The following is a 56273-nucleotide window of genomic DNA, read 5'->3' as shown; positions in this document are numbered from 1 at the left end:
CAGCCGGTGGCTCTCCCGCACGAGTTTCGCGATGGTCGGGGTGACACCGTCGGCGATCGCGCGGCGCAGCACACCGTGGCCGAGACCGTCGATCTGCAGGCACAGCAGGCCCGGCTCCGCGGTGGCCGGCGTCGCGCGTCGTCGGCGGAAACGCTGCCGCCGCACCTGCATGATCCGATACGAGGTGTCCGAGCGGGACGCGATCACACCACCGACCGCCGAACTGAACAGCGACAGCAGCGCGGCCATCACGAACAGGTCCAGGGTGCGGTCGACGGTGGCGACCGGCACCAGGACCATCGACAGCATCAGCAACAGCCCGCCGGCCAGGAAGACCGCGACGAACAGCACCACCGGCCCGATCCACGCCATGGCGCGCACCACCAGCGGCCACAGGACGGCGTTGAGCAGACCGAACACCAGCGCCAGCGCCACCGCGGCCGGCAGGGAGGTCGAGCGGCCGTCCACCACGACCGTGTCGAGCGTGACCCCGTCGAACACGGCGTCGAGCACCACCAGGGCGAGCGCAGAGACCAGCCACAACACAAGGAGCTCGACGACGATACCGACGACCCGGGCGGTGCTGCGCATGGCATCCTTTCGATTGCTTTGCGATCGTAGTGGCATGACCCACCCCGGTGCCGACCGTGCGATCGCGGGCGACGGCCCGCCGCGCTCGACGCTGCGCTGGCTGGGCCACGCGAGCACGCTGCTCGTCGATCGGGGGACCACCGTGCTGACCGACCCCATCCTCACCGCGCGGGTCGCGCACCTGCGGCGTCGGCGCGGACCGATTCCGAACGACCCGGATGTTCGCGTCCCCGACGTGGTGCTGTTGTCACATCTGCACGCCGATCACACCCACCTACCGTCCCTGCGCATGCTCGGTGACGTGCCGATCGTGGTGCCACGCCGCGCGCCCGACGTGTTGCCCGCGCTCCGAGCCGTCGGTGGGCGGCTGATCGAGGTCGACCCCGGCGACGAGATCACCATCGGCGGTGTACAGATCCGGGCGGTACCCGCCGAGCACGACGGGCGACGCTGGCGGCGCGGGCCGTTCGACACCGCCGCGCTCGGCTACGTCATCACCGGGGAGATGACGACGTACTTCGCCGGCGACACCGACCTCTATCCCGACCTCGGTGACTGGGTGCCACGCTGTGATCTGGCGCTGTTGCCGGTCGGTGGGTGGGGACCCAATCTGGGGCCCGGACACATGAACCCGCCGCGTGCAGCCGAGGCCGCCGAGATCGTCGGCGCCGGACTGGCCGTTCCGGTCCACTTCGGCACGCTGTGGCCGATCGGACTCGAGCGCATTCGGCCGGAGCGCTTCTATCGACCGGGCGGCGACTTCGTGACCCTGCTGCGGGACAACGCGGTGACGGCCGTTGAGCTGCAGCCGGGTGAGGGCGTCGATCTGGGGTAGTCCGCGCGATTCATGACCCCAGCTACCGAAGAGACGCTAGGTGCCGAAGATGGGCGGCAGGCAGAACAAGATGATCGCGCCCCAGATGACGTGGGTGCAGATGGGCGCGAGGACACCGTCGGTGGCCCGTCGCAGCACAGCACACACCGAGCCGAGGACGATGGCGGCGAAGCCGAGCATCACGTTGCCGCTGGCCAGGGTGACCAGCGCGTAGAGCAGCGTCGACCAGACCAACGGTTGATGCCGCTGTACCGCCGAATAGACCGCACCGCGGAAGAAGATCTCCTCGGCGAGGCCGTTGCCGAGGGTGATCGCGGTGATCAGCACCACGCCGCCCTCGTCGCGGAACGCAAGTACCTCGCGGACCAGCGAGGCCAGCGGCCCGATCTCACGGGTGATGAGCGCGCCGACGACGAAGGCGGCGCCGACGGCCAGTCCCACCCCGACGCCGAGCGCCGCGGCGCCGACCGCCGACGAGGGCTGTGCCACGAAGGGGATGGCCGGCTCGGGTCGGCGCCACCCGAAGCGGCCCAGCCGGATCGGCCCGGACAGGAACCCGCCGATAAGCCAGGCCGCCGCCAGCCCGATCGTCATCGGGACGAATGACGCGGCACCCGGCTCGGCGGACAACGAGAACCCCAGGATGATCGCACCGATCACCACGAACACGGCGACCACGATGCGCCGCCGCCGCAACGCACCGGGGTCGTCGAGCGTGGTGTGGGGAGCGGGCGCCGTCAGTCGCTGGGCGAACGTCGTGAGGTCGGCTGTCATCCTGTCAGCAGGGATACCATGCTTTGGGTCAGCCGTCCCGTCGAGGACAGCGTCGAGGACACGGTGGAGCCGATGATCCGGCGCGCACGCATCACATCGCCACCAGCCCACATCGGGTCGGTCTCGGCCAGATGATGCAGGTTCGACAGCTCACACACCGGCCGCGGCGCGGGACTGCGCACCGCCGCCGCAATGGCCTTGCGCATGGGGGTGAGGCCGCCGGGCAGCGCCGGCACGATGTCGCGGATGGTGTGTTCGGAAGCCGCCATCGGCTGGCTCAGCGAGGTCACCAGGTCTTCGGTGAGAGACGTCGGCACCGGCACGATGCGGCCGGCGACCTTGCCGACCAGCCGTGTGCTCACGTCGGGGAACGGAAGGCGAAGACGCGGCTGTCCGATGGCCCGCAGGTATTCGGTGAGGACCTCGCCGTAGCGGACGCCGACGTCGGGGCCGGAGATGTCGTAGGCGCCGGCCGGGACCTCCGGCCGGGCGACTGCGGTCAGATAGTGCAGGACATCCCGGATGGAGATCGGATCCATCGGATTGCGGGTGAAGCCCGGTTCGGGGATCACCGCGAGCCGGTCGGCGACGTACCGGATGATCTCGAAGGACGTGGACCCGGCACCGACGATCACGGCGGCCCGCAGCCACACCAGATCGGCGCCGCCCGGGATGTCGAGTGCGTCGGCGGCATCGGCACGACTGCGCAGGTGCGCCGACAATTGGCCGCGGTCGACGTCGGGCACGAAACCGCCGAGGTACACGATGCGGCGCACCGACGCGTCACGGGCGGCCAGCGCCACATTGTTGGCCGCGCGCACGTCGGCATCGCCGAAGTCGTCCTGACCGATCCCGTGCACCAGGTAGTAGAGCGCGTCGACGGGACCGGCGGCCTGCAGCGCGTCGTGCGCCGACAGTTGATCGTCGGCGTCCATCTCGACCGCGGTCACGTCGTCGTACCAGCTGAACCGCCGCAGCGAGGCGCGCCGTCGGCTGCTGACCACCACCTCGTGACCGGCCGCGAGCAGGGAACACACGAGGCGCGAACCGACATAGCCGGTCGCTCCGGTGACGAACAGTCTCATCGAACTCCCCCTGGGCGCAGTGTCTGCCACAAGCTCATACCCAGACGGTACGAGTCTCAACCGTGTGCGGCTCGCGTAGAGGCCGCCTGCGGCGGGTTCGCGCGCCCGTCGATCATTCGCTCGTGAGGCTGCACGCGCGATCGTGTGGCGGACGCGCGAGGCTCACCGGCTCACATGTGGCTCGTGGAGACAGGATGGCTCGCGGTGACATGATCGACCCATGCTCATCAGCGTGGACGACCTCACCGAGGCGATGCTCTCCGACCGGCCCCCGGTGATCCTCGATGTGCGGTGGCAACTCGGCGACCCGCACGGCCGCGAGCACTACCGCGCCGGCCACATCCCGGGTGCGGTGTTCGTCGATCTCGATCGCGAACTCGCGGCATCACCGTCGCCGGAGCGGGGCCGGCATCCGCTGCCCGACATCGCCGATCTGCAGGGCGCGGCGCGGCGCTGGGGCGTCGACGACTCGTCCCCGGTGGTGGTCTACGACGACAGCGGGAATCTCGCGTCGGCGCGGGCGTGGTGGCTGTTGCGCTGGGCAGGCCACCGCGACGTCCGGATGCTCGACGGCGGGCTCGGCGCGTGGCGCGCAGCGGGACTGCGGGTCTCGGCCGGTGACACCACACCGCGCGCCGGGACCGTCACGCTCGATGCCGGCCACCTCCCGGTCGCGGAGATCGATGACGTGGCAGCGACATCCGCGACCCTGATGGACGCGCGGGCCGCCGAGCGATATCGCGGCGAGGTCGAGCCGATCGATCCGCGCGCCGGTCACATCCCGGGCGCGATCAGCGCCCCCACGGCGGCCAACCTCGGGCCGGATGGTCGGTTCCTGCCCGTCCACGAACTCCGAGAACGTTTTGCCGCCTTGGGAATCGGCGACGACGTGGTCGCCTACTGCGGGTCCGGGGTCAACGCCGCACATGCCATTGCGGCCCTGCACCTCGCGGGACGCTCCGGGACGCTGTTCCCGGGATCGTGGTCGCAGTGGTCGTCCGATCCGGCCCGTCCGGCGGAGACGGTGTGACGCCTCGCCGATCCTGAGTACGGTGGGATTCGTCGACGCATTCCCGACGAGACCGAAGGAGGCCGACATGGCACGTACGGTGCTGTTCGTGATGACCGGCTCGGATCACTGGACCCTCAAGGACGGAACCCGACACCCCACCGGATTCTGGAGCCACTGATGTCGACCGGGCCGCTGCCGCCGACAGTCAGAGAGATGCTCGCACAACCGAATCCCAGCGTGATGGCCACGTTGCGGAAGGACGGGTCGCCGGTGTCGGCCGCCACCTGGTACCTGATGGACGGCGACCGGGTGCTGCTCAACATGGACGACGGCCGCGCGCGGCTCGGTCATCTACGACGCGATCCCCGGGTCACGCTCACGGTGCTCGCCGAGAACTGGTACACCCACGTGACACTCCTCGGGCGGGTGATCGAACTCCGCGCCGACGACGAGCTCGCCGACATCGACCGGCTCTCGCGGCACTACACCGGCAATCCCTACCCGCAACGCGACCGTCCGCGCACCACCGCGGTGATGGAGGTGGAGCGGTGGTTCGGTTGGGGCGAGATGAAAGACAACGACCAGCCGCAGTCGGTCGTCTCCTGAGTGGAGCCGAGCAAGGCATCGAACCGGCGAGTCGGAAGGAGACGCGGTGACCACGATCCGTCACGGCGACCTCGTCATCGAGGTGCCCGATGAGCTGTCGCCCGACGCGGTCACCGTGCGCGACATTCCCGACGACGACCCGCTCGTACAGACACTGGCCGCCGCCGACGACCTCGCGCTGGTGCAGAAGGTGACCATCGCGATCGACCGGCCGCGGATCCGAACCGTCGCGGCGACCACGTCGGGCCGGCCCGCCGACCCAGCCCTCCGGGTGCGATCGGCCGACACCGGCGAGGTGCTGCTCTGTGAGCGCGGTGGGTGCTACTCGTGGGCCACACACCGCGGCGCGCCACTCGACGACGACCACGTCAGTGCTCTGCGGGCGACGGTATTCGATGAACCGCGCGTCGGTGCGCACGAACTGCGTATCCGCCCCGCCACCGCGGATGCTGCGGCGGAGATCGTGCGGCTGTTCGGCATTCGGTTGCGCCGGCCGGTGGCCGGCGACATCGTGACCGCGCTGGAATCGCGGATCGTGCGTTCCTCGCTCGTCGAGATCACCGATTCCGATCCCCGCACGTGGCGGCCGGTTCGGCCGGGCGACATCGGTTTCCGTCCCGGAACCAGCCGGTTGGTGCTGTTGGTGCACGGGACGTTCAGCACCACCCGCACCGGCTACGGTTGGCGCGACGACGGGTGGCGTGCGGTCCTCGACGGACTGATCGCCGCCGAGGACACGACGGTCCTCGGCTTCACTCATCGCACACTCAGTGAGGATCCCGAGCAGAACGCCCGTCAACTCGTCGCCCTGCTCGACGAATTGGCGGCCGACCGGATCGATCTCGACATCCTCACCTACAGCCGTGGCGCGCTCGTCGCACGCAGTGCCATCGAACTCGTCGGCCTACCGCCGGACATCGCGGTCCGCACGGTGACCATGCTGGGTGGACCGAATGCCGGGACCCTGTTCGCCAGCCGCAACAACTGGTCGACGTTGCTCGACCTCTACACGACCCTGCTCGACGACGTGATCCGCCGTTACGCCGGGCCCGCGGGGGGTGCTGCCGCGCAGCGCGTCCTGACGCTGATCTTCGCGGTGGTGAAAGGCATCATCGACCAAGCGCTCGACGCCGACCAGGTACCCGGCCTGGCCGCGATGGCGCCGGGCTCGGCCTTTCTCGACAAGCTCAACGCGGGATCGGCTCCCGACGCCGGCGTCACGTACGAGACGGTCGTCACCGACTTCGAACCCGACGATGTCGTCGGCATGCCGGCGGATCTACTCGCGACGCTGGCGCGGGTGGCCGACGAGGTGGTCGACCCATTGATGGGCGATGTCGCCAACGATCTGGTCGTCGACGTCGGCAGCATGTCGCTGATCGACGGCGAAGAGCTCGCGGTCGCGGACATCCACCGGGTTCCGAGCGCCTCGGGTACCCATCACCTCTCGTACCTGCTCACCGACGAGTCGCTGCGGATCGTCGCCGAGCTGCTCGGCTGAGCCGCAGTCGGTATCTGATGCCACACTAGAGCCCGCGTTCTTCGAGCGCCTCGTCGAACTCCTCGGCGGCGGCCTTCTCACCCTTGCCGTCGGCGATCGCGCGCTGGTAGATGGCGAACAGTTCGTCGCCGTATGCCGCATACCGGCGCGACCACTCCTCGCCGTCGGACCGCCAGTAGCCGATGATGTCGTACTGTTCGCGGCCCCACTGATGTTCGCGGCGTAGCCATGTGCGCACCGCCCGAGATTGCGCGGCCTCCCCGGCGAACCAGCAGTAGCCCGCGCCGGCCGGGACCGGCAGCTGCCGCATGGACGCCGCCAGCACACTCGGTCCGATCCCGTTGCCGCTGCCGATCACCGCGACGACGTCAGCATCGTGGTCGACGTCGTCCAGATAGTCGAGGTCCGCGGCGGCGGGTACCTCGACCACAGTTGTCGTCGGCGTGGTTCCGTTGTCCTCGTCGAGGATTCGTGCCAGTGCCGGGAAGCCGGCGAGATCGGCGGCGAGCAGCCGCCAGTGCGCCGGCACAGCTCGATACCAGCCGCAGGCATGGGCCATCACCACCTGGTGTCCTGGTTCGGCGCGTTGCGCCCACGCGGTGGCCGGTCCATGGGAGTGGATGACGAAGTCCACCGTCATCGACCCGGTGGCATGGTCGACCGCGCGCACCGAGTAATTGCGTGCCTCCGGCGCGGATTCCGGATCGTGGTAGCCCCAGATGCCGTCCCGGCATTCCATGTCCGGTGTCGTCGTCTCGCCGGGCGCCGGGAAGTAGATCCCCACCGCCTCGTCGGGGTCGCCGGGGAGTCCGAGCCCGGCGAGGTCGGGCACGTGAAAATGTAGCCGCCGCAAACGCGGTCCGAGATCGGTGGTCGCCGTGACATGCGCCGTCGAATGAGACATGAAGGTCGGTGCGCGGTCAGCCACGGTCATCGTGGACGAGGTCGCCGATGGCGGTGAGGAGACCGTCCACGGACTCGGTGGTGGTCGCATGCGAGGTCACCAGCCGGGCGACACCGGGTTCCGGGATGCCGTGGTGGAACACGTATCCCTGGTTCTCGAGGCCGTCGATGACCCGGTCGGGAAGGTCGCAGAAGACCAGGTTCGCCTGCGCGGCGCCCCGGACGGCAACACCGCTGGTGGCGTGCAGCCCGGACACCAGCCGTTGCGCCATCATGTTGGCGTGTCGTGCATTACGCAACCACAGGTCGTCGGCCAGGTACGCCAGGACCTGGGCGGACTCGAACCGCAGCTTCGAAGCCAACTGGCCGGCCCGCTTCACCCGGAACGCGAGTTCATCGCGTAGCGAGCCGTCGAACGACACGACGGCGTCGGTGGTCATCCCGCCGTTCTTGGTGATGCCGAACGACAGGAGGTCGACGCCGCAGCGCCAGGACATCTCGGCCGGTGACACATCGAGATGGACCAGCGCATTGGCGAATCGCGCGCCGTCCAGATGGGTTCGCAGGCCCGCGTCCCGGGCGATCCCGGTGAGGGTATGGATCTCGTCGAGGGAGTACACCGAGCCGGTTTCGGTCGCCTGCGTGAGGCTGAGCACCTGCGGCTGGACACTGTGCACGTCACCGGCGCGATGCCGCACCGCGCGACGCAACTCGCCGGGATCGATCTTGCCGTCGTCGCCGTCGAGAAGGACGAGTTTCGCACCGCCGGTGAAGAACTCGGGGCCACCACATTCGTCCACCTCGATGTGTGCGCTGCGATGGCAGAGAATCGACCCCCACGGGCGCGTGAGGGCGGACAACGCAAGGGAATTGGCCGCCGAACCGGTCGAGACGCAATGCACGTCGACATCTGTCCCGAACACCTCGGCGACCCGTTCACCGGCCGCTGCGGTCACCGGGTCATTGCCGTAGGCCAGGTGTGCCTCCATCGACACCGCCGCCACCGCGTCGACGATCTCCGCACTGGCACCGGCGGCGTTGTCGCTGGCGAACATCTTCGCCGGCGGAGTCCCACGCCCGCTCACACTCGCTGTTCCCATCGCGCCCAGTGTATCGACGTGGGCGGCCCGATCCGGGTGGCGTCCGGTCGGTGCCGCGGTCAGACTGAACCCATGCGCGTCGCCGGGGCACCCGACATCCTGGTCGACACCGACGGCGGACTCGATGACGCGATCGCGGTCCGTGCGATTGCGGCCGAGCAACGGTTGTGGGGTGTCACCACCACGTGGGGTGCTGTGTCGGCGGCCGCCGCCGCACGCAACATCGCCTTGGCGGTGCCGGACTGCGAGGTCGTCCCCGGCGCGCGCACCCCGCCACCGGCGTGGCGGGTGGTGCGCATGCACGGGCTGGACGGCGCCGGTGGAACCGCGCGGGGCCGCAGACCGGCGCAACGGCCGCGCCACCACCCACCCGCCCCCGACGTGATCGTCAGGTTCGCGCGTGACGTCCCGGACGGCACGCTGGTCTGCCTCGGTCCGCTGACCAACCTCGCCCGCGCCGTCGACGCTGACGCCGACGCGCTCGCCGGGCTGCGGTCCATCGTCATCTCGGCCGGTGTGGGCTTCGCCGATCGCGCGGTGCGTGCGGTCGCCGACACCAACACCAGAGGTGACCCGAGGGCTGCCGCAGTCGTCACCCGGGCGGTCGGGCTGCCGATCCGGTGGGTCGGACTCGACGTCTCCCGCGCGCTTGTCCTCCGCGTCGACGACCTGCCCGCACGCGGCATCGGCGACTTCGCGTCGATGCGGCGCTACGGGCTGACGCGGCACCCGGCCGGATACGGTCGCGGCTGGTCGGCGCCCTGCCACGATCTGGTCGCGGCTGCCGCCGGTCTCGATCCGGCATGTGCGCAGTGGCGTGCGGCCCGCATGCGGGTGCGGAGCGATCACACACCGGCCCGGGTGGTCGCCGTCGCCGACGACGCGGCCACCCACCTGGCGGCCTACGCGCTGGACGTCGGACGTGTCCGCGGGTTGCTCCGCCGCGGATCGAACAGCTGAGGGTCAGGGATGGGGCGCAGATTCTCGCCTCCGCGCCGTATCCAGACGGCCGCACCGAACACCGTCACCCACACCGCGACGAGGACGACGGTCAGGCCGAGCCCGAAGTTGCGGTCCAGGATGGTGCTGTTGGCGATCTGATCGTCGGCCGGGCGAGGCAGGATCACCGGCAGCGCCAAGAGGATGAGCACGTTGGTCAACCCCAACGCGATCAACAGGGTCCGGCTCCACCACACCGGCAGCCGATCGCGCAGCAGCCACGAGACACCGAGGGCGACGGGAGCGAGGACCGCATCGTGGACGAACAATCCGAGCGCAAGCCAGACGAGCACCGAGATCCGATCCGCCGGCGACAGTTCCCACAGCAGCCATGCGCCATAGCCGCACGCCGCGATCCCGCACGCCGCCAGCAGCATACGCACCACACGCTCGCCCATCACGGCACCGCACCCATTACCGCACCTCACCCATCACAGCACCTCGATCCGCGACACCCATTTGGTCTGCATGACGCCCGGTAGGTTCGGGGCGATGAGCCGGCCGGGATAGCCGTGATCGATGTCGAGCGGTTCACCGTTGAGTTCGAGTGCGAGCAGCGTCAACGGATCCTGTGACTGTGCGACGGGCAGTGTGCTGACCGCGTACAGGCCCCGTTCCAGTGAGATCACCCGGATGCCGCGTCCACCGTCGCCGCCGACCAGGGCCGCGAGGTCTGTCACGCGCACCCCGGTCCACGTTGCGCCGACACTCCAGCCCTCGACACAGGCGATCGGCAGGTCCACCGTGTGCTGGGGGAGGGTACGCAGCTCGGTCAGCGACAGCTCCCGACCGGCGCCGGCCCCGGTGACCCGCAGTCGGTAGTCGGCGTCGGTGGCCGCCGAGATGACCCCGGCGGCCTCGGCGGTGCGGTTGATCGGCAGGCCCTGCGGGCCGTCCCCGCTGCGCGGCGCCAGGAAGGCGACCGGACGCAGCAGCGGGATGGTCTGGCCGGCGAACGCCAGTGCGCCCAGCCCACCTGCCACCCAGGTGAGGTTGAGAAAACCGCGTCTGCTCAACCCCGACGGTCCGCGACGCCGCTCCGGTGGCCGGGAATCGACCGGGCCGTCGAGCGCGGTCCGGATCACCGGTAGCTTCACCGCGATATGGATGGCCAGCGCGCCGATCGCCACGTAGGCCATCGCGTAGTGTGCCGACGGGAAGAAGAACGACCACGGATACCACTGGGCGATGTTCAGCAGTCCGGTGAGCAACTGAAAGATCCCCGCCGCCACCAGCACCGCGATCGACAATCGCTCCAACGCCCGGGCCGGTGACCCGATCAGGGGGCGGTCGAACAACTTCGGGTACACCACCGCGAGCTTGGCCAGCAGCAGCGGGATCGCGACGCACCCGGAGATCACATGTACCCCTTGGGTCACGCGGTAGAGCCAGACGGGCCGGGCGATCCACTCGAACCACGACGGCGGGTGCTGGATGCCGTGACTCAGCAATCCGGTGGCGAAGCAGATCCCGAAGCTGATGCCCAGCGCGACACCGATCCGCGCGGTGACCCGCGGGCTGCGCAGACCCGCCACATCATCATCGGTCGCGGTCATGTGCGAATCATCTCCACCACTTGGCGTCCCGCGTGCGCCCAGGTCTGGCGAATCGTCAAACCGCATCCATGACACAGGCTCTCGGCGCCGAGCAGGCCGATCCGGGCCCAGGGGAACCAGGTGCTGGCGTAACGTTCGCCTTCCACCCGCACCTCGTCGTACTCGATGTGCTCGACTTCCGGATCGATCTCGACGAGGACCGTTCCGCCCGGCCGGACCAGTTGTGCGGCGCGGGCCAGCACCCGATCCGGCGCACCGCCGATCCCGATGTTGCCATCGATCAGCAACGCGGTCGTCCACCGTCCCTCGCCGGGTAGCGGACCGTGGATGTCGCGGTGCAGCACCGACACCCCGCGAGCGCGCGCCATGGACACGGCAACACCGGAGCTGTCGACACCCAGCGCGATGATCCGTCGGGTGACCAACACGTCGACCAGACGTCCCGGGCCGCAACCCAGATCGATCGTCGATCCGCGACACCGGTCGGCGACCAATGTGTCGAACTGGCGGTCGAGGTCGTCGGCGTCGGTGTCGCACCAGCGGTGCACCGGCCACTGGTGTGTCGAACCATCGGTGCGCCGCAACACGGTGTGACCGGCGGCGAACATTGCGTCGAACGGATTGGGCACCGCCGACGTGGTCATCCGATCGCCCCGAGGCGTTGTGCGGTGCGGGCGAATTCGCTGTCCGGCGGGCAGTCCCGAACCACGTCGGCGATGTCGGTGGGTAGATCGACATCCATCATCGGTTCGAGCAGCGCGACCGTCAGGCCGGCGTGCCGCAACGCGGCCTGCGTCGCGGCACCGGTGTCCGGGCGCGACATCGCCACCGTCGACAGGGCCCGCGCGCCACGACCGAGAGCGGTACCGAACGCCCACCATCCGCCGTCCTCGGCGATCCCCAGGACGCAGCGTCGGGCGCGCGGCTCGAGTCGGCGCAACGCGGTCCGCAGTTGGTCGGTCCGTACCTGGGGGGTGTCCATGCCGATCTGGATCACCCGCTGCGCACCGGTGCCGGCGGCGTCGAGGTGGGCGTTGGTCAACCGCTCGGCGAATCCGTCGCCGCGCTGGGGGATGAGGGTGCAGCCGGCGAGTGCCTCGTCGAGGTCGGGTTTGCGCACCGCGTCGGTGAGGCGACCGGTGACCGCCACGATCACCGACGCCCCCGTGACCGCACGCGCGGTGCGGAGAGTGTCGAGCAGCGCGGCGGCGGCGAGGGTGGCCGCGCCGACGTCACCGAACCGCGTGGCCAGCCGGGTCTTGGCGAGCCCGGGAACCGGGGACTTGGCGGTGATCAACACCGCGGAGCTGCTCATCGCAGCACCACCAGGAAGTCCCGTGCGGCCCGCGCCGACCCGCGGATCGATCCGGACACCTTGGACTCTCCGGCGGTGCGCACGGTGTAGCGCACATCGCGTTCGACGACGCGCAGCCCGGCCTGTCCGGCCCGCAGCAGCAGTTCGACGGGATACCCGCTGCGTCGATCGCGCACGTCCAGGTCGGTGAGGGTGTCCCGGCGGATGGCGCGCATGGGTCCGATGTCATGGATCGGCAAGTGGTAGCGGCCGCGCAGGTAGGCGGCGACGGCCGCGGAGCCGGCGCGTGCGTGCAGCGGCCACGTCCGGGGATGGTCGGGGCGGCGGCGCCCGACCGCGAGTTCGGCGCCGCGATCGAGTTCGGCGGCCAGATCGAGCAGTTCGGCCGGGTCCATCGACCCGTCGCCGTCGATGGTGCAGACCACCGGCCGGCGGGCGGCGTCGACCCCGGCGCTGACCGCCGCTCCGTACCCGGGTTCGGGCTCGGCGACGACGGTCGCGCCGGCGGCGTGCGCGAGGTCGGCGGTGGCATCATCGGAACCGTTGTCGACCACGATGCTCTGCATCCCCTCGGGCACCCGGGCCAGGACGTCTACGATGGAGCCGGCTTCGTTCCGGCACGGGATGATCACCGCGATCTCGCTGGCATTCACCCTGTCCACGGTAGGGATGTGCCGGGCGAAGCAACAGCGTTTCGGTGATGACAGAAGTGTGACGGGATGACCGACGGTGCCCGCCGGCGCTGCGAAACCCATAGCGTTGCACCATGGCCGATATGGTGACCGAGGACGAACGGGAGGGTGGCAGTGGCGGCGACGTCGCCACGACGCGTCCCGTTCGGCTGCGGCGAGACATCGTAAGTGTCTCGCTCGCAGTGGTTCTGGTGGCCATCGCGGCATGGGTCCCGCTGGTGCACGACCGGACGATGCTCGCCCGGATCTTCGCCGAGGCGCCGCCGCTGTTCGCGCACTGGCTGCCTCACACCGGGCCGGGCACCATTCCGGCGATCGTGATCGCCGTGCTGGCGGTGATCGGCATGCCGGCGCTCGCGCAACGACTGTCCTGGGTGGCTCTGTGCGTGGTGACGTGGGCGTGGGCGCTGGCGTGGACGGTCGGTCTCGCGCTTATCGACGGCCCCCAGCGCGGCTACGCGGGCCGGCTGCAACGGCCCGACGAGTATCTGGCAGAGGTTCCGGGCGTGGCGAGCATCCCGGCGATGCTGCGCGAGTTCGCCGATCGCATCGTCGACGGACAGCCCGACTCGTGGACCACCCATGTCTCCGGACACCCGCCCGGTGCGCTGCTGAGCTTCGTGGTGCTCGACCGGATCGGCCTCGATGGCGGCGGATGGGCCGGCACCTGGTGCATCGTGACCGGTACCAGCGCCGCGGCGGCCGTGCTGATCGCCATCCGGTGTCTCGGCGACGAACGCTGGGCCCGACGGTGCGCCCCGTTCCTCGTGCTGTTCCCCGGCTGGGTGTGGGTCGGGGTCTCGGCCGACGGGTACTTCATGGGGGTGGCGGCGTGGGGCGTGGCGCTGCTCGCGGTGGCCGCCACCGCACGTGGCCCGCGACGCGCGGTGTGGGCCACGGCAGCCGGGCTCCTGCTCGGATTCGGGATCTTCCTCAGCTACGGGTTGATCCTCGTGGGGGTCGTCGGGCTGGCCGTGCTGTTCGCCGCCCGCACCGCACGTCCGCTGCCGTGGGCATGTGCCGGGGCGCTGATCGTGGTGGCCGCGTTCTGGCTGGCGGGATTCTGGTGGCTGGACGGCTATCACCTGGTCGTCGAACGCTACTACCAGGGCATCGCGAGCAAGCGTCCCTTCGCCTACTGGGGGTGGGCGAATCTGGCGGCCACGCTGTGCGTGCTCGGGCCGGCGGCCGCGGCCGGTATCGGGCGAGGCTTTCGGTGGCCGCCGCGGCGGATGTGGGACAGCGCGCCCACGCTGCTGATGCTCGGCGGGCTCGCGGCCATCGCGATCGCCGATCTCAGTGCCCTGAGCAAGGCGGAGACGGAACGGATCTGGCTGCCGTTCTCGCTGTGGGTGATGGTCGGTACCGGGTTGCTCCCGGTGCGGCACCAGCGAATCTGGTTGACGCTGCAGGCGACGCTCGCCTTGCTCGTCAACCACCTGTTGTTGACCTATTGGTGAATCGAGGGTGAGGTGATGGTGCGCATACTCGTGGCCGACGACGACCGGGTGGTCGCCGACGTCGTACGGCGGTATCTGCAGCGCGACGGGATGGAGGTGACCGTGGTCGATACCGGGGCCGCCGCACTCGCCCACATCGACGCCGAACCCATCGATCTCGCCATTCTCGACGTGATGATGCCCGAGGGGGACGGCATCGCCGTCTGCGAGACGATCCGTGCCGGTGCCCATGCCGACCTGCCCGTCATCATGCTGACCGCACTCGGTGAGGCCGACGATCGCGTTGCCGGACTCGAATCTGGCGCCGACGACTATGTGGCCAAGCCGTTCAGTCCACGCGAGCTGAGTCTGCGGGTGCAGTCGGTGTTGCGTCGCTCCCGGGCCGATCACACCGGTCCCGCGGCGCGAACCACCGACGGGGAGATCTCGGTGGACCCGGCGTCGTGCGCGGTGTTCGTCGGAACGCGTGAGGTGTCGACCACCAAACGCGAGTTCGATCTGCTCGAGTTCTTCGTCGCCCATCCGGGTGCGGTGTTCACGCGTGAGGAACTGCTCGACCGCGTGTGGGGGTGGAGCTTCGGCGACATCTCGACGGTCACCGTCCACGTCAAGCGGCTGCGGGCCAAACTCGGGTCGGCGGCGCGGATCGAGACGGTGTGGGGTCGCGGGTATCGATGGAATGCGGCCTCGGCGCCGCGAGAGCGGAGCAGCAGATGACCACCGAGACCTTCCGCATCTTCGCGGTGGCGCTGGCGATGACCGCACCGATCGCCGCGGCCGGTGCTGCCGTCATCTATCTCATCCGCGGGATGTCGTTGCGGGCCAACATGGTCGCCATCATCCTGGTGCCGTTGGCGGCGACATTCACCGCGATCTTCGGGGTCAGTGGCTTCATGTTCACCGACGACAGTTCGCGGGTGGTCGCGGTGCTGGCGGCGGTGGCGTTGGTGACCGCGCCGCTCGCGCTGCTGCTGGGGCAACTCCAGGCCAAACGTACGGTCTGGGAACGTCAGATGCGTGAGCAGGAACGCGCCGCCGAGCATTCCCGGCGTGAACTGATCGCCTGGGTCAGCCATGACCTGCGGACCCCGTTGGCCGACATCAAGGCGTTGGCGGAGGCCCTGTCGGATCAGGTGGTCACCTCGCCGGAGGAGATCGCGGAGTTCGCCCGGGAGATCGACACCAACACGATCCGGTTGTCGCAGATGGTCGATGACCTGTTCGAGATGTCGCGGATCAACTCCGGTGCGATGACACTGGAGTTGGAGCCGGTCGACGTGCGCGAGGTGGTCGACGAGGTGACCACCGCACTCGGCGGCGCCGCTCGCCGCGCCGGCATCTCGCTGGGGGTCACCGCACCGGCCGATCCGGTGGTGGCCACGGCGAGTTCGTCGGCGCTGTCGCGGGTGCTGACCAATCTGGTGGTCAACGCCATCGCCCACACCGGGCGGGGCGGGGCGGTCGATCTGGTGGTCGCCGACCTCGGTACGACCGTGTCGATCGCCGTGGACGATGACGGCTCCGGCATCCCCGACGAGGATCTGCCGCGGATCTTCGAGGTCGCCTATCGCGGTACGACCTCGCGCACTCCGGCCAACGCCGAGGGGTTGCCGGTGGGATCGGGTATGGGACTGGCGATCGCACGCGGTCTGATCGACGCGCACGCCGGGGAGATCGTCGCCACCAACACCGAACGTGGGAGCCGATTCGAGGTGTTGCTGCCGCACACACCGGATGCGCGGCGTCCGGGCGGCCGGCCCGCGACCGAGCCGTCAGCACGCCGAGGAACGTAGCGGTGCCGTCGCGAACTCGGCGAGTCCTTGTTCGGGGCCGATACGTGCAGTGAATCCCAGCAATTCGCGGGCCCGCGCCGGATCGGCCACGATGTGGCGGATGTCGCCGGGGCGGACCTCACCGGTGACGACGGGAGACGGACCGCCGACACGCCGTGCCAGCACATCGGCCACCTCTCCGATCGAGATCGGCTGTCCCGAACAGACGTTGACCGCGGCGAAACCTCGTGTGTCGGCGTCGATCGCGACGCAGTTCGCGCGCGCCACATCGTCGACATGGACGAAATCGCGCATCTGGCCGCCATCTTCGAACACCAGCGGCGACTGTCCGGCGGCGAGACGTGAGCGGAAGATCGACGCCACCCCGGCGTAGGGGGTGTCACGCGGCATACCCGGTCCGTAGACGTTGTGATAGCGCAGGGCCACCACCGAACCGCCGGTCGCGACGGACCACGCTCGTGCGTAATGTTCCTGGGCCACCTTGCTCGCCGCGTACAGGCTGGCCGGGCGCAGCGGTGCATCCTCGCCGGTCAGTTCCCACGAGATCAGCCGGCCGTCGCGGGTGCGGTACTCGAAATCCCCGGCGTCGGTGTGGGCCGAATCGCGCGCTGGTGGCTGATCGACGGGTTCACCGTCGACGGTCCGGAGCGACCCGGAGCCGTACACCACCATCGACGAGGCCAGCACCAGGCGGTCGCAGCCGCGCCGGTGCATGGCGGCCAGCACTGCTGCCGTACCGAGGTCGTTGTGCCGTGCGTAGAGCGGGGCATCCGCGGCGGTGACACCCATCCCGACCATCGCGGCCTGATGGCACACCACGTCGACCCCGTCGAGGAGGTCGGCCATGGTGTCGACGGCGGTCACGTCTGCGCGGGTCACGCCGTCCGGGATGGCCGGAGACCGGCCGTGGGCCTCGGGGATCATCGCGTCGACGGCGAGCGTGTCGATGCCCTGGCCGCGCAGCAGCGCGACGATGCGCGAACCGATGAATCCGGCCGCGCCGGTCACCAGAACGCGCGTCACGAGATGTCCGCGAGCACGGCGTCGACGTCGTGATCGGCAGCCGCGCAGGGGCATTCGGCGGCGGCGTCGATGGTGCGGATGGCGTCGAGCAGGAGGCCGGCGAAGGTCGGCAGGTTGCGGGAGAACTCGGCGAACACCTCGGCGGCGGTCACTCCCTCACCTTCGGCGACCCCGGCGTCGAGATCGGTGATCAGACAGGCGTTGGCATAGCAGAGCTGCAGTTCGCGGGCCAGCGCCGCCTCGGGATGGCCGGTCATGCTGATCACCGACCAGCCCTGCGCCGCATACCAGCGGCTTTCCGCGCGGGTGGAGAATCGCGGGCCGTCGATCACCACGAGGGTGCCGCCGTCGACCGCGTCGGATCGCGTCATCGCCCGACGCAATTGTGGGCAATATGGGTCGGCCATCGACACGTGGATGGGCCCATGTGCGTGGCCGATCGGCAGACGATCGAAGAACGTCTGAGCGCGTCCGCCGGTGCGGTCCACGAGCTGATCCGGGATGACCACCGTGCCCGGGCCGTTGCCCGGTTGGAGCCCGCCGACGGCCGATGCGCTGAGGATGCGGCGAACACCCAGCGACCGCATCGCCCACAGGTTCGCCCGGTAAGGGACGGTGTGCGGCAGATACTCGTGGTTCGCGCCGTGGCGGGGGAGGAAGACGATGCGTCGCCCGTCGAGGGTGGCCTCGGTCAGTGGTGCGGACGGGTCGCCGAACGGTGTCGGTATCCGATATTCGACGACGTCGCCGAACGCCGCCTCCTCGGCCAGCCACGAATAGAAGCCCGAACCGCCGATGACCCCGATCGCTGCGTCTCGTTCGACCATGCAGCCATCATCACCGAGGACGCGCGAGGATGGGCGCCGAACGGTCTGACGGTCACACTTTCGTCATCCGGCGATTCGGGGCGCGGTAAGTGTTCGACATTCCGGCGGGACTGTTGCCGTTCGTGGCCGAGGGTGCATCTGGCGGTACGGGAGATCACGGTCGTTCCCGGCGGCACCACCGGCTGGCATTTTACGACGGAGACCTGGTCGGGTTGGTGCGATCCGGGACCTTGACGCATCCCGGCCCGGACTGCGTGCCGACGGTCTACGGGCCCGGCGCGGTCATCGAAGAGCCACGCGGGCAGCAGAATACGCATGTGGGGGAGAACCTGGGCGACGTGCCCGTGGTGCTCGACGTGCTCTATCTGAACCCGCTCGGCAAGCCGTTGTCGGAGGACGCGCCGGCGCCGCCCTGCGCGCAGCAGTAGCCACGGCACGAGAACACTTCTCGGACCGACCGGGAACATCCGCGATATCCGGTGACGTCCTACTCCCGTTCGGCCGATGGGGCCGGACCCCCGTCAGGGTCAACGAGAGGAACACCGATGATCATCGCCATCTACAACCTGGGCGTCGCCATCTGGAATCTGGTCGTCAGCATCATCTGACGTCCCGCGACCGACGTCACCCGGCCCCGGCCCGCACATGCGCCCCACCGAAGCGCCCGTACCAGCACCTTCGCGACCATGGTGTTCGCGTTTCCGTTGGGCAGGGTGTGTCTGTGGGGCGCATGTCTGCGGGATTTGCGGGACCGTCCGCAGCGGCCCACCAGTGAATCTCAAGTGGGTTCCAAGCGCGGTCGGCGACTCTTCTCGGTGAGAACATCGAGAACGAGGAGTGCGCCATGGCCGCTCGTGCATGTACGAGCCCGACACAGCGCTGGGCTCAGCGCCGCTGGACGTCGATGCTCGACACGACCGCCCTGGCGATCCCGCAGATCCTGATGATGGGACTGATCATGTTCGCCGTCGCCCAGAGCCCTGCCCCGGTGACCGAGACAACCCCGCAACCGCCCGCCGTCGTCGTCGCGCGGTGAGTTCGACCGTTCGAACGGCGTGACCGGCCGCAACCGTGGTCACTTCTTGGTGCGTCGGCTCCCGCCGTGCCAGTCCTCCTGCACACCGGCTTCCCCGGTGGTCACCCCGAACGCGGTCAGCTGCGGTCGTTCGCGCAGGCTGCGTTTGAGTTCGGCGAACCCCGGGAAGCGGGCCAGGCCGACGACGTGGTCCCACAACACGAGTGCGTCCTCGTCGCTGGGCAGCCGACTGATCACCGGGCCGAAGAACGCCACCCCCTCCGGCGGTTCGAAGTGGATGATCGGGGTGCCGACGTCGCGGCCGGTCAACCCGAGCGCCTCGTCGGTCTCGGCCTGGATCTCGGCGTCGAAGGATGTGTCGTCGAGCGCGTCGACGTGATGAGTCGGCAGCCCGAGTTCGTCGAGGACCGGTCCCAAGAAGTTCTCGGTGCCGCGGTCGTCGCGTCCGTCGACGAGGTAGGTGCCGGTGTGGGAGTCGAAGATCCGGGTCCCGAACGCCTCGTACAGTCCGCCGAGCGGTGCTGGCCCGTGTTCGCGCCGGATGCTGGCCGCGGCGCGGAGCAGTCGCAGTCCGGCGGTGTGACCGGCCTCGTACTCGGGTGGGAAATGCGCGTCATAGTCGATGTGCGCGTTGATCAGGCGTAGTGAGATGAACCGCCAATCGACGGCGTAGTCGCGTTGCGCCTGCACCGTGCGGACCCATTTGCTGGTCACCCAGGCGAACGGACAGACCGGATCGAAGTAGAAGTTGATGTCGGCGTCGGCCATCGATATCGCTTTCGGTGGTTGTCAGGTCCCCGGCCTCGACCATAGCGCGCACCCGGGGCCGGGCTCGTTGTGCAGTGTCCGAGTGGTTGTGCACAGACCGGCTCATGGTCCGACGAATCCGACTCGACATGACAGATTCGGCCGCATGAGAATTCACCCCACCGCACTCGCAGGCCGGCATCCGACCCACCCGCGCCGATGAGCAGTTGCGTCCTATCCGAGGTCACCGGCCCCGACTACACTGCTGAGCATGTCCGGCCCGGCACACGCCCACTTGCTGTCGCTGGATGAATGGTGGGCACTCGGCGAGGACCAGGAGGTCCGAGTCGAACTGCAAGAGGGTGTTCGAATAGTGTCGCCCCGGCCGCGACCCGCGCATGCCCGCGTGGTGTTGAGTCTTGCCACCCAGCTCAGCGGTCAACTCCCGGCGGGCCTCGAGGTGCTGATCGAGGTCGACGTCGTGATCGATCCGCACACGCCGGCCACCGTGCGCGTGCCCGACCTCATCGTTCGTCGCCGGTCAGCGGTGGAGTTCCCGATCACCGCCGACCAGGTCGTGTTGGCCATCGAGGTGATGTCGCCGGGTTCGCGCCGCACCGACCGGGTGACCAAGAGCAGCGAATACGCCGAGGCGGGCATCCCGCACTACTGGATCGTCGACGAGGACGGTGTGGTCACCGCACTGGATTTGACGTCGGGCGGCTACCTGGCGACAAGCTTCACCGGGGAGGTCGTGACGTCGAATCCCTGGCCGATGCGGATCTCGTTGAAGCGGTGACGACGAGTCGCGGCGAAATCGTCGCGTGGGCGCGCATGGGGGCGGATACTTGCCAGCTGTGGAGACCATCGCAGTCCAGGACCGGCTGTTCCCGACGATGAACTGTTTCGGCTGCGGGCCGGCCAACGAGCGAGGCCTCCGACTGAAGAGCTATGTCGACGATGATGGCGTCGTCGCGACATTCACACCGTGGCCCGAACACGACAACGGCATCGGCTTTCTCAACGGCGGCATCATCGCCACGCTGCTCGATTGTCATTCCGCCGCAGCGGTGATGAACGAGGCGTCGGTGCAGGGATGGCACTCACTCGACGGCGCGCTGCTCCCGTTCGTGACCGCCGGCATCGACGTCCGCTATGTCCGGCCGAGCCCGCTCGACCGGCCGGTCGAGCTCCGCGCGACCATCGTCGAATCCGCCGAGCCCGAGATCATCTGCGACGTCGAACTGTATTTCGGCGAGAAGGTTCGCGCCACCGGTCGGGCGGTGTGGAAGCGGTGGCGTCCCCGATAGGGAGTAGCTCACGTGGTCTCCCGATGAATCACCGGTGCACAGGCCCGACGATTGCCTGACCGGGCGGTGTTTCTCGACCCCGTCGCAGACGGCGGACCCGTCAGTCGTCACGGGTTCCAAACTGCGAGTTATTTCGTAATATGAAACGAATCTGCGGATTGACGGCGCTGGTCGAAAAGCCTGAGTAAATTCCCTGTTTCGTCGGCCGCACCGATGCGTCGTCGACCCCGGGGTCTGTCGGCGGTCTGTTCTCTGAGCTGCAATCAGAGCTCTATGCGAGTCGTCGGCAAGGCACTGTTCCCGCTCCGTGGTGGGGTTGACAGACGTGCATCCCGGGGAGACCATTATCTCGTCAAGTGATTGAGTTTCACAATGTGGCACACATGCTCTCGTCGGGTATGTCCCGAGTCTGCAGGCCGACCTTCCCCGGAGCTGTCATGAAGAATGTGGATATCCCCTCGCCTGCGCGAGATGTCGCGGTGTTGATCAACCGTCGTGCGGTCGGCCACAGCCTGGAGGCGGACTTCTACACGAGTCAGAAGTTCTTCGACCTCGATCTGACCGCGATCTTCGCCGAGCACTGGTTGTTCAGTGCGACCGAGGCAGAGATTCCCGACCCGGGCGACTACGTCACCGTCGGCGTCGGACCGTACTCGGTGATCATCGTGCGGGACGACGACGACGGCGTGCGCGCCTTCCACAATGTGTGTCGACATCGGGGTTCCCGAATCCTGCAGGACGGCTGCGGTTCCGTAGGGAATCTGGTGTGCCCCTACCACCAATGGACCTACCGGGTGGATGGCACGCTCGTCTACGTGGAGTCGCAGCCGCCGCAGTTCGACAGATCGGCCTCGGGTCTACGGTCCGTGCATGTGCGCAGCATCGCCGGGTTGATCTTCATCTGTCTTGCCGAACAGCCGCCGCCCGATTTCGACGAGGTCGCCGCCATCCTCGAACCCTATGTCGCGCCCTTCGACCTGAAACACTCGAAGGTCGCTCATCAGTCCGACCTCATCGAGGACGGCAACTGGAAGCTCGTGATGGAGAACAACCGGGAGTGTCAGCATTGCGACGTCGCGCATCCCGAGCTCCTCACCGCATATTTCCCACTGTTCGGCTACTCCGCCAACGACATCCACCCGCGGATTCGGCCGGTGTTCGACCGGTACCGGGCCGCACAGGAGCAGCTGACCCAGGCGTGCTCGTTGACGGACTTCCCACGCGACGGACGGCGGGAACTGGACACGCGAATCACCGGATTCCAGGTCTCACACATGCCGCTGGACGGCTCGGGCTCGTCATTCGGTCCGAATGGAGACCCGGTGTGCCGCAGACTGATGGGCGTCATCCCCGACGCCCGATTCGGCGACCTGTCGATCCATCTGCAGCCGAACTCGTGGTTTCATCTGCTGAGTGATCACGCGGTGGTGTTCCGGGTCCTCCCGCTGGGGCCCGAGCGCAGCATCGTCCGCACCACCTGGCTGGTCCACAGAGATGCCGAAGAAGGGGTCGACTACGACCTCGACGGCCTCACGTCGGTGTGGAATGCCACGAACTCCCAAGACCGTGAGCTCGTGGCGGGAGCGCAGCAGGGCGTCGCCGATCCCGGCTACCTTCCCGGGCCGTATTCCATGGTCGAGGGCGATGTCGAGGCCTTCGTCAGCTGGTACCTCCAGCGTCTCCGTGCTCACGTCCGATCCTGATGCCGCCACACTGTTTCACCACCGAAAGGTTCCGCGATGACGACGGTGACTCCACGAGCGACACGGACGTTCTCCCATGCCGCCACCGCCACGCTTCCGACGACGGGTCTCGGTGTCGCCGAGCACTGTTGGGGTGACGACGACGAGGTGCTCCTGATCTGTCGGGCGGTGCAGGAGATCACCCACGACGTGAAGTCGTTCTTCTTCGAGGCGCCGGCGGGCCGGACTTTTCACTTCGTTCCGGGTCAGTTCATCGTCCTGCGACTCGTCGTCGACAGCGTCCCCGTCAGCAGGTGCTACACGATCTCCTCACCGCCCACACGCCCGCATCTGCTGGCGATCACGGTCAAGCGGATGGTCGGGGGACCGGTGTCGAATTGGTTGCACGACAGCGTTGTTCCCGGCTCCGGCGTAACCGCGCTGGCGCCGCGGGGAACCTTCACCCTGCCGCGCGTGCCCGCCCCGAAGTATCTGTTCCTGTCGGCCGGCAGCGGGATCACGCCGATGATGTCGATGACGCGCACACTGTTCGACCTGGGGTCGGATGCCGACGTTGTCTTCATCCACAGCGCACGGACCCCTGGCGACATCCCGTTCCGGCGGGAGCTCGATGCGATGGCCGCAGTCATGCCTGGGCTGCGCGTCGTGCACGTTTGTGAGAACGATTACCCCGCCGAGCGCTGGGCCGGTCTGCGGGGTCGGCTCACCGCGCCGATGGTGGAGACCGTGGCGGCCGACTTCGCCGAGCGAGTCGCCTTCACCTGTGGCCCTTCGGCATACATGGCAGCGGTACGGCGCATCCTCGGCGATCTGGGATACGACATGCGGCGGTACCACGAGGAGAGTTTCTCCTTCGACACCCTGCCGATCACCGATCGCACGGTGGTCGAGTCGCAAACCCCGGACGATGCCGTGACCGACGACTCGCCGGTGGCGACCCACACCGTCGCTTTGGCCGCCAGCGGTCACACGATCCGCTGCGGGGAGGACGAGACCATCCTCGCCGCCGCCCTGGCCGCGGGTCTGCGGGTGCCGGCGTCCTGCGGGCAGGGCATGTGCGGAACCTGCAAGACCACACTCCTGCGCGGTCAGGTGGACATGACGCACAACGGCGGTATCCGCCCCAAAGAGATCGCCCGCAACAAGATCCTGGTCTGCTGCGCCAAGCCGCTGGGTGATCTGAGGCTCGACCTCTGACACCCGTCACTCGGCCCACCGAACCTGCCGTACGCCATCAGTCCAGCGACACCGACACCCACACCGAAGGAGCAACATGATCAAGAAGGCACTTCTGCTCGCCGCTGACAGCAAGCGACTCGAGCGGATCATCGGTCGCAGCAGGTTGACCAAGCCACTGGTGTCACGCTACGTCGCCGGCACCACGCTCGACGAGGCGGTCGCCGCCACCCGGGAACTCAACGCCAAGGGCATCGACGTCAGTCTCGATCTGCTGGGCGAAACGGTGAGCGACCTGCGGGAGTCGGCGGACGCGACAGCGGCCTATGTCGACACCATGCACGCTCTTGCCACCGGCTCCCCGGACTCGACAGTGTCGGTCAAGCTGTCTCAACTCGGCATCGGGCTCGACCCGGTGGTCTGTGTGGGTCATCTGAAGCAACTGCTCGACGTCGGTGCGGAGTCGGGGATCTCGGTGGAGGTCGACATGGAACACAGTTCCGTCGGGCCACAGACGCTGGAGGCGTTCCGTTCCCAGCTGCCCAGTCATCCGAACACCCGCGTCGCGATCCAGGCCGCCATGCGCCGAACCCCCGAGGACCTCTGTTCGTTCAGCGACGTCAAACCGCGCATCCGGTTGGTCAAGGGTGCCTTCCTGGAGACGATCGACAAAGCCATCGTCGACCCGGCCGAGGTGACGGCCCAATATCAGCACCTCGCCGGCTGGGCCCTGCAGAACCTGCCCGACCCGGCGTTCGGAACACATGACGACTCCTGCGTCGAGCTGGTCAAGGCAACCGCCGCACGCCTCGGGATCAGCAAGCGGGACTTCGAGTTCCAGATGCTCTATGGAGTGCGCCGGGAACTGCAGGAGCAGCTGGCGGCGGACGGATACCGGGTGCGGGTCTATGTTCCGTTCGGCAGCCGGTGGTACCCCTACCTGATGCGGCGTATGGCCGAGCGTCCCGCGAATCTGATGTTGTTCCTCCGGTCGGTCGTCGGCGACTGAACGCGGCGCGAGGGGTCGATCGCGCCCGCGACATGGGCCGACGCCACGCCCTCGGTATGGTCCTTGCATGCCGCCCATAGGACGCCAGGGGTCCGATTCGTCAGTCCAGTCGGTCGACCGGGCGATCACGGTGCTCCAGGTCCTGGCTCGGCGCGGGCCGAGCACCGTCACCGAACTGTCCGGTGAGGTGGGCTTGCACAAGTCGACGACTTTTCGGCTGCTGTCCACCTTGGAGGCCCGCGGCATCGTCGAGCAGGAGGAAAGCCGCGGTCGCTATCACCTCGGGTATGGGATCGTTCAGCTGGCGGCGGGTGCGACGCGTCGCTACGACCTGTCGGTCATCAGCCGCGGAGTGTGTCAGACCCTGGCCGCCGAAGTGGGTGAGACGGTGAACATCGTCATCCGCGACGACGACGCGGTGATCAGCATCGACCAGGTGATCGGATCGTCGACGATCACCACCGTCAACTGGGTGGGCCAGCGGTCGCCGATCCACGCCACCTCTGCCGGGCGGGTGTTTTTGGCGTCCATGACCACCGACGAGCGCGACGAGGTGCTGGCCGGGCCGCTGGAGCGGTTCACCGACTACACCCTCACCGACCGGGCCGAACTGGACGCACAGCTCACGTTGACCAGCGACCGCGGTTGGGCGTTCACCCGCGACGAACACGAGCTCGGACTCAGTGCGGTTGCCGCACCCATTCGGACTCTCGACGGTTCCGTGGTGGCAGCGGTCTCGGTGTCCGGACCGACGTTCCGGATCACCGACCCCCACGAGATCGCCGGACTGGTGAAGTCTGCCGCGGCGACCATCTCCGAACGCAACGGATACCCGAAACCGATGTGATCACTGGTTGAGCATGCGCCGCACGCTGACGGAGAAGTCGCGTAGATGCGCGCGCGCCGCCTCGCGGGCGGCGTCGGCATCCCCCTGTGCAATCGCTGCGACCACCTCGGCTTGATCGCAGTTGTCGGTCGCCGTCCCGACCATGCGTTGCAGACCGAAATTCCAGATGCGCATCGACAGGTTGGCGTATTGGTTGAGGGTGTCGGCGAGGAACGGATTGTGGGCGGCCGCATAGATCATCCGATGGATGGTCGTGTCGATCTCGAGGTAACCCGACGAACGATGATGGGCGTCGGGGTGGGTTCGCACGATCTGGACCAGGGCGTCGCGTTCCTCCTGCGTGGCGCGGATCGACGCCTGCGCCGCCGCGAGGCCCTCGAGTTCCACCCGGACCTCCGTCAACCATGCCTCGTCGCCCACGGAGATGTCGGTCGCGAATGTCCCTCGTCGGGGGAAGGTCACAACGAGACGTTCGAGTGCGAGACGTTTGATGGCGTCGCGTACGGGGGTGAGTCCGGTGCCCAGGCGCTCGGCGAGCTCCTTCTCGTTGAGCGGGGACCCGGGTTCGATCGTCAACGAGATCAGGTCGTCGCGCAATTGCTCGTAGGCGACGTCGACGAGCCGTCGGGACCGTGTCGGCGACTCCGAGCTCTGCAACGGTTGACTCATGCGGCGAGCATACCTACCATCTGACTGACATCGCGCTGACATTTCAGTAAACGTTCAGGCTGTGGGTGGGTCGGATCCGTTGGCGCGACTCGACCGTCGTGAGGTGAGGAGCCCCCATCATGACCATCGCCAACGCCCGCATCGCGGGCAACCCGCGTGTACCCGAGCCCGTCAACGAGCAGGCTCGCGACTATGCGCCCGGATCTCCCGAGGCGCGCAACGTGCTCGCCGAGATCGACGCCGTCACGGCGGCGGATGTGCGCGACCTGCCCAACGTCATCAACGGAGTGCGCCGGCCCATCGGTGAGTCGGCCCCGGTCGTGGCGCCGCACGAGCATGGGCTCGAACTCGGACGCATACCGGTGGCCACTGCCGAGGACGTCAATGCTGCGATCGATGCGGCTCTTGCCGCGCGCCACGACTGGTCCCGGATGGACTGGCTGGACCGGGTGGCGATCTTCCTGCGCGCCGCCGAGCTGGTGAACGGCAAGTACCGCGACGAACTGATGGCGACCACGATGCTGGGTCAGTCCAAGACCTTCCATCAGGCCGAGATCGACGTCAACGAGCTGGTCGACTTCTTCCGCTACAACGTGAAACTCGCCGAGCAGATCTACACCGCACAGCCGTTCTCGGTCACCGGCGTGCAGAACGTGATGGACCATCGCCCGCTCGAGGGCTTCGTCCTCGCGCTCACTCCGTTCAACTTCACCGCCATCGCGGGCAACCTGCCCTCGACCCCGGCGTTGATGGGCAACGTCGTCGTGTGGAAGCCGTCGGAGAAGTCGGCGCTCTCCAGCGACGTCGTGATGCGGATCTTCGTGGAGGCGGGCGTGCCCGCGGGCGTGATCAACCTCGTGCACGGTGACGGCAAGCTGGTCACCGAGGTCGCCCAGGCCAGCGAACACCTCGCAGGCATCAGCTTCACCGGTTCCACCGCGGTGTTCCGCTCCATCTGGCGCGGCATCGCGAACAACCTGGAGACCTTCCGCAGCTACCCGCGCCTGGTGGGGGAGACCGGCGGCAAGAACGCCGTCATCGCCCACCCGAGCGCAGACCCGCAGGCGCTGCTGGTGGCGCTTATCCGCGGCGCCTTCGAGTACCAGGGCCAGAAGTGTTCGGCCGCCTCGCGCGCCTATCTTCCGCGCAGCCTGTGGCAGGACCTCCGTGAGCAGCTGATCGAGACGACCGCCGGACTGGTCGTCGGCGACGTCACCCGGCACGAGACCTTCGTCGGTGCGGTCATCGACCTCGCGGCGGCCGACCGTCTGGCGGCGGTGTTCGACCACGTCAAGCAGTCCGGCGATCATGAGATCCTCGTCGGCGGCAGCGTGTCGACCGAGAAGGGTTGGTTCGTCGAGCCGACCATCGTCGAGACCACCGACCCGCGGTCATTCGTCATGAGCGAGGAGTTTTTCGGGCCGTTGCTCAGCGTGTACGTCTACGAAGACGACGACTGGGAACACACGCTGGGCCTGCTGGACTCGACCAGTCAGTACGCGTTGACCTGCTCGATCTTCGGCTCGGACCGGATCGCGATCAACACCGCGCTCGACGTGCTGCGCGACAACGCGGGCATGATCTACGTCAACGACAAGCCGACCGGTGCCACCATGGGCCAGCAGTCGTTCGGTGGTGGTCGCGGGTCGGGCACCAATGACAAGACCGGTTCGGTTCTCGCGCTGCAGCGTTGGGTCAGCGGCCGCTTCATCAAGGAGAACATGACGCCCGACCTCGACTGGACTTACCCATACATGGGGTGAGTTCGCCGGGCGGATGAACCCGCCACACCCGAACGGGCTTGCGGGGGTCAGCTCGCGAGGGGCACGAGAGAGCCGATGTCGGGAGAGAGGACCAGTCGGCGCGCGGCGACCCGAGCCCACGCGCTGCGGAAGTAGCGGGCCCGCTGCGGATGCGCGCGGGCGTTGACAGAGTCGGAACCGTGCCGAGACAGCATGTTCTGCATGCGATCCTCCAATGTCAGAGGCTGCCCCTGAGGTCCCGAGGTCTGGTCCGCGACTGTCAGCGCATCGGTCAGGGCATCTTCGACGAACTCGAACTCGTCGAGTTGGTCGCCGAGGCCCTGCAAGTCGGCGACAAACCGTGCGCCGGAGTGGTGTGCCACCAATCCGCAGATCTCCGGCGACCATCCCAGCGACGCGAGATGACGAGCGCCATCGATCGGATGGAATCCGGTGGACGCCAGTCGGGGGGCGTAACCGACGTCGTGCAACCATGCCGCGGCGAGTAGCGTGTGCCGGGCTCTGACTGGCACCGTGTCGGTCAAAGCCGCTGCTCTCGATACCACGCCTTCGGTATGGCGCACTCGTGATGGCAACGGAGCCAATAAAGTTCGCGACAGAGTCGCCGCGGAAAGCACCAGTGGGTGCGTGCCTGCCTCTGTGTTCATGATCAACTCCCCGACTATCGATGCCTATCTTACTCACGGGTAAGTCTCAACGCGAGTTGTGTGCAGAACGTCACCACCCGGGATGGCGGGCAGCTCGGGGTCCTGCTGGTGTATGGCCCGTTGTCCGCGGTTCACCACGTGCGATCCGGCTCCGCGGGGTATCAATGGCTGCACGGGGCCGGCACTATGACGAAGGAAGCGACAATGAGCGAGACCGACGACTGGAACACGCAGATCATCAACGAGTTTCGGGCCAACGACGGCAAGGTGGGTGGCCCATTCGAGGGCGCGCCGATGGTTCTGCTCCATCACACCGGCCGGAAGAGCGGCAAGCAGAACGTCACACCGCTGATGTACCTGTCCGATGAGGACGACGCGGCGGTGATGTACATCTTCGCGTCCAAGGCCGGCGCGCCCTCCCATCCCGCGTGGTATCACAACCTGACGGCGTCCGGGGTTGCGCAGGTCGAGGTGGGTACGGAGACGTTCGATGTCGACGTCCGCGAGGTCTCCGGGGATGATCGGGACCGCATCTTTGCCGAACAGGCCACGCGGTATCCCGGCTTCGCGGAGTACGAGTCGAAGACCGCGGGTATCCGCACGATCCCGGTGCTGGCCTTGCGGCGGTCCTGAGACCGCGCGGGTCGATGCGCCGAAACCGGTTCGTCCGTCGCGGTCGCCGAGTACAACCGAAGGATGAGTGACAGTGCTGTCATCGCGATCCGTCGTGACCAGAACCCGTTCGGTCGGGACGGCGTCGTCCGCGACGCCGGCGGGGTGCCCCGGTACGCGGATGTGCCGGCGACGCTGATCGACGTCCTGCGGGATCGTGCGGCAACCGCACCGCAGGACGAAGCTGTGGTGGAACTCGGTGGTCGACGCCTGACATATGCCGAGCTGTGGGATGCGGCGCGTCGGGTGGCCGGCGGCTTGCGTGCGCAGAAGGTGGCGAATGGCGATCGCGTCGCACTGCGGTACGCGGCAGGCGCCGACTGGGCGGTGGCGTTCTGGGGCACGCTGTTGGCCGGTGGTGTGGTGGTCGCGGTGAACACGCGGATGACCGAACCCGAGGTGGCCTTCGTTCTCGAGAACTCCGGGGCCGCCATCGACCTGGCGCCGGGCACAGCGCTGCCCGACGGCGAGCCCCATGTCGTCGAGGGCGCCGGCGCGGACGATGTCGCGGCGTTGTTCTACACCTCGGGCACCACCGGACGACCGAAGGGTGTGCCCACCACGCACGCGGGGTTCGTCACCAACGCCGAGAACATGATCCGGTGTTCGGGTATCACCCGTGACCTGGGCGCCGACTACCGCACCCTGATCTCGGTGCCGCTGTTCCACGTGACCGGCTGTAACTCCCAGTTGTTGGTGGCCGCCTACGTCGGCGGCACCTCGGTGATCATGCCGCAGCTCGACGTGGCCACCATGGCCGAGGTCGTGGTCTCCGAGCGCATCGGATATCTGATCACGGTGCCGGCGGTGTATGCACTGCTGCTTCGATATCCCGCCTTCGCCGAGGCGGATGTGTCCGGGGTGCGGGTCGTCGGCTACGGCGGGGCGCCGATCGCGCCGTCGATGGTGCGGCAACTCAAGTCCGCGTTCGGCGAGGCCACGGTGATGAACGGCTACGGGATGACCGAATCGGCGTCGCTCATCACGGTGCTGCCCGACGCGGACGCCGTCGACCATGCCGACTCGGTCGGCTACGCGGTGCCGTCGGTGGACATCGGCATCGTGCCGATCGCCGACGACCCGACCGTCGGCGAACTCGTGGTGCGCGGCGCCAACGTCACCGCAGGCTACTGGGAACGACCGGATGCAAACGCCGACACCATCATCGATGGGTGGCTGCACACCGGCGACGTCGTCCGCGTGGATGATGCGGGTCGCGTGTACATCGTCGACCGCATGAAGGACATCATCAACCGCGGCGGCGAGAACGTGTCCAGCATCGAGGTGGAGGCGGTCCTGCTGTCGGCGCCCGGTGTGCTGGACGCCGCGGTCCTGCCGGTACCCGACGAGGTGATGGGGGAGAAGGTCGGCGCGGTCCTGGTGGCGGAGTCCGGTGACCTCGACGTCGCCGCGGTGCTGCAGCACTGTCGGCAGAACCTGGCCGACTTCAAGATCCCGCAGTTCGCATCGGTGACCGGAGAAGCGCTGCCGCGCAACGCCGGTGGCAAACTCCTCAAGCGCAACATCCGGGATGAGGTGCAGTGGGGAGACCCGTTGCGGTAGCGGCGGTGTCAGTTCACCACGTAGGACGTCATCGACAGCGATCCGTAGGAGCAGCCGTCGACGAGGACCGTCGACGACGAGTCGTCGGTGGTGGCGGCCGCCAGGCCTGCGAGATACACCGACGGCAGGAAGTGATCGGGAGTGGGCACTGCCGCCGCGTAGTCGCCGTGACCGGCCAGCGCCGGGTAGTCGGCGGGTGCGCCGAGCATGGCCTCGCGGGCGGCGTCGTCGAAGCGCTGGGCCCAGTCGTAGCCGGCCTCCGGCAGGGAGAAGTCGACGGCCCGCAGGTTGTGCACGATGTTGCCGCTGCCCAGGATCAGCACGCCGGACTCCCGCAGCGGTGCCAGGCGTGCGCCGAGATCGAAGTGATAGTCGAGGTCGCGTTCGCCGTTGATGCTCAACTGCACGATCGGGATGTCGGCGTCGGGAAAGGCGTGGGCGAGCACCGACCACGCGCCGTGGTCGATACCCCAGCTGTCGGTGTCGGTGCCCACCCACGTCGGTTTCGCGACCTCGGCGACCTCACCGGCCAGATCCGGTAACCCCGGTGCCGGATAGTCGAATTCGAACAGCTCGCGGGGGAACCCGTAGAAGTCGTGGATGGTACGCGGCCGCGACATCCCGGTGACCGCCGTGGCATTGATGTACCAGTGCGCGCTGATCACGAGAATGGCCCGCGGTCGCGGGACAGACCGACCGAACTCCGCCCACGCCTGGGTGAAGCGGTTGTGCTCGATGGCGTTCATCGGGCTGCCGTGCCCGAGGAACGCCATCGGCATCGTCGAGGGTGCGGGAGTGGTCATCGTCGGTCCTTCGCGGATGTCGAACAGGGTGCATGAAGTTTCATGTACTGGCGAGTGTACGACGATCTACATGAAAGTTCAACAAGTTGTTACGCTGTCACCATGGCGCTCACACCGGACGAACAGCGGGCGTTTCGGGGGTTCCTGACGCTGTCGACGCTCCTCGACGACGCGCTCGACGTCCAACTCCGCCGCGACAGCGGACTGACTCACTCGCAGTACATCATCCTGTTCCGGCTGTCCGAGGCGCCCGATCGGACCATCGGCATGCGGCGCCTGGTGGTGCTCGCGCAGAGCGAGCAGAGTCGGTTGTCGCACTCCGTGACCGCGATGGAGCGCCGCGGGTGGGTCCGCCGGATCAAGTCGCCCACCGGCAATGACCGCCGCGCGGTGTCGGTGATGCTCACCGATGCCGGCATGGATCTCGTGCAGGCGGCGGCGCCGAAGCATGGCGACGAGGCGCACCGACTGATCTTCGACGCGCTGGACGCCGACGATCTGGCGCACCTCAACTCGGTGATCGACCGCATCCTCCCGCACATGGCCGAGCTCGGCCTGGATCTGCCCTTGCCGCAGGAAGACCCGATCATGTGGGAGGGTCGGAGTGACCCACGGTCGGGGCAGTGATCGTGGACGATCGAGCGATCGATGGCGAGGGGATCGTCGAGACCAATCGCAGGTATCGGCCGTGGTTGCGCGCGTAGTGTCACTGCGGTGACCGAAACGCTTCTGGTGGATGTACGCGACGGCGTCGCACTCGTGACTCTCAACCGGCCGCAGGCACGCAACGCGCTGAGCCCGGATCTGGCGCACGGCCTGAGTTCTGCGCTGCGCCGACTCGACGCGGACAACGCCGTGCGGGTCATCGTGCTGACCGGCGCCGACCCGGCATTCTGCGCCGGCCTCGATCTCAAGAGCCTGGCTGCCGACGGACCGGCGTACCTGGAGGCCATCCGCGAGTCGAACTGCATCCGCCTCGTCGGTGAGCTCGCCACCCCCGTGATCGGCGCCGTGAACGGGGCGGCCTTCACCGGTGGATTCGAGATCGCGCTCGGATGTGACTTCCTCATCGCCAGTGACCGAGCGAACTTCGCCGACACCCACGCCCGGGTGGGCGTGCTGCCCGGTGGCGGGATGACGGTGCGGCTGCCCGATCGTGTCGGTCCGGGTTGGGCGCGGCGCATGTCGTTCACCGGCGACGTCGTGGATGCCGATCTTGCGCTGCGCATCGGGCTGGTCACCGAGGTCGTCGCGCACGATGACCTCGTCGGTCGTGCGCTGGAGGTGGCGCGGCGGATCGCCGACACCGACGGTCAGATGCTGCGCTCGGTCAAGCAGATCTACGACGCCGGCTGGGATGCGACCACCGGGCCGGCTCTGGCGGTCGAGGGTGAGATGGCCACCGCGACCACACCGGACTGGGACGCGTTGGAGTCCAATCGGCGCAATGTCATGGCGAGTAACCGGGCGCAGTTGTAGGGCTGCCGGCAGTCGGGGCCGGGCTCAGAGTGCGGCCGCGCGCCGCGCCAGCGCCAACTCCCGCACCCGCGAGATGTCCTCGTCGGTGAACATCCCGTTGACGCCGGAGATCGCCGCCAGCTTCATGCCGTGCTTGAGCCCGATCTGGTAGATCTCTTTCACCTTCTCCCAGCTGATGTTGCGGCCGACGGTGAAGGTTTCGTAGCGGCCCTCGAGCGCGAGTGCGACCGTTTCGGCGAGGCAGGCGTAGGCCACATGCGGCGGCAGGCCGATGTCACCGAGGTGCACGTCGGTGCCGGGCAACTCGATCTCGCCGGACTCGATGACGAGGACGTCGGGACGCTTGGCGACGTCCTCGGGCGGCAGGTCGAGTGGACGGGCGACGTCGGTGATGATGCACCCCGGTTTGACCGCCATGATGTCGAGCACCCGCTTGCCGGCTCCGGAGGTCGCGGTGACGATCAGGTCCATCTCGGGCAGTTGCGCGTCCGGGGTCGCGGCGACGTGGATCGTGGCGCGCGGGTGAGCACGCTCGATGTCGCTCTTGAGTTCGAGCAGCTTCGCCGATTCCGGTGAGACGAGCCAGAGTTCGTCGGCGGCCAGCGCCAGCAGGCGCGCACACACCGAGCCGATCGACCCGGTGGCGCCCACGACCATCGCCTTGCCCTTCAGTCGGCCGTGCTCGTCGCGTTCGGCGAGTCCGAGGCGGTCGAGCGCGTCGTGGGCGGCCCACAGGGCACCCGAGGCGCTGTAACTGTTGCCGGTGGTGATCGGCAGGGGCGCCTTCATCGCGACGGTGACGCCGGCGTCGCCGACGACCTTGGTGAATGCGCCGAGCCCCATGATCTGGGCGCCGAGCTTCTTCGCCGTCTCGGCGGCGGCGAGCAGGCGGGCGTAGGTGAACTCGGGGCTGTGCGCCATCAGTTCCTTCGGAGTGCCGCCGACGCTGATCAACCAACCTTCGGCCTCGGCGCCGGTCGGGGAGACGATGCCGGTGATGTGGCTGTAGACGAACGGTGGCGCGTAGGCCAGCATCTTCTCGATCGTGTCGGTCACCACCGCGGGGGTCACGCCGGTGATGGTCCGCAGCGGTTGGACCTTCGTGAAGTTCTCCTGGGAGAGCGGATGGATGACGAACGCGAACCGGCTCTTGCGTTTGGGCCCATTCGGAAACAGGAGCCGGGGTTCGATGCCGGCCGAGGTGATCATGTCGAGCAGATCGTCGTCGGAGAGGACGGCGGACTCGTGCACCGACGCCATCATCAGTGCTTCGAGGACGGCGGCGTTGACGGTGACCGCAAAGGGTTGTGGCGTCGCATCGATCACCATATCCACTCCGCGGGAGGCGAGTTCGGTGAGCCGCTCGTCGTCGATCGAGGCGGTCACCAGGGTCTTGCCGGCGAGGTCCTCGAGGCCGAAGCCGGCCAGCTCTTCGTAGGTGGCGACCACCACATCGGCTTCCCGGGCGGCTGTGCGCGCCATCAGTCGATCGTTGACGAAGTGGGGAATGCCGATTCGGGATCGGATCGGATCGGGCAGAACCTGCATCGACAGGGTGCCGACGTCGGCGAGCATGGCGAGAGCCGGGACCGCATCGAGTCGGGCCGGGATGTCGAAGGGCAGCAGCGGGTCGGCGACGGTGATGTTGTCGGTGTACTCGCGCAGGATCCGTACCGTGCGGTCGTGGTTGTCGCCCCCCAGGGCCGCCACCCGGGCATTGTTGAAGAGCCCGGGCATCTCGTCTTGGACGTGGCGGATGGCCCACTCCTGCAGGATGTCCCGCAGCCGATGACCGTCGGTTACCAGCGTGTCGGTGACCGCTCGCCGGACCTTCTGCAGCGCGGCGAGGTCACCGCGGTAGAGGCCGACGGCACGCGCCTCGCGGATGCCGGTCACCGCGACGACGGTGGCGCCGCGCTCCTGCCACGACCGGGCCAACGCCTCGGCATCGGCGAGGTTGCCGTCGGTGCCCTGTCGCACGATGCGAAACCGGTGATGCAGGAAGTTACCGGTGACGTCGTAGTCACGCTGCGACGAGGCCAGGCTGACGTTGGCGATGAGTCCGGAGGTGTGGGCGACCATGATGATTTCGATCCTGTGCGGTGGGGTGCGTCAGACCATGGCGGCCGAGCCGATGGCGGGGTGCGCGAGCATGAAGTCGAGCAGCCGGTCGGCGTAGTCGGCGAACGGTGGACATTCGACACCGGTCCCGTCGAGCTCGGCGACGGTGTTCGTCGTCGAGTACGAGGTGCGGGTGGAGAAGTAGTCGATCACCTCGGCGGGCATGCCGAGAGCCCATTCGAGGCCGGGAACGGTGTTCAGCGCGGTCCGCACGATGCCCAGCGGCACCGGGAGGTAGACGACCCGTTTGCCGAGGTGGTGGGCGAAGGTCTGCGCGACCTCCGCCGCGGCCGGCGGTTCGGGGTCGGTGAGTGCGTAGGTGCGGCCGACCGTCGCCTCGTGCACCGACAATTCGTCCATCGCGGCGATGACGAAGTCGCGCGGCACGAGCGAGGTCCGTACCGTCTTGTCGACGGCGGGCAGCATCGCGACGGGCAACCGTTGGCGGCGCAGGAATTCGGCGACGAAGTACGGCCCGTCGTACTTCTGCGTCTCGCCGGTGACGGAGTCGCCGACGACGATGCCGGGACGGTAGATCGTCGCCGGCAACCCGTCGGCGATGACGGCCCGGACCAGCTTCTCCGCCTCGAACTTGGTTGTCTCGTAGTGGTTGTAGAACTCCTGGCCGACGTCGAGATCGTCCTCGCCGAACTCGCCGTCGTACCGTCCGCTGACATAACAGGTGCTGACGTACTGCAGGCGGCGTAGTCTGCTCAGTCCCTGGCAGAACGCGATGACGTTGGCGGTGCCGTCGACATTCACCTTCTGCGCGATTTCGAGTCCCACCGCGAGGTCGTACACGGCGGCCAGGTGCCACACCTCGTCGACATCTCGTGCGGCATCGGCACCCAGGCCCAGACCTGCCACGGTGATGTCGCCGACGACGAGTTCGGTGCGGTCGGCGATGTCGGGATGGGCCTGCTCGATGGTGGCGAGCCGCTCGCGAGCGGTGTCGAGATGGCGATCCTGAACAACACACAGCATCGTCGAACCTGACCGGCGGGCGAGCACACGCGGCAACAGTGCTGATCCGAGAAAGCCGGGGAATCCTGTCATCAGCACCGTTGACATCCGGTCGCCTCCTCGTCGAGCAGCGACGCGTCGAACGGCGCCGCTACCCGAACTATATTGCGGCCGGCGGCGGTTGCAGTCGGGCTCTCGGCCACCGGTGGTGGGACCTTCGGCCCTTTCTCGTCGTGGGTGGGGAGCGCAGCGTCGGGTGTTGAGCGTGGCTGCGACCATGAGTGTGACCCACTTCATAGCGTCGGTAAGGTTGAGCGGAATGGACTCAACTTAGCTGGCGTTACACCTGCCGAATGGCTCATACTTGAGCCTGTTGGACTAAAGAGAGAAAGGTACACGCCCGTGGACAGCTTCAACCCGACCACCAAGACGCAGCAGGCCCTGAGCGCCGCTGTGCAGGCGGCGGCCTCTGCTGGCAATTCCGACGTGCGCCCGGCTCACATCCTGGTGGCGCTGCTCGACCAGTCCGACGGCATCGCCGCACCGCTGCTGAAGGCGGTCGGGGTGGACCCGTCGACGGTTCGGTCGCAGGCCCAGGCGCTGGTGAGCCGCGCTCCGACGGTGTCCAGCGCGAGTGCGCAGCCGCAGCTCTCCCGCGAGTCGATCGCGGCGATCAGCGCAGCCCAGCAGCTCGCCGGTGAGCTCGACGACGAGTACGTCTCCACCGAGCACATCCTCGTCGGCCTGGCGACCGGCGACTCGGACGCCGCCAAGCTCCTGGCGAATGTCGGCGCGACTCCGCAGGCCCTGCGCGACGCCTTCGTGTCGGTGCGCGGCAGTGCCCGCGTGACCAGCGAGGACCCGGAATCGACCTATCAGGCGCTGGAGAAGTACTCCACGGACCTGACCGCAGCCGCTCGGGAGGGCAAACTCGACCCGGTCATCGGCCGTGACACCGAGATCCGCCGCGTGGTGCAGGTGCTGAGCCGCCGCACCAAGAACAACCCGGTCCTCATCGGTGAGCCGGGCGTCGGCAAGACGGCCATCGTCGAGGGACTGGCGCAGCGCATCATCGCCGGCGACGTCCCGGAGTCCCTGCGGAACAAGACGGTCATCTCCCTGGACATGGGTTCGATGGTGGCCGGCGCCAAGTATCGCGGCGAGTTCGAGGAGCGTCTGAAGGCGGTGCTCGACGAGATCAAGGGATCGGCCGGTCAGGTCATCACCTTCATCGACGAGCTGCACACCATCGTCGGTGCCGGTGCGACCGGCGACTCCGCGATGGACGCCGGCAACATGATCAAGCCGATGCTCGCCCGCGGTGAGCTGCGGCTGGTGGGCGCCACGACGTTGGAGGAGTACCGCCAGCACATCGAGAAGGATGCTGCCCTCGAGCGACGCTTCCAGCAGGTCTATGTGGGTGAGCCGTCGGTGGAGGACACCATCGGCATCCTGCGTGGGCTCAAGGATCGCTACGAGGTGCACCACGGTGTGCGCATCACCGACTCCGCGCTGGTGTCGGCGGCCACGCTGTCGGATCGCTACATCACCTCACGTTTCCTGCCGGACAAGGCGATCGACCTCGTCGACGAGGCCGCGTCGCGGCTGCGGATGGAGATCGACTCGCGGCCGGTCGAGATCGACGAGGTCGAGCGCATCGTGCGCCGCCTCGAGGTCGAGGAGGTCGCCCTGCAGAAGGAGACCGACGAGGCCTCGAAGGAGCGCCTGGAGAAGCTGCGCGGCGAACTCGCCGACCAGAAGGAGAAGCTCAACGAGCTCTCGGCCCGCTGGCAGTCGGAGAAGACCGCCATCGACGCCGTCCGTGACGTCAAGGAGGAGCTGGAACGTCTTCGCGGAGAGGCCGATCGCGCCGAACGCGAGAGCGACCTCGGCCGTGCCGCCGAGCTGCGCTACGGCAAGATCCCCGGCCTGGAGAAGGAACTGGCGGCGGCGCTGGAGAAGACCGGCACCGACCCCGGCCAGGACGTGATGCTGCAGGAGGAGGTCGGACCCGACGACGTGGCGCAGGTCGTGTCGTCGTGGACCGGAATCCCCGCCGGCCGCATGTTGGAAGGCGAGACCGCCAAGCTGCTGCGCATGGAAGACGAACTCGGACAACGGGTCATCGGCCAGAAGGTGGCGGTGCAGGCGGTGTCCGACGCGGTGCGGCGTGCCCGTGCCGGCGTGGCCGATCCGAACCGTCCGCTGGGCTCGTTCATGTTCCTCGGCCCCACCGGCGTCGGCAAGACCGAGCTGGCCAAGGCGCTGGCCGAGTTCCTGTTCGACGACGAGCGTGCGATGGTGCGTATCGACATGAGTGAGTACGGCGAGAAGCACAGCGTCGCACGGCTTGTCGGTGCACCTCCCGGCTACGTCGGCTACGAGGCGGGCGGTCAGCTGACCGAGGCGGTGCGGCGCCGTCCGTACACGGTGGTGCTGTTCGACGAGATCGAGAAAGCCCACCCGGACGTGTTCGACGTGCTGCTGCAGGTGCTCGACGAAGGTCGCCTGACCGACGGTCAGGGACGCACGGTGGACTTCCGCAACACCATCCTCATCCTCACATCCAACCTGGGCGCGGGTGGTGACAAGGACCAGGTGATGATGGCCGTGCGCAGTCGGTTCAAGCCGGAGTTCATCAACCGGCTCGACGACGTCATCGTCTTCGACGCGCTGAGCCCGGAGGAACTGGTCTCCATCGTCGACATCCAGCTCGCTCAGCTGGGCAAGCGCCTGGCGCAGCGTCGGCTGGAGCTCGAGGTGACGCCGAAGGCCAAGGAATGGCTGGCCGAACGTGGTTTCGATCCGCTCTACGGTGCCCGTCCGCTGCGGCGGCTGGTGCAGCAGGCGATCGGCGACCAGCTCGCGAAGTCGTTGCTGGCCGGCAACATCCACGACGGCGACGTCGTGCCGGTGAACGTGGGTGCCGACGGGGAATCGTTGGTGCTCGGCTGAGCCGGCAGAGTCGGTACTGACTGGAATCGGCTCTCTCAGGTCGGTCCGAGGGGATATCCCCTCGGTGCCCGCTGAGGGAGCCGATTTCGGTCATGGGCAGGGGTTGCTGAGTGCGGGTTTCGCTATGCGGCCTGGCCGGGCTCCAGCTGCGCCCGCAGTCGGCGCATGCCGTCGCGGATGCGCGACTTCACCGTCGGCAACCCGATGTCCAGACGCTCCGCCACCTCTCGGTAGGTCAGACCCTGAAAGTAGGCCAGTTCCACCGATTCTCGCTGTAGTGCGGTGAGCGCCTCCATGCCGTCGCGGACCTCGCGGCGGCGTGCCCGCAATTCCACGGCGTCGGACACCTCGTCGACTTCGCGGGGTCGTGACGCGAGCCCGAAGGTGGTGCTCCGACGCTGTGCCGCGGCCTCCGCGCGCACCCGGTCGACGGCACGACGATGTGCCAGCGTGATCAGCCACGCGAGGGCCGATCCGGCGGCCGGGTCGAAGGATCCGGCCGAGCGCCACACGTGCAGGTAGACCTCTTGCGTGGTTTCCTCGCTGTACCCGGGATCGCGCAGCACGCGCTGCACCATGCCGAACACCCGCTCGCAGGTGTGATCGTAGAGCTCGGCAAAGGCGGTGTGGTCGCCGTCGGCGACGCGGCCGAGCAAGCCGGCGAGGTCGAGGTCGGACGGAGCGACCGGTCCGATCGCCGGTGCGCGCGGACTGTCGAGAACCGTCATCGATCATCCCGTTGCATCATGCTGCCTCCTCCGATGTCCCCACGGTATGTGCGTGCGGCCCCTGCAAGCGCCACCGAGGATGCATCTGCGATCCGATCGCAACGCACGATAACGAGAAGATAACGACGCGGACATGGCTCGGAGCGCTTGACCCTGACACCGTGTGAGACAGGAGTGTGATCGTGTCATGTTCACCATCGGAGATTTCGCCACGATGGGTCGGGTGTCGGTGCGAATGTTGCGCCACTACGACTCGATCGGGTTGCTGCAACCGGCACGGGTCGACGCGTTCACCGGCTATCGGTACTACGAGGCCGAGCAACTGCGCCGACTCAATCGGCTGGTCGCGCTGAAGGATCTGGGGTTCACCTTGTCGGAGGTGACCCGGATCATCGACGCCGACGTCGACACCGCCGAGTTGCGGGGCATGCTCACGCTGCGGCAATCGCAGGTGGCCGCCCAGATCGAGGCCGACACCGACCGGCTCCGACGCATCGAGGCGAGACTCCGGATGATCGAGAGGGAAGGCACCATGAGCACCAGTTCCGTCACCGTGAAATCCGTCGACGCCCTACGCATCGCGTCGGTCACCGGCGTCGCCGAGAGCACCGACTCCGCCGACGTCGGACCCGTCATCCAACGGCTGTTCGGCGAACTGTTCGCCATTCTGGGGCCGTCCGGGGTCGAGCCCGCGGGACCGATCGTCGCGACCTACGCGCCCACCGCCGACGGAAAGCTGTCGGTCAGCGCGGCGTGCACCGTCGCCGACGACGTGAGCGTCGACGGCCTCGAGGTCTCCACGCTGCCGGCGCAGGAGCAGGTCGCCGCCTACGTGCATCACGGCGAGATGGCCAACATCGGCGAGGGATACCAGACCTTGGCGACCTGGATCGAGGACAACGGGTACGTCACCGACGGCACCGCCCGCGAGGTGTATCTGGTCAGCCATCCGGAGCCGGAGCAGAAGTGGCAGACCGAGCTGCAGATGCCGATCACCGCGTCGGCCTGACGTGTCGTAGCCACCCGGTAGGGTGCCGATCGTCCGCCGAACAGAGGAGTAGCCATGTCGTTTGTGACCACCGGAGACGACGGCGTGACACGCTGCGGCTGGGCCGCGGTCGAGCCGGAGACGTCCTATCACGACGACGAATGGGGATTTCCTCTCCACGGCGACGACGCATTCTTCGAACGGGTGGCCCTCGAGGGCTTCCAGTCCGGTCTGAGCTGGCGGACCATCCTCACCAAACGGGAGAACTTCCGGGCCGCGTTCGCCGGCTTCTCCATCGAGAAGGTGGCCCGCTTCACCGAGGCCGACGTCGACCGGCTCCTCGGTGATGCGGGCATCATCCGCCATCGGGGCAAGATCGAGGCGACCATCAACAACGCCCGGCGGGCCGCGGAACTGATCGATACGCAGGGATCACTGCCCGGGTTCTTCTGGCGCTACGAGTCCGAGGCAGAACCGGAACCGCAGTCGCAGACCACCTCGGCGGAGTCGGTGGCGCTGTCCAAGGAGCTCAAGAAGCGCGGCTGGAAGTTCGTCGGACCCACCACGATGTTCGCACTCCTGCAAGCGAGCGGGATCGTCAACGACCACGCGTACGAGTGCGTGACGCGCGAGCGGGTCGCGGTGGCGCGGGCAGCGGCGCGTCTCGCAGGTCCACTGGGCTGACGCGGATCGTGTTGGGCGACGATTGCCGTGTCGGGTGACGTGGGCCGTCGACGACCCGCTCTCACCCGACCGACCCGCACCGAGAGAGCCCGCGTGCCGAGCGTGTGATTGTGATCGAAATCGGCGACTGACCAGCGGAGATCGTGTAACACAAATGTCACCTCGCACAGATTGTTGACAATCCGACAACGTCCTATCATTCCTGCATGAAACCGGTAGAGGTCACGGGCGTCCCGCAGCAGCAGGTGGGTATCGGCATGGTGTGTCCGTTCGACATGGCCCTCGATCGTGAGCTGTGGCGGTGGATGCCGGACTCGGCGTCGATCTACTTCACGCGGACCGGCTTCATCGATGCCCCGGTCGACGTCGACCTGTGCCGTGATCTCAACAATCACGCCGACATCGCCGCCGCCGTCCACAGCATCACCGCGGTCGGGCCGCGGGTGGTCGGATATGCCTGTGCGTCCGGGAGTTTCGTCTACGGTATGCAAGGTGCCAGGGAGTTGTCGCACTGTATGGTCGCGGCCGGCGCGACCGCGGCGGTGACCACATCCGAGGCGCTGGTGCGCGCGCTCGACGCGATGGACATCAGTCGGATCGCGGTGGCCACGCCGTACACGTCGGCGCTGACCGGGCTGCTCTGCGACTTCATCGGCGAGGCCGGCCGGACGGTGGTGTCGCAGGCGGGTCTGGGCCGCGACCACGAGATCTGGACGATTCCGTACGCCGTCACCTGCGATCTGATCCGACGGGCCGATCACCCCGACGCCGATGCGATCTTCGTGTCCTGCACCAACCTGTGGACCTACGAGATCCTCGGGCTGATGGAGGCCGAACTCGGCAAGCCGGTGCTGTCGGCCAATCAGGTCACCGCGTGGGCGACCTTGTCCGAGGCCGGGCTGGTGGCCGAGTCGCTGTCGGCCGACGACGGGCAGTCGCTGTTCGCGCGGGTAGCCTGACGGTCATGTCTGATGCGCAGTCACCATTCGGCGAGGCCGCCGACGCCAAATACGTTCTGCTGACCACGTTTCGCAAAGACGGCACGCCGAAACCCACGCCCATCTGGGCTGCGATGGACGGCGGCCGCATGGTGGTGTGGACGGAAACAGAGTCGTGGAAGGTGAAACGTATCCGCCGTGACAACCGGGTCGAGGTGCAGGCCTGTGATGCCCGCGGGAAGAAAAGGCGCGGCGCCGCGGTCACCGGCACGGCCGAGATTCTCGACGCGGCGGGGACCGAACGCGCCCGTGAACTCATCGGTCGCAAGTACGGACTGCTGGGCAAGGCCCTGGTTACGGCGTCGTCATGGCGGCGCGGCAAGTCGGGCACCGTGGGCATCGCGATCACGCCGTCGATGACCTGACGCTCTGCAGCCAACCGAGCCGGCCTACGGGTCGGTTCGGTAATCCGTTGTGGAGCAGACTATTTCGACAGAGATCTACGGTGCTCGCAGGCAATCGATGTGCGCCATGAGGATTCGTTCGGCTACACTGGTCCGCGGTGTGCCGGGAAGCCTGGTCGGCCACGAGGTGCTGTCGCTGGTGCGACGCCCACGTGTGAACAGTCGGCGACGAAAGGCGAAGGACACCTCATGTGGGTTCATCATTGCTCGATGAGCGAGCGCAAACACTATCTCGTGGCGAACGATGTTTCGCCATGACCGAATCGGTGTCGGCGAAACCCGTATTCCCACAAACCAAAAGGTCGTTGTCGGTCGCTAACCTCCTGCGGCGGGACGCCGTCGGTGGCTTCCTGCTGCTGGGTGCCGCCCTGCTGGCGCTCATCTGGGCGAACTCGCCATGGGGTGGCGGCTACGAGGCGCTCGGCGAGACCCAGGTCGGCGCGGATGTGGTCGGCCTGCATCTGGATCTGAGTCTGTCGGCCTGGGCGGCCGACGGCCTGCTCGCGATCTTCTTCTTCGTCGTCGGACTGGAACTCAAACGAGAGTTCGTGGCCGGCGATCTCCGCGATCCGCGGCGCGCGGCCCTGCCGATCGCCGCGGCGATCGGCGGAATGGTCGTTCCCGCAGCACTGTTCATCGCCGTGACCTACCGGCAGGGCGCGGCGGCGATGCAGGGCTGGGCGATACCGGCAGCAACCGATATCGCCTTCGCCATCGCGATTCTGGCGGTGGTCGCGACGCATCTGCCGATCGCCTTGCGGACATTCTTGCTCACGCTCGCTGTGGTCGACGACCTGTTGGCAATCACGATCATCGCGGTGTTCTACAGCGACACCATCGACGTGACCTTCCTGGGTCTTGCCCTGCTTCCGTTGGCGCTGTTCGCGATTCTCGTTCAGCGCCGCATCACATCGTGGTGGTTGCTGGTCCCCCTGGCCGCGTTCACCTGGACCTTTGTGCACGAGTCGGGGGTGCACGCCACGGTTGCCGGTGTGCTGCTCGGGTTCACTGTGCCGGTGTTGCGTGCCAACAGAACCGGCGACCGGGATGGTGGCCCCGGTTTGGCTGAACATTTCGAGCACAGGATCCGACCGCTCTCCGCGGGGCTGGCCGTCCCGGTGTTCGCATTCTTCGCCGCCGGGGTGGCGTTCGGCGGGCTCGGTGGCCTCGTCTCGGTGCTCTCCGAGCCGGTGGCGCTGGGGATCGTGGCCGGGCTGGTGATCGGCAAGGTCGTGGGGATCCTCGGGACCACATGGCTGGTGACAAAGGCGACCCCGGCAGCCCTCGACACGAGCCTGAAATGGGTCGATGTGGTCGGCGCCGCCATGCTGGCGGGCATCGGGTTCACCGTGTCGTTGTTGATCGGCGAACTGGCCTTCGCCGACGATCCCGACCGGCAGGAGTACGTCAAGGTCGGCGTGCTGTTCGGCTCGGTGCTGTCGGCAACCCTCGCCACGATCGTGTTGCGTACGCGCAACCGGCACTACCGACGGCTCCGGGAGGCCCAGGCGCGTGACGTTCACCGGTCCGACGTTCCGGCGGCCTGTCCGCGGTCGTGATGGGTACGACGTCAGGCGGACGCGGCCGCGTCCGACGTGAACAGCATGCCCAACCCGTTGGTCGTCGCGTCCACACCCACCAGTCGGGTGGCCTGCCAGACGGTGACCTGATTGGCGGTCAGGACGGGCTTGCCGATCTCGCGCTCGAGGTCGGCGACCCAGCCGATCGTGTGCAAGGCGGTGTCGGGCACCAGAATCGCCTGTACATCGGGTGAGTCGGCCGCCCGGACCATCTCGAATAGGTTGTCGCCGTCCAGGATTCCGGCTTCGGTGGCGGTGTGGATGTCGTGCGCGGACGAGGAGATCACCGTCACGCCCGCGCCGGCGAGGAAGGCCGTGAAGCCGTCGGCGACCGGGGCGGGATAGGTGGCGGCCACCGACACCGACGTCACACCGAGTTCGCGACAGGCTGCGGCGAACGCGAGGGACGTCGACGACACCGGTAGGCCCACCTGCTCGGCCACCCGGGCGACCTGCTCGTGTGCGCCATCCCAGCCGTACAGGAAGCTCCCGGACGTGCATGCCCAGATCAGGGCGTCCGGCGCGTGGGCCAGGGCGCGGTTGGCGCCCTCCCGCAAGGGCATATCGGTCCCGACGGCACGCATCGCCTCGACGGTGTGATCATCGGACTCGATCTCGGTGATGATCACCGGCAGCCGGATCGTGCCGTCGAGGGCGGTCTCGGCCAGCGGGTAGTCGTCCTCCGCCGCGTGTCCGGGATAGAGCAGCGCGACTGTCGGCGTTCTGGTTGTCACTCACATACCTCCAAGGTAGATTGTCAACAATCTACCAACAATCCTGAGATCTGCTGAAGGAACCGATGCACACAACCGCACGATGGTGCACTGCCGGCGAGTTGGCTGCAGGGTACCGGTCGGGGGCGTTCTCCCCGGTCACCGTCGCCGATGAACTACTTCAGACCATCGACGCCGAGAACCCCGCGATCAACGCCTACTGCCTGGTCGACCCCGATGCGGCGATGGCCGATGCCCGGGCGTCGGCGCAGCGTCACGCCACCGGCGTGCCACTCGGCCCACTCGACGGTGTGCCCGTCAGCATCAAGGACCTGTTCCTGACCGCCGGCTGGCCCACACTGCGTGGCTCGGAGTTGATCCACGCCACCGACGACGAGTGGGCCGTCGACGCGCCCGCGGTGGCCCGGCTACGCGAAGCCGGCGCCGTCTTGCTGGGCAAGGTCACCACGCCGGAGTTCGGATGGAAGGGGGTCACCGACAGCCCCCGGTGTGGAGTCACCCGGAACCCGTGGAACACCGAGCGGACCTCGGGGGGATCGAGCGGCGGCAGTGCGGCGGCCGTCGCCGCCGGGCTCGGTCCGCTCTCGATCGGCACCGACGGTGGCGGATCGATCCGTATCCCGGCCTCCTTTTGCGGCATAGTTGGTCTCAAACCGACCTTCGGGCGCGTGCCCCTCTACCCGGCCAGCCCATTCGGCACGCTCGCCCATGCCGGTCCGATGACCCGGACCGTGACCGACTGTGCGGTGATGCTCGATGTGCTCAGCGGATTCGACTCGCGCGACTGGTGGGCCATGCCCACCCCGACGACGAACTCCGCCGATATCCTCGCAGAAACGCCGCACGACCTGCGTGGTGTCCGCATCGCGTACAGCCCCGATCTCGGCTTCGGATTGAATGATCCTGCTGTGCAACGCAACACCGATGCTGCGGTGCAGCAATTGCGCGAGCTGGGCGCGACCGTCACCGAAATCGACCTGGGCTGGGACGACCCGGCCTGGGCCTACCACATCCTCTGGTTCAGCGGCGCCGACGTGGTGGTGCGGGCACAGGGGCCGGGTGCGCACGAGAAGATCGATCACGGGTTGGCGGCTGCGTTAGCCCGGCATGCCGGGTTCTCGGCCACCGACTATCTGGACGCCACCGCGGTGCGCATGGCACTCGGGGTGGAGATGGGAAAGCTGCATCTCGACCACGACGTTCTCATCACGCCGAGCACCCCGCGCGTCGCCTTCGAAGCCGGCGTCGACGTCCCCGCCGGTTCGGACTCACCGGACTGGACGTCGTGGACGCCGTATTCCTATCCGTTCAATCTGACCGGTCAGCCGGCGATCACCGTGCCGAGCGGCTTCGACCACAGCGGACCCGCGGCGCTGCCCACCGGTCTGCAGATCGTCGGTGCTCGTCACCACGACGACATGGTGCTCCGGGTGGCGGCGGCCTACGAGCGGGTCGCCCCGTTCGCCACACGTGAGGGGGGCCGGTGAGCGATCGGTACATCACCGTGACCCTCGAACAGCGCGGCGTGACCGCGGTGGCCAAGTTGCTCGACGATGAGGCGCCCCGCACCGCGGCCGCCGTCTGGGATGCGCTGCCGCTGGGTGATCAGGTCTATCACGGCAAGTTTGCGCGCAACGAGATCTACACCTTGGTGCCGGCCTTTGCTCCGGTGGAGCCCGGACCGGAGAACACCACCGTGACCCCGATACCAGGCGACCTGTGCTACTTCACATTCGACGGTGTGCTGGAGAATCCGGCCTACGGATATGAACCCGGTGGCGCACCAGGCAACCATCGTCTCCTCATCGATGTCGCGGTGTTCTATGGGCGCAACAATCTGCTGGTCAACGGTGACGTCGGGTGGGTGCCCGGCAACGTCTTCGGCACCATCACCGAAGGTCTCGATGAGTTCGCAGCCGCCTGCAACGACGTCTGGATGGGCGGAGCGCGTGGGGAGACCCTCTCGTATCGGCGCGCATGAGTAGAACAAAGGGGAAATGCAGATGACAGAGACGCGGCCGAGAGGGTCGGGACGAAGGCGGGTCCTGACCCCGCTCGTACAGGAGTCGACGCCGGCGATCATCGCCCGCAAACTCCACGATGCGATCGCCAACGGCGACTTCCCGCCCGGCTCCCAGCTGACCGAATCAGGGCTCGCTGCCGACCTGGGCGTGAGCCGCGGTCCACTACGCGAGGCGATGCAGCGACTCACGGCGGAGGGGCTGCTGGTCAGTCATCGAAACCGCGGGCTTTTCGTTGTCTCCATGGATAATTCGGACATTCGCGACATGTACGTGGCGAGAACCGCGGTCGAACGTGCCGCGGTGGAACAGGTGATCTATCGTGGGGATCACGACGCGATTGACGACCTGAATGATGCGGTCGCTCAGATGAACGAGTTCATCGACGACCCGAACGGGGTCGAGATGGCGGACGCCGACATGCGTTTCCATCAGACACTGGTGGAACACGCTGCCAGCCAGCGCCTTTCGAGGCTGCACGAAACAATTCTGGTGGAGACCAGGATGTGTCTGCGGGCGATGCGCGGAACGTACGCGTCGGGAAAGGAACGGATAGAAGAGCATCAGGCGCTGGTGGATGCCATCGCGGCGGGGGACGTGGCGGCAGCCGACGCGCTGATGATCGAGCACATGAACGACGGACTTCATCGACTGGTGGACGACGAGACCCCGGACCTGGTGGGCGAGGTCTCGGCGGGGTGATTGCGAGCTTGCTTCTCGTGATGTGATCGGCCTTCCCGTTGTTGCTCGATTGTCATAGTCTCATTCAGTTGAGGTAAACAGCGCGCACATGACAAGCAGCACACGACAACTGGCCGAACCATCAGAGGAAGGCGCAGATGACGAATGCCGGCGCAACAGGCGCACATGCACATCCCCGACCGGATCCGGAATCTCCCGAGGGAAAGTCGATCCTCCGCAAAGCCATCAGCGCATCTGCGATCGGCAACGCCACCGAGTGGTATGACTACGGCGTCTACGCCGCGACCGCCACGTATCTGACCGATGTCTTCTTTCCCGGCGACCTCGGAACGCTGGGCACCATGCTCGGATTCGCGATCTCCTTCATCCTCCGACCACTCGGCGGTTTCATCTGGGGGCCGATCGGTGACCGGATCGGCCGACGGTCGGTGCTCGCGCTCACCATCGTGCTGATCTCCGGCGCCACCGCCTTGATCGGTGTGCTGCCCACCCATGCCGTGGCAGGCGCGTGGGCGCCGGTGCTGCTCATCTTGCTCCGCGTGATCCAGGGCTTCTCCACCGGCGGTGAGTACGGTGGTGCCGCGACGTTCATGGCCGAGTATGCGCCGGACAAGAAGCGTGGACGCTACGGCAGTTTCCTGGAGTTCGGCACCCTGGGTGGCTTCGTCCTGGGATCCGCGATCGTGCTGGGACTCGATCTGCTGCTCAGCGATGACGCCATGGCGACCTGGGGCTGGCGGCTGCCGTTCTTCTTTGCCCTGCCACTCGGTTTGGTCGGTCTGTACCTGCGCACCCAGGTCGACGAGTCCCCGGTCTTCGAGGAGCTCGAGGAGGAGCACAAGCTGGAGGCATCGCCGGGTCAAGAACTGATCGACCTGATCAAGAAGTACTGGCAACCGTTGACCGTCATGTTCGGCATGGTCATCGCGCTCAACGTGGCCAACTACACCTTGCTGGCCTACCAGCCGACGTACCTCGAGAACACCATCGGGATGAGCACTGACACCAGTACCGCGGTCATCCTCATCGGCCAGCTGGTGATGATGGCGGTCATCCCGTTCTTCGGGGCCTGGTCGGACCGCACTGGACGAAAACCGATGTGGTGGTCATCGCTGATCGGGTTGTTCGTGCTGGCGCTTCCGCTGTACTGGCTGATGGGACAGGGATTCGGCTGGGCCATCATCGGGTTCGTCATCCTGGGGTTGCTCTACATTCCTCAGCTGGCGACCATCTCCGCGACCTTCCCGGCCATGTTCCCGACCCAGGTGCGCTATGCGGGCTTCGCGATCTCCTACAACGTCGCGACCGCCGCATTCGGTGGTACGGCTCCTCTGGTGAATGACGCTGTGGTGGAGAATTCCGGGTGGAATCTGTTCCCCGCGGTGTACATGATGGCCGCATGCGCGATCGGTATGGTCGCGGTGTACTTCCTCAAGGAGACCGCAGGCGTCTCGATCCGCGGCACCGAGATCCCGTCGAAGGAACGGGATCTGGCGATGGCTGCGCAGGCGGGCTGAGGATCGAGTCCACGGGGAGCGGTTGTGCCGGGTTCTCCGAGAGCGCCGGCCGCGCTCAGCTCAGCAAGCGCAGGGCGGTCAGCGCATAGGCTCGGGCCGCGGTTTCGAGGTCGGCGATGGCGACCGATTCGTCGGGCTGATGGGCCTGGCTGTGGATCTCACCGGGGCCGCACACGATCGACGGGATACCGAGGTCGCGGCTGACGAATCCGCCGTCGCACGCGGCGCTCCACCCTCCCACAGAGGTCGTGGCGCCGGCGTCGGTGATCGCGCCCACCGTGGTGCTCACCAGCGGATGCGACTCATCGGTGGCAAACCCCGGCATCTCCATGGTGACCCGCACGTCCACGGACACCCCGTCGGTGTCGATACCATCCTGTGAGATCGCCTGGCGCAGTTCGGCTGCGATGCGGTGGGCGTCCTCGTCGGGCATGAGACGCCGGTCGATACCCAGATTGCACGTCGGTGCAACCACGGAGATGCCCTGCCCGCCGGCTATGGTACCGACATTCCAGGTTCCCGAACCGAGCAGGTCGTCGGCGGTCATGGCGAGCTGTTCGTGATCGAATCGGATCAGGTCGATGATGGAGGCGGCTGCGTTGATGGCGCTGCGTCCGTCCGCGGGACGACCGGAATGTGCTGCGTGACCGGTGATGTCGATCTCGATGTAGGACGCACCTCGGCAGCCGCGGACCACTTCCAGTTCAGTGGGCTCGGCGACGATGCAGCCGGCGAACTCGTGATCGGGTTGCTGGGCGACGAAGTCGCGCACGCCGATGCCGTGTTCCTCCTCGTCGACGGTGCAGACCAGTTGCACCGGGCCGGTGAGTTCGGCGCCGTACGCCGCGGCATGTGACAGTGCCTGCATCGCCACCACCGCGGCGGCCAGACCGCCCTTCATGTCGGTGGCGCCGCGACCGTACAGCCGGCCATCGGCGTAACGCGCCCGATACGGGTCCGCCGACCACCCCGGTCCGGCCGGTACCACATCGGAGTGACCCAGCAGCATCAGGCCGGGGCCGTCGCCGGCGGCCATGGTGGCGACCAGATTCGGGCGACCCGGTGCCACCTCACGGGTGGTGACAGAAAAACCTGCGCTCCGGCAGGCCTTTTCGAGCACGTCGACAGCGGCGGCCTCGGTACCGCCGGGATTCTCGCTCGATGCCTCCACCAGGCTCGCGGTGAGCATTGCCACAGTGTCGGCATTGATGTGCGACAACACGCCGGCCTCGGCTTCTGACAGGGACACCTCGCCACCTCCGGCTGCTCGCCTCATCGTCGGATCGTTCTCCTACCCAGTATGGGCCATCTTCTCCAGGCTGCCGGACAGGCGCTTGATGCCCTCCTCGATCCGCTCAGGGGTGCTGGAGGCGAAGCACAGCCGCATGGCGTTGCGGAAACGTCCGCCCGGCGACAGTGCCGGACCCGGGATGAACGCGACTCCGTCGGCCAGGGCAACCTCGAACAGCTCCCGGGTGTCGATCTCGGCGAACTCGTCACGCAGCGTCACCCAGAGGAAGAATCCGCCGTCGGGGTCGGTGGTCTCGACCCGATCGCCGAGGTGGCGGGCGATCGACGCCTGCATCGCCTCCTTGCGCTCGCGGTAGAGCTTGCGGATACCCGCCAGGTGATCCTCGAGGCCGCCGCGCGCGATGTACTCGGCGACGATGTGCTGGTTGGGGACGTTGGTGCAGGTGTCCATCGCCTGTTTGCCGTTGATCAGCAACTGACGCAGGGAAGCGTCGGCGTCCACCCAGCCGACCCGCCATCCGGGCGCAAGGATCTTCGAGAAGGTGCGCACCGAGAAGATCAACGGGTCCTGCGGACTCAGTGTCTGGAAGGTGGGCAGGTCCTCGCCGGCGAAACGCAACAGTCCGTACGGATCGTCGTCGATGATCACCGCGCCCCACTTGTGGGCCAGGTGCAGCAGTTCGCGGCGACGTTCCTCGGAAAGGGTGACACCCGAAGGATTCTGGAAGGTGGGGATCGTGTAGATGGCCTTGGGGGTCTGATGCGTGTGGGCGACGAGGTCCTCGAGGGTGTCCACCTGCATACCGTCCTCGTCGGTGGGTACCTCGAGCAGCTGCGCTCCGTAGGACAGCGCGGTGGCGCTGCCGTTGGTGTAGGTGGGTGACTCGACGATGACGAGGTCGCCGGGGTCGACGAACAGTTTGCATGCGAGGTCGAGACCCTGCATGCCGCCGGTGGTGATCACCAGACGGTCGAGGCTCGACGGGTCCGGGGTGGTCGCCAGGTAGTCGACGAGCAGCTGCAGCAGGCGCGGCTCCCCCTCGGTGGCGCCGTAGGTGAACGAGGTGTGATCGAGGATCTCACCGGCGATCTGCCGGAATTCGTCGGCGGGGACGGCTTCGTCGGCCGGCGACCCCATCGCGAACCGCACGATGTCATGGGACTGGGCGGCCAGCAGGGAGGTCGACGAGTCGATCATCGAGCCGACCAGATCCTTGGCGCGCCCCGCCAGTGGCAGGGTCGGCGCCGATCGGCGCAACTCGTGGAGGTCGTGGGGGGTGTCGGTTGTGGTGGTGGTCATCGGGGTTTCACCTCTCTCGTGTCGGTCGTGGTTGTGGTCGGTGCGGGCGGCCCTCCGTGATGCTCGCGAGCTCGCACCTCGGGGTCCGGGGTTTCATTTTCGGATCAGCTCTCGCGGGAAGCTGGTGAAGGTCTCCACCCCGGTGGGGCTGACCCGCACCGATTCGGAAAGCTCGAAGCCGTAGTCTTCCATCCACATGCCGCAGACGATGTGGAAGGTCATGTTGGTCTCGAGGATGGTCTCGTCCTCGCTACGGATGCTGATGGTGCGTTCACCCCAATCCGGCGGATAGCCGATGCCGATCGAATAGCCCAGGCGCGAGGGCTTTTCCAGTCCGTACTTGGCGAGCGTCCAGTTCCAGGTGGAGGCGAGCTCACGGGTGGCAACCCCGGGACGGATGGCCTCGAGCACGTTGTTGAGACCCTCGGCGGTCGCCTTCGCCACGTAGTCGAGTTCATCGGTCGGCCGGCCCAGCGACACGGTCCGGGCCAGCGGGCAGTGGTAACGGTTGTGCGCACCGGTGAGCTCGATGACAACCGCCTCGTTCTCGACGAAGGTGCCCTGATGCCAGGTCAGGTGGGGGGTGTCGGCGGCGGCACCGGTCGGCATCATCGGCACGATGGACGGGTAGTCGCCGCCGAAGTCCGGAGTGCCGGTGATCTGCGCCTGCGAGATGGCTGCGGCCGCATCGCATTGCCGAACACCGACATCGATGGTCTCGATGGCGGCGCGCATCGCCTCCGAACACACCATGCCCGCCTGCCGCATCAGCTGGATCTCGGCGTCGGACTTGACCGACCGCACCCAGTTGACGAGCTCGAAGTTGTCCACCAGCTTCCACTCCGGAATCGCGTTGTAGAGCGCGCGATATGCCTTGGGGGAGAAGAAGTGCGAGTCCATCTCGAGGCCGACCGAACCGGCGCGGGAAGCCGGGGCGATCAGGTGACGCTGCCGCAGCGCCCACGCCACCCAGTCGAAGGCGTGGACATGCGGTCGGTGCACGTAGCTCTCCGGATAGCCGACGATCTGTTCGGCTGGGAGCCAGGTGGTGCGATGCGCGCCATGGGCATCCATCTCACGGGCGAAGAACACCACTTCGCCCTCGATCGGTACGAACAGCATCTGCGGGGTGTAGAACGACCACGCGTTGTACCCGATGAGATAGAAGATGTTGGCGGGATCGGTGACGATGATCGCCGAAAGGCCCTGCCGGTCCATGAGTTCACGGACACGGGTCAGGCGCTGTTCGTACTCGCTGTCGGTGAACAGCTGAGCGCCGAGGTACATCCGTGGTCTCCTGTCGGGTCATCCCCGGCCGCGTGGCGTCCGGTGGAATATGTTGCGTCAGCGGGTGATCGGCCGCGCTACATACTTTATGTCGAGAAACTCCTCGATGCCGAGTCGACCGCCCTCGCGGCCGAGGCCGGACTGCTTGATGCCGCCGAATGGGGCGGCCGGATTGGACACGAGTCCGGTGTTGACCCCGACCATGCCGACCTCGAGGGCGGCCGACAGTCGGTCGGCGCGATCGATGTCCTGGGTGTAGAGGTAGCCGACCAGGCCCCACGGGGTGTCGTTGGCCAGGCGCAGCACCTCGTCGTCGTCGGAGGTGGCATCGCCTACTGTGCTACCGAACGGGATGATCGCCGCGACCGGACCGAAGATCTCGGTGTGCATGAGGTCGGCGCCCGGGTCCACATCGGTCAGCACGGTCGGCGGGTAGAAGTGCCCAGGGCCGTCGGACACTGTTCCACCGCAGACGATCCGCGCCCCGCGCTCGACCGCATCGGACACCAGGGTGGTGACCTTGTCGGTGGCCTTCTCTTCGACGAGCGGCCCGACCTGGGTGCCGTCGGCAGCGCCGTCGCCGACGACCAGGCCACTCATCCGGGTGGCCAGCTTCTCGGTGAAGTCGTCGAGCACGTCGCGGTGGACGAAGATCCGGTTGGCCGCGGTGCACGCCTGACCCATGTTGCGCATCTTGGCGACCATCACGCCGTCGATGGCGCGGTCGACGTCGGCGTCGGCGCACACGATGAACGGTGCATTGCCGCCGAGTTCCATCGACGTCCGCATCACCGTCCCGGCCGCCTGGCCGAGCAGGATCTTGCCGACCTCGGTGGAGCCGGTGAAACTCACCTTGCGGGCCTGGCCCGAGGACATCCATTCACCCACCACGGCACCGGGGTCGGTGGTGGTCACCACATTGAGCACACCGTCGGGCAGACCCGCGTCACGCAGGATGTCGGTGAGCAGCAGCGCGGTCAGCGGGGTGAGTTCGGCGGGTTTGAACACCATCGTGCAGCCCGCGGCGACCGCGGGTCCGATCTTGCGGGTGCCCATGGCGAGCGGGAAGTTCCACGGGGTGATGAGGATGCACGGACCGACCGGCTGCTTGCTGACGATCACCCGGTTGTTGCCGTCGCCGGTGACCGTGTGATCGCCGCCGATACGCACGGCTTCCTCGGCGAACCAGCGGAAGAACTCGGCGCCGTAGGCGACCTCCCCCTTGGCCTCCGCGAACGGCTTGCCCATCTCGGCGGTCATCACCGCGGCGATCTCGTCGACGCGATCCATGATGAGCTGGTATGCGCGATACAGGATCTCGCTGCGTGAGCGCGGTGAGGTCGCGGCCCACGCGGCCTGGTGTTCGGCAGCGGCCTGCAGTGCACTGCGCGCGTCGTCGGCGTTGCCGTCGGCGACCACGGCCAATGGCTGCCCGGTGGCCGGGTTGTCCACGGTGAATGTGGCGCCGGCTGCCGCGGGCCGCCACTGACCGTCGATGAACAGATCGGTGTGGAGACGCGCGATGGCCTGCGACGCGTCCGTGGTGGGGATGGTGGCCGTCATGGTCACGCTCCTCTCGAATTGTCGGGGTCGGTGGATGCGGGATCGGATTCTGTCGACGGAAAAGCGGGTTCTGTCGGCGCTTCTGCGGGTTCCGTCGGCGGAGAAGCGGGTGCCGTCGGCGCGGGCTGGGTGAGGAGTTCGGCGAGGTGGATGCCGGTGGCATCGATCTCGGCGTCGGTGTCGGCGAGATGATCGACGGACATGGCGCAACTGAATCCGTCGGTGATGACCGGCCGATCCGGTGCCACGCGCAGTGCGGGCGCCAGCGCGTTCTCCGATACCGCGACGCTGACCTCGTAGTGCCCACGCTCGAAACCGAAGTTGCCCGCGACGCCGCAACACCCGTCGGCCGTGTGCACCTGCACGCCCAGCGATTCGAGCACCTTCGCCCCGGTCCGGGCTCCGAAGACGGCATATTCGTGGCAGTGCGTCTGCAGGGTCACCGACTCGGGCAGACCGGGCGGAGTCCAGCCCTGCTCGATGAGCCGGGGGAGGTAGTCGGCGAAACTGTGCACCCGCGCGGCGACGCGTCGGGCGGCGTCCTTGTCGACCAGTTCGGGTAGATCCTTGCGCAGTGCGGCGGCGCAACTCGGTTCGGGCAGCACGATCGGCCGGTCGGTGCCGTCGTCGAGCGCGTCGGCGGTGCGCGTCAGCACCTTCCGTGCGTGTTCGAGCTGACCGGTGGAGATCCAGGTCAGCGCGCAGCAGTTGTCGGCGCTGCAGCCGACGCGGTCACCGGTCGCACCGAGCACCTCGGCAGCGGCAGTCGCGACCTGCGGCCGAAACGCCTGGGTGAACGAGTCGACGAACAGAATCGTCTCGGTCGTCGACGTGACCGCCGGCAGCGCCTTCAGGTGGCGGCGCCGATCGCGGCGCCGCGCGAACCGGGGCATGCTCCGGCGTGGATCGAGGCCACCGGCGCGGGCGGCGATCCGTCGCAGCGGGCTGTCGAGACTCGCATTGAGGATCGGGGCCAACGCG

General features: G+C 67.5%; 55 protein-coding genes and 1 pseudogene (2 of these 56 only partly in view). 31 read left to right on the top strand and 25 right to left on the bottom strand.

Translation table 11 applies throughout. The features are described from left to right. A protein-coding gene (locus NWF22_RS07130) for a phage holin family protein (protein WP_160899967.1) crosses the window boundary here: on the bottom strand, positions 1-591 show its beginning. 1395 nt of this gene lie to the left of the window's left edge; 591 of the gene's 1986 nt are visible here — the first part of the coding sequence; the start codon lies at positions 589-591; the stop codon falls past the left edge of the window. Between the two features lie 34 nt (positions 592-625). Here NWF22_RS07130 and NWF22_RS07125 point away from each other — a divergent pair, with 34 nt between their 5' ends. Then, positions 626-1426 carry an MBL fold metallo-hydrolase gene (locus NWF22_RS07125; RefSeq protein WP_233750837.1) on the top strand — a complete coding sequence of 267 codons (801 nt, stop codon included), beginning with the start codon at positions 626-628 and terminating at the stop codon, positions 1424-1426. 36 nt (positions 1427-1462) lie between these two features. On the opposite strand, the gene NWF22_RS07120 is transcribed toward NWF22_RS07125, so the two are convergent. Then, positions 1463-2200 carry a CPBP family intramembrane glutamic endopeptidase gene (locus NWF22_RS07120; RefSeq protein WP_160899969.1) on the bottom strand — a complete coding sequence of 246 codons (738 nt, stop codon included), beginning with the start codon at positions 2198-2200 and terminating at the stop codon, positions 1463-1465. Continuing rightward, positions 2197-3285 (bottom strand): NAD-dependent epimerase/dehydratase family protein, encoded by a 1089-nt coding sequence (locus NWF22_RS07115; RefSeq protein ID WP_160899970.1) that lies wholly within the window; start codon positions 3283-3285, stop codon positions 2197-2199. Before NWF22_RS07115 ends, NWF22_RS07120 begins: the two co-directional genes overlap by 4 nt. 220 nt (positions 3286-3505) lie before the next feature. Here NWF22_RS07115 and NWF22_RS07110 point away from each other — a divergent pair, with 220 nt between their 5' ends. The 3 genes from NWF22_RS07110 to NWF22_RS07100 all read left to right on the top strand — a co-directional run bounded on the left by NWF22_RS07110 (position 3506) and on the right by NWF22_RS07100 (position 6404). Then, positions 3506-4315, top strand: coding sequence for a sulfurtransferase (locus NWF22_RS07110; protein ID WP_160899971.1), 810 nt, complete (start codon positions 3506-3508; stop codon positions 4313-4315). 159 nt (positions 4316-4474) lie between these two features. Then, positions 4475-4903, top strand: a complete 429-nt coding sequence (locus tag NWF22_RS07105; protein ID WP_160899972.1) for a PPOX class F420-dependent oxidoreductase — start codon at positions 4475-4477, stop codon at positions 4901-4903. 46 nt (positions 4904-4949) lie between these two features. Continuing rightward, entirely contained in the window at positions 4950-6404 is a 1455-nt protein-coding gene (locus NWF22_RS07100) for an esterase/lipase family protein (RefSeq protein ID WP_160899973.1), read from the top strand. 25 nt (positions 6405-6429) lie between these two features. On the opposite strand, the gene NWF22_RS07095 is transcribed toward NWF22_RS07100, so the two are convergent. Together NWF22_RS07095 and NWF22_RS07090 are read right to left on the bottom strand one after the other, a co-directional pair. Further along, positions 6430-7308 (bottom strand): siderophore-interacting protein, encoded by an 879-nt coding sequence (locus NWF22_RS07095; RefSeq protein ID WP_160901316.1) that lies wholly within the window; start codon positions 7306-7308, stop codon positions 6430-6432. A 16-nt stretch (positions 7309-7324) separates the two neighbouring features. Then, a complete protein-coding gene (locus tag NWF22_RS07090) occupies positions 7325-8407 on the bottom strand; it encodes a threonine aldolase family protein (RefSeq protein ID WP_160899974.1) in 1083 nt (360 codons plus the stop codon). A 72-nt stretch (positions 8408-8479) separates the two neighbouring features. Here NWF22_RS07090 and NWF22_RS07085 point away from each other — a divergent pair, with 72 nt between their 5' ends. Then, positions 8480-9367: a nucleoside hydrolase gene (locus NWF22_RS07085; protein WP_160899975.1), complete on the top strand. Its 888-nt coding sequence runs from the start codon at positions 8480-8482 to the stop codon at positions 9365-9367. On the opposite strand, the gene NWF22_RS07080 is transcribed toward NWF22_RS07085, so the two are convergent. Genes NWF22_RS07080 through NWF22_RS07060 form a run of 5 tightly spaced genes read right to left on the bottom strand, consistent with a single transcriptional unit; the run spans position 9310 to position 12930 of the window. Next, a complete protein-coding gene (locus NWF22_RS07080) occupies positions 9310-9804 on the bottom strand; it encodes a hypothetical protein (RefSeq protein ID WP_202398131.1) in 495 nt (164 codons plus the stop codon). The two genes, NWF22_RS07085 and NWF22_RS07080, sit on opposite strands and share 58 nt — an antisense overlap. Positions 9805-9837: 33 nt before the next feature. Beyond that, positions 9838-10962, bottom strand: coding sequence for a molybdopterin-dependent oxidoreductase (locus NWF22_RS07075; RefSeq protein WP_160899976.1), 1125 nt, complete (start codon positions 10960-10962; stop codon positions 9838-9840). Beyond that, positions 10959-11606: a methionine biosynthesis protein MetW gene (locus NWF22_RS07070; protein ID WP_233750838.1), complete on the bottom strand. Its 648-nt coding sequence runs from the start codon at positions 11604-11606 to the stop codon at positions 10959-10961. Before NWF22_RS07070 ends, NWF22_RS07075 begins: the two co-directional genes overlap by 4 nt. Continuing rightward, positions 11603-12277 (bottom strand): TIGR04282 family arsenosugar biosynthesis glycosyltransferase, encoded by a 675-nt coding sequence (locus tag NWF22_RS07065; RefSeq protein WP_160899977.1) that lies wholly within the window; start codon positions 12275-12277, stop codon positions 11603-11605. The genes NWF22_RS07070 and NWF22_RS07065 overlap by 4 nt, the downstream gene beginning before the upstream one ends. After that, positions 12274-12930 carry a glycosyltransferase family 2 protein gene (locus NWF22_RS07060; RefSeq protein ID WP_258321351.1) on the bottom strand — a complete coding sequence of 219 codons (657 nt, stop codon included), beginning with the start codon at positions 12928-12930 and terminating at the stop codon, positions 12274-12276. The genes NWF22_RS07065 and NWF22_RS07060 overlap by 4 nt, the downstream gene beginning before the upstream one ends. A gap of 113 nt (positions 12931-13043) precedes the next feature. Here NWF22_RS07060 and NWF22_RS07055 point away from each other — a divergent pair, with 113 nt between their 5' ends. From NWF22_RS07055 to NWF22_RS07045, 3 genes are read left to right on the top strand one after another with little or no spacing between them, the layout of a single operon-like run. Continuing rightward, positions 13044-14429: a hypothetical protein gene (locus NWF22_RS07055; protein WP_233750839.1), complete on the top strand. Its 1386-nt coding sequence runs from the start codon at positions 13044-13046 to the stop codon at positions 14427-14429. A 15-nt stretch (positions 14430-14444) separates the two neighbouring features. Then, the gene (locus tag NWF22_RS07050) at positions 14445-15146 is read left to right on the top strand and encodes a response regulator transcription factor (RefSeq protein ID WP_160899979.1); all 702 of its coding nucleotides are present in this window, start codon (positions 14445-14447) and stop codon (positions 15144-15146) included. Beyond that, a complete protein-coding gene (locus NWF22_RS07045) occupies positions 15143-16222 on the top strand; it encodes a sensor histidine kinase (RefSeq protein ID WP_160899980.1) in 1080 nt (359 codons plus the stop codon). Before NWF22_RS07050 ends, NWF22_RS07045 begins: the two co-directional genes overlap by 4 nt. On the opposite strand, the gene NWF22_RS07040 is transcribed toward NWF22_RS07045, so the two are convergent. Both NWF22_RS07040 and NWF22_RS07035 read right to left on the bottom strand, forming a co-directional pair. Next, a complete protein-coding gene (locus NWF22_RS07040; protein WP_373691984.1) occupies positions 16202-17245 on the bottom strand; it encodes an NAD-dependent epimerase/dehydratase family protein in 1044 nt (347 codons plus the stop codon). The two genes, NWF22_RS07045 and NWF22_RS07040, sit on opposite strands and share 21 nt — an antisense overlap. Further along, complete coding sequence (locus tag NWF22_RS07035) at positions 17242-18072, bottom strand: S-methyl-5'-thioadenosine phosphorylase (RefSeq protein ID WP_160899982.1); 831 nt, start codon at positions 18070-18072, stop codon at positions 17242-17244. Before NWF22_RS07035 ends, NWF22_RS07040 begins: the two co-directional genes overlap by 4 nt. A gap of 95 nt (positions 18073-18167) precedes the next feature. Between NWF22_RS07035 and NWF22_RS07030 the strand changes: the two are divergent. Both NWF22_RS07030 and NWF22_RS07025 read left to right on the top strand, forming a co-directional pair. Next, positions 18168-18500, top strand: a pseudogene (locus NWF22_RS07030) (cupin domain-containing protein); the annotation flags it as partial. A gap of 416 nt (positions 18501-18916) precedes the next feature. Continuing rightward, complete coding sequence (locus NWF22_RS07025) at positions 18917-19108, top strand: hypothetical protein (RefSeq protein WP_160899983.1); 192 nt, start codon at positions 18917-18919, stop codon at positions 19106-19108. Between the two features lie 39 nt (positions 19109-19147). On the opposite strand, the gene NWF22_RS07020 is transcribed toward NWF22_RS07025, so the two are convergent. Beyond that, positions 19148-19876, bottom strand: a complete 729-nt coding sequence (locus NWF22_RS07020) for a mycothiol-dependent nitroreductase Rv2466c family protein (protein ID WP_160899984.1) — start codon at positions 19874-19876, stop codon at positions 19148-19150. A gap of 250 nt (positions 19877-20126) precedes the next feature. On the opposite strand from NWF22_RS07020, the gene NWF22_RS07015 reads away from it, so the two are divergent. The 6 genes from NWF22_RS07015 (at position 20127) to NWF22_RS06990 (ending at position 25900) form a co-directional block, all read left to right on the top strand. Next, positions 20127-20654 (top strand): Uma2 family endonuclease, encoded by a 528-nt coding sequence (locus NWF22_RS07015; RefSeq protein ID WP_160899985.1) that lies wholly within the window; start codon positions 20127-20129, stop codon positions 20652-20654. Between the two features lie 58 nt (positions 20655-20712). Beyond that, positions 20713-21165, top strand: coding sequence for a PaaI family thioesterase (locus NWF22_RS07010; protein ID WP_160899986.1), 453 nt, complete (start codon positions 20713-20715; stop codon positions 21163-21165). Between the two features lie 437 nt (positions 21166-21602). Then, on the top strand, positions 21603-22868 hold the full coding sequence (locus NWF22_RS07005; RefSeq protein WP_160899987.1) for an aromatic ring-hydroxylating oxygenase subunit alpha: 1266 nt from the start codon (positions 21603-21605) through the stop codon (positions 22866-22868). A gap of 36 nt (positions 22869-22904) precedes the next feature. Further along, positions 22905-24065, top strand: a complete 1161-nt coding sequence (locus NWF22_RS07000; protein WP_160899988.1) for an FAD-binding oxidoreductase — start codon at positions 22905-22907, stop codon at positions 24063-24065. 76 nt (positions 24066-24141) lie between these two features. After that, positions 24142-25053, top strand: a complete 912-nt coding sequence (locus tag NWF22_RS06995; protein ID WP_160899989.1) for a proline dehydrogenase family protein — start codon at positions 24142-24144, stop codon at positions 25051-25053. Positions 25054-25120: 67 nt separating this feature from the next. Beyond that, positions 25121-25900, top strand: a complete 780-nt coding sequence (locus tag NWF22_RS06990) for an IclR family transcriptional regulator (RefSeq protein WP_160899990.1) — start codon at positions 25121-25123, stop codon at positions 25898-25900. On the opposite strand, the gene NWF22_RS06985 is transcribed toward NWF22_RS06990, so the two are convergent. Continuing rightward, positions 25901-26569: a GntR family transcriptional regulator gene (locus NWF22_RS06985; protein WP_160899991.1), complete on the bottom strand. Its 669-nt coding sequence runs from the start codon at positions 26567-26569 to the stop codon at positions 25901-25903. It abuts the gene before it with no gap. Positions 26570-26688: 119 nt separating this feature from the next. On the opposite strand from NWF22_RS06985, the gene pruA reads away from it, so the two are divergent. Continuing rightward, positions 26689-28332: an L-glutamate gamma-semialdehyde dehydrogenase gene (gene pruA / locus NWF22_RS06980; RefSeq protein ID WP_160899992.1), complete on the top strand. Its 1644-nt coding sequence runs from the start codon at positions 26689-26691 to the stop codon at positions 28330-28332. Between the two features lie 47 nt (positions 28333-28379). On the opposite strand, the gene NWF22_RS06975 is transcribed toward pruA, so the two are convergent. Beyond that, positions 28380-28844, bottom strand: a complete 465-nt coding sequence (locus tag NWF22_RS06975; protein WP_258321350.1) for an HD domain-containing protein — start codon at positions 28842-28844, stop codon at positions 28380-28382. 339 nt (positions 28845-29183) lie between these two features. Here NWF22_RS06975 and NWF22_RS06970 point away from each other — a divergent pair, with 339 nt between their 5' ends. Together NWF22_RS06970 and NWF22_RS06965 are read left to right on the top strand one after the other, a co-directional pair. Continuing rightward, positions 29184-29612, top strand: coding sequence for a nitroreductase family deazaflavin-dependent oxidoreductase (locus NWF22_RS06970; protein ID WP_160899994.1), 429 nt, complete (start codon positions 29184-29186; stop codon positions 29610-29612). A gap of 63 nt (positions 29613-29675) precedes the next feature. Next, on the top strand, positions 29676-31214 hold the full coding sequence (locus NWF22_RS06965; RefSeq protein ID WP_160899995.1) for a class I adenylate-forming enzyme family protein: 1539 nt from the start codon (positions 29676-29678) through the stop codon (positions 31212-31214). An 8-nt stretch (positions 31215-31222) separates the two neighbouring features. Here NWF22_RS06965 and ygiD read toward each other — a convergent pair whose 3' ends face one another. Next, on the bottom strand, positions 31223-31993 hold the full coding sequence (gene ygiD / locus NWF22_RS06960) for a 4,5-DOPA-extradiol-dioxygenase (RefSeq protein ID WP_160901319.1): 771 nt from the start codon (positions 31991-31993) through the stop codon (positions 31223-31225). Positions 31994-32119: 126 nt separating this feature from the next. Here ygiD and NWF22_RS06955 point away from each other — a divergent pair, with 126 nt between their 5' ends. Both NWF22_RS06955 and NWF22_RS06950 read left to right on the top strand, forming a co-directional pair. Next, on the top strand, positions 32120-32644 hold the full coding sequence (locus NWF22_RS06955) for a MarR family winged helix-turn-helix transcriptional regulator (RefSeq protein ID WP_160899996.1): 525 nt from the start codon (positions 32120-32122) through the stop codon (positions 32642-32644). 87 nt (positions 32645-32731) lie between these two features. Then, positions 32732-33496, top strand: coding sequence for an enoyl-CoA hydratase (locus tag NWF22_RS06950; RefSeq protein ID WP_160899997.1), 765 nt, complete (start codon positions 32732-32734; stop codon positions 33494-33496). Between the two features lie 24 nt (positions 33497-33520). On the opposite strand, the gene NWF22_RS06945 is transcribed toward NWF22_RS06950, so the two are convergent. Further along, positions 33521-35578, bottom strand: coding sequence for a DUF8754 domain-containing protein (locus NWF22_RS06945; protein ID WP_160899998.1), 2058 nt, complete (start codon positions 35576-35578; stop codon positions 33521-33523). A gap of 30 nt (positions 35579-35608) precedes the next feature. Further along, a complete protein-coding gene (locus NWF22_RS06940) occupies positions 35609-36688 on the bottom strand; it encodes an SDR family oxidoreductase (RefSeq protein WP_160899999.1) in 1080 nt (359 codons plus the stop codon). Between the two features lie 294 nt (positions 36689-36982). Here NWF22_RS06940 and clpB point away from each other — a divergent pair, with 294 nt between their 5' ends. Then, complete coding sequence (gene clpB / locus NWF22_RS06935; RefSeq protein WP_160900000.1) at positions 36983-39535, top strand: ATP-dependent chaperone ClpB; 2553 nt, start codon at positions 36983-36985, stop codon at positions 39533-39535. Between the two features lie 122 nt (positions 39536-39657). Here the strand turns inward: clpB and sigK are convergent, their stop codons facing one another. Then, positions 39658-40263, bottom strand: a complete 606-nt coding sequence (gene sigK, locus NWF22_RS06930) for an ECF RNA polymerase sigma factor SigK (protein ID WP_160900001.1) — start codon at positions 40261-40263, stop codon at positions 39658-39660. Between the two features lie 187 nt (positions 40264-40450). Between sigK and NWF22_RS06925 the strand changes: the two genes are divergently transcribed. The 5 genes from NWF22_RS06925 to nhaA all read left to right on the top strand — a co-directional run bounded on the left by NWF22_RS06925 (position 40451) and on the right by nhaA (position 44896). Beyond that, positions 40451-41272, top strand: a complete 822-nt coding sequence (locus NWF22_RS06925) for a MerR family transcriptional regulator (protein ID WP_160900002.1) — start codon at positions 40451-40453, stop codon at positions 41270-41272. Positions 41273-41326: 54 nt separating this feature from the next. Beyond that, complete coding sequence (locus NWF22_RS06920; protein ID WP_160900003.1) at positions 41327-41935, top strand: DNA-3-methyladenine glycosylase I; 609 nt, start codon at positions 41327-41329, stop codon at positions 41933-41935. 206 nt (positions 41936-42141) lie between these two features. Next, positions 42142-42894, top strand: a complete 753-nt coding sequence (locus tag NWF22_RS06915) for a maleate cis-trans isomerase family protein (RefSeq protein WP_160900004.1) — start codon at positions 42142-42144, stop codon at positions 42892-42894. Between the two features lie 5 nt (positions 42895-42899). Then, positions 42900-43298: a PPOX class F420-dependent oxidoreductase gene (locus NWF22_RS06910; RefSeq protein WP_160900005.1), complete on the top strand. Its 399-nt coding sequence runs from the start codon at positions 42900-42902 to the stop codon at positions 43296-43298. 293 nt (positions 43299-43591) lie between these two features. Continuing rightward, the gene (gene nhaA / locus NWF22_RS06905; RefSeq protein ID WP_160900006.1) at positions 43592-44896 is read left to right on the top strand and encodes a Na+/H+ antiporter NhaA; all 1305 of its coding nucleotides are present in this window, start codon (positions 43592-43594) and stop codon (positions 44894-44896) included. An 11-nt stretch (positions 44897-44907) separates the two neighbouring features. On the opposite strand, the gene NWF22_RS06900 is transcribed toward nhaA, so the two are convergent. Continuing rightward, positions 44908-45651, bottom strand: coding sequence for a maleate cis-trans isomerase family protein (locus tag NWF22_RS06900; protein WP_258321349.1), 744 nt, complete (start codon positions 45649-45651; stop codon positions 44908-44910). A gap of 65 nt (positions 45652-45716) precedes the next feature. Between NWF22_RS06900 and NWF22_RS06895 the strand changes: the two genes are divergently transcribed. The 4 genes from NWF22_RS06895 (at position 45717) to NWF22_RS06880 (ending at position 49891) form a co-directional block, all read left to right on the top strand. Then, positions 45717-47138 (top strand): amidase, encoded by a 1422-nt coding sequence (locus NWF22_RS06895; protein ID WP_160900007.1) that lies wholly within the window; start codon positions 45717-45719, stop codon positions 47136-47138. Further along, complete coding sequence (locus NWF22_RS06890) at positions 47135-47632, top strand: DUF3830 family protein (RefSeq protein WP_160900008.1); 498 nt, start codon at positions 47135-47137, stop codon at positions 47630-47632. The genes NWF22_RS06895 and NWF22_RS06890 overlap by 4 nt, the downstream gene beginning before the upstream one ends. Positions 47633-47648: 16 nt before the next feature. Beyond that, positions 47649-48374, top strand: coding sequence for a GntR family transcriptional regulator (locus NWF22_RS06885; RefSeq protein ID WP_160900009.1), 726 nt, complete (start codon positions 47649-47651; stop codon positions 48372-48374). A gap of 137 nt (positions 48375-48511) precedes the next feature. Further along, positions 48512-49891 carry an MFS transporter gene (locus NWF22_RS06880; protein WP_160900010.1) on the top strand — a complete coding sequence of 460 codons (1380 nt, stop codon included), beginning with the start codon at positions 48512-48514 and terminating at the stop codon, positions 49889-49891. Between the two features lie 55 nt (positions 49892-49946). Here NWF22_RS06880 and NWF22_RS06875 read toward each other — a convergent pair whose 3' ends face one another. The 5 genes from NWF22_RS06875 to NWF22_RS06855 form a co-directional block, all read right to left on the bottom strand. Next, positions 49947-51167: a M20 family metallopeptidase gene (locus NWF22_RS06875; protein WP_160900011.1), complete on the bottom strand. Its 1221-nt coding sequence runs from the start codon at positions 51165-51167 to the stop codon at positions 49947-49949. Positions 51168-51182: 15 nt separating this feature from the next. Continuing rightward, entirely contained in the window at positions 51183-52442 is a 1260-nt protein-coding gene (locus NWF22_RS06870) for an aminotransferase-like domain-containing protein (RefSeq protein WP_160900012.1), read from the bottom strand. A gap of 93 nt (positions 52443-52535) precedes the next feature. Continuing rightward, on the bottom strand, positions 52536-53729 hold the full coding sequence (locus NWF22_RS06865) for a M24 family metallopeptidase (protein ID WP_160900013.1): 1194 nt from the start codon (positions 53727-53729) through the stop codon (positions 52536-52538). 57 nt (positions 53730-53786) lie between these two features. Then, positions 53787-55292 (bottom strand): NAD-dependent succinate-semialdehyde dehydrogenase, encoded by a 1506-nt coding sequence (locus NWF22_RS06860; protein WP_160900014.1) that lies wholly within the window; start codon positions 55290-55292, stop codon positions 53787-53789. 2 nt (positions 55293-55294) lie between these two features. Further along, positions 55295-56273, bottom strand: partial view of an FAD-binding and (Fe-S)-binding domain-containing protein gene (locus NWF22_RS06855; RefSeq protein WP_160900015.1) — the final stretch only. 2135 nt of this gene lie beyond the right edge of the window; only the last 979 of its 3114 coding nucleotides appear in the window; its start codon lies beyond the right edge, outside the window; the stop codon is at positions 55295-55297.

This window comes from Gordonia mangrovi, assembly GCF_024734075.1.
GTDB classification, from domain to species: domain Bacteria; phylum Actinomycetota; class Actinomycetes; order Mycobacteriales; family Mycobacteriaceae; genus Gordonia; species Gordonia mangrovi.
The sequence above is the reverse complement of the archived record's forward strand: the minus strand, read 5'-3'. Positions and strand labels throughout refer to the sequence as shown.

Coding starts and splice junctions, on each gene's coding strand:
- NWF22_RS07000 (WP_160899988.1), top strand. CDS start 22,905: ATGACGACGGTGACTCCACGAGCGACACGGACGTTCTCCCATGCCGCC.
- ygiD (WP_160901319.1), bottom strand. CDS start 31,993: ATGCCGATGGCGTTCCTCGGGCACGGCAGCCCGATGAACGCCATCGAG.
- NWF22_RS07065 (WP_160899977.1), bottom strand. CDS start 12,277: ATGAGCAGCTCCGCGGTGTTGATCACCGCCAAGTCCCCGGTTCCCGGG.
- NWF22_RS06895 (WP_160900007.1), top strand. CDS start 45,717: ATGCACACAACCGCACGATGGTGCACTGCCGGCGAGTTGGCTGCAGGG.
- NWF22_RS06940 (WP_160899999.1), bottom strand. CDS start 36,688: ATGTCAACGGTGCTGATGACAGGATTCCCCGGCTTTCTCGGATCAGCA.
- NWF22_RS07125 (WP_233750837.1), top strand. CDS start 626: ATGACCCACCCCGGTGCCGACCGTGCGATCGCGGGCGACGGCCCGCCG.
- sigK (WP_160900001.1), bottom strand. CDS start 40,263: ATGACGGTTCTCGACAGTCCGCGCGCACCGGCGATCGGACCGGTCGCT.
- NWF22_RS07090 (WP_160899974.1), bottom strand. CDS start 8,407: ATGGGAACAGCGAGTGTGAGCGGGCGTGGGACTCCGCCGGCGAAGATG.
- NWF22_RS07050 (WP_160899979.1), top strand. CDS start 14,445: ATGGTGCGCATACTCGTGGCCGACGACGACCGGGTGGTCGCCGACGTC.
- NWF22_RS06865 (WP_160900013.1), bottom strand. CDS start 53,729: ATGTACCTCGGCGCTCAGCTGTTCACCGACAGCGAGTACGAACAGCGC.
- NWF22_RS07015 (WP_160899985.1), top strand. CDS start 20,127: ATGTCCGGCCCGGCACACGCCCACTTGCTGTCGCTGGATGAATGGTGG.
- NWF22_RS06880 (WP_160900010.1), top strand. CDS start 48,512: ATGACGAATGCCGGCGCAACAGGCGCACATGCACATCCCCGACCGGAT.
- NWF22_RS07080 (WP_202398131.1), bottom strand. CDS start 9,804: ATGGGCGAGCGTGTGGTGCGTATGCTGCTGGCGGCGTGCGGGATCGCG.
- NWF22_RS07120 (WP_160899969.1), bottom strand. CDS start 2,200: ATGACAGCCGACCTCACGACGTTCGCCCAGCGACTGACGGCGCCCGCT.
- NWF22_RS06885 (WP_160900009.1), top strand. CDS start 47,649: ATGCAGATGACAGAGACGCGGCCGAGAGGGTCGGGACGAAGGCGGGTC.
- NWF22_RS06965 (WP_160899995.1), top strand. CDS start 29,676: ATGAGTGACAGTGCTGTCATCGCGATCCGTCGTGACCAGAACCCGTTC.
- NWF22_RS06925 (WP_160900002.1), top strand. CDS start 40,451: ATGTTCACCATCGGAGATTTCGCCACGATGGGTCGGGTGTCGGTGCGA.
- NWF22_RS07025 (WP_160899983.1), top strand. CDS start 18,917: ATGGCCGCTCGTGCATGTACGAGCCCGACACAGCGCTGGGCTCAGCGC.
- NWF22_RS06870 (WP_160900012.1), bottom strand. CDS start 52,442: ATGACCACCACCACAACCGACACCCCCCACGACCTCCACGAGTTGCGC.
- NWF22_RS06955 (WP_160899996.1), top strand. CDS start 32,120: ATGGCGCTCACACCGGACGAACAGCGGGCGTTTCGGGGGTTCCTGACG.
- NWF22_RS06970 (WP_160899994.1), top strand. CDS start 29,184: ATGAGCGAGACCGACGACTGGAACACGCAGATCATCAACGAGTTTCGG.
- NWF22_RS07055 (WP_233750839.1), top strand. CDS start 13,044: ATGGCCGATATGGTGACCGAGGACGAACGGGAGGGTGGCAGTGGCGGC.
- NWF22_RS06910 (WP_160900005.1), top strand. CDS start 42,900: ATGTCTGATGCGCAGTCACCATTCGGCGAGGCCGCCGACGCCAAATAC.
- NWF22_RS06915 (WP_160900004.1), top strand. CDS start 42,142: ATGAAACCGGTAGAGGTCACGGGCGTCCCGCAGCAGCAGGTGGGTATC.
- NWF22_RS06945 (WP_160899998.1), bottom strand. CDS start 35,578: ATGGTCGCCCACACCTCCGGACTCATCGCCAACGTCAGCCTGGCCTCG.
- NWF22_RS06920 (WP_160900003.1), top strand. CDS start 41,327: ATGTCGTTTGTGACCACCGGAGACGACGGCGTGACACGCTGCGGCTGG.
- NWF22_RS07035 (WP_160899982.1), bottom strand. CDS start 18,072: ATGGTCGAACGAGACGCAGCGATCGGGGTCATCGGCGGTTCGGGCTTC.
- NWF22_RS06990 (WP_160899990.1), top strand. CDS start 25,121: ATGCCGCCCATAGGACGCCAGGGGTCCGATTCGTCAGTCCAGTCGGTC.
- pruA (WP_160899992.1), top strand. CDS start 26,689: ATGACCATCGCCAACGCCCGCATCGCGGGCAACCCGCGTGTACCCGAG.
- NWF22_RS06995 (WP_160899989.1), top strand. CDS start 24,142: ATGATCAAGAAGGCACTTCTGCTCGCCGCTGACAGCAAGCGACTCGAG.
- NWF22_RS06860 (WP_160900014.1), bottom strand. CDS start 55,292: ATGACGGCCACCATCCCCACCACGGACGCGTCGCAGGCCATCGCGCGT.
- NWF22_RS07110 (WP_160899971.1), top strand. CDS start 3,506: ATGCTCATCAGCGTGGACGACCTCACCGAGGCGATGCTCTCCGACCGG.
- NWF22_RS07005 (WP_160899987.1), top strand. CDS start 21,603: ATGAAGAATGTGGATATCCCCTCGCCTGCGCGAGATGTCGCGGTGTTG.
- NWF22_RS07115 (WP_160899970.1), bottom strand. CDS start 3,285: ATGAGACTGTTCGTCACCGGAGCGACCGGCTATGTCGGTTCGCGCCTC.
- NWF22_RS07045 (WP_160899980.1), top strand. CDS start 15,143: ATGACCACCGAGACCTTCCGCATCTTCGCGGTGGCGCTGGCGATGACC.
- NWF22_RS07020 (WP_160899984.1), bottom strand. CDS start 19,876: ATGGCCGACGCCGACATCAACTTCTACTTCGATCCGGTCTGTCCGTTC.
- NWF22_RS07085 (WP_160899975.1), top strand. CDS start 8,480: ATGCGCGTCGCCGGGGCACCCGACATCCTGGTCGACACCGACGGCGGA.
- NWF22_RS06985 (WP_160899991.1), bottom strand. CDS start 26,569: ATGAGTCAACCGTTGCAGAGCTCGGAGTCGCCGACACGGTCCCGACGG.
- NWF22_RS06875 (WP_160900011.1), bottom strand. CDS start 51,167: ATGAGGCGAGCAGCCGGAGGTGGCGAGGTGTCCCTGTCAGAAGCCGAG.
- NWF22_RS07105 (WP_160899972.1), top strand. CDS start 4,475: ATGTCGACCGGGCCGCTGCCGCCGACAGTCAGAGAGATGCTCGCACAA.
- NWF22_RS07075 (WP_160899976.1), bottom strand. CDS start 10,962: ATGACCGCGACCGATGATGATGTGGCGGGTCTGCGCAGCCCGCGGGTC.
- NWF22_RS07095 (WP_160901316.1), bottom strand. CDS start 7,308: ATGTCTCATTCGACGGCGCATGTCACGGCGACCACCGATCTCGGACCG.
- NWF22_RS07070 (WP_233750838.1), bottom strand. CDS start 11,606: ATGACCACGTCGGCGGTGCCCAATCCGTTCGACGCAATGTTCGCCGCC.
- nhaA (WP_160900006.1), top strand. CDS start 43,592: ATGACCGAATCGGTGTCGGCGAAACCCGTATTCCCACAAACCAAAAGG.